55 protein-coding genes and 3 pseudogenes are annotated in these 55,425 nt (G+C 65.1%); 26 read left to right on the top strand and 32 right to left on the bottom strand.

Annotated features, from left to right (window positions below; translation table 11 throughout):
* Window positions 1-18 precede the first annotated feature (18 nt).
* The gene (locus tag OU682_RS24235; protein ID WP_371832242.1) at window positions 19-369 is read left to right on the top strand and encodes a zinc ribbon domain-containing protein; all 351 of its coding nucleotides are present in this window, start codon (window positions 19-21) and stop codon (window positions 367-369) included.
* A gap of 216 nt (window positions 370-585) precedes the next feature.
* On the top strand, window positions 586-747 hold the full coding sequence (locus OU682_RS12440; protein WP_268942449.1) for a L,D-transpeptidase: 162 nt from the start codon (window positions 586-588) through the stop codon (window positions 745-747).
* Between the two features lie 52 nt (window positions 748-799).
* On the opposite strand, the gene OU682_RS12435 is transcribed toward OU682_RS12440, so the two are convergent.
* Genes OU682_RS12435 through OU682_RS12425 form a run of 3 tightly spaced genes read right to left on the bottom strand, consistent with a single transcriptional unit; the run spans window position 800 to window position 3,336 of the window.
* On the bottom strand, window positions 800-1,576 hold the full coding sequence (locus OU682_RS12435) for a MetQ/NlpA family ABC transporter substrate-binding protein (protein WP_268942448.1): 777 nt from the start codon (window positions 1,574-1,576) through the stop codon (window positions 800-802).
* 34 nt (window positions 1,577-1,610) lie between these two features.
* On the bottom strand, window positions 1,611-2,285 hold the full coding sequence (locus OU682_RS12430) for a methionine ABC transporter permease (RefSeq protein ID WP_268942447.1): 675 nt from the start codon (window positions 2,283-2,285) through the stop codon (window positions 1,611-1,613).
* Window positions 2,275-3,336: a methionine ABC transporter ATP-binding protein gene (locus tag OU682_RS12425; protein ID WP_268942446.1), complete on the bottom strand. Its 1,062-nt coding sequence runs from the start codon at window positions 3,334-3,336 to the stop codon at window positions 2,275-2,277. Before OU682_RS12425 ends, OU682_RS12430 begins: the two co-directional genes overlap by 11 nt.
* 798 nt (window positions 3,337-4,134) lie before the next feature.
* Between OU682_RS12425 and OU682_RS12420 the strand changes: the two genes are divergently transcribed.
* The 3 genes from OU682_RS12420 (at window position 4,135) to OU682_RS12410 (ending at window position 6,405) form a co-directional block, all read left to right on the top strand.
* The gene (locus OU682_RS12420; protein WP_268942445.1) at window positions 4,135-4,476 is read left to right on the top strand and encodes a hypothetical protein; all 342 of its coding nucleotides are present in this window, start codon (window positions 4,135-4,137) and stop codon (window positions 4,474-4,476) included.
* 47 nt (window positions 4,477-4,523) lie between these two features.
* On the top strand, window positions 4,524-6,026 hold the full coding sequence (locus OU682_RS12415; RefSeq protein WP_268942444.1) for a phospholipase D-like domain-containing protein: 1,503 nt from the start codon (window positions 4,524-4,526) through the stop codon (window positions 6,024-6,026).
* Window positions 6,027-6,246: 220 nt separating this feature from the next.
* Complete coding sequence (locus OU682_RS12410) at window positions 6,247-6,405, top strand: hypothetical protein (protein ID WP_268942443.1); 159 nt, start codon at window positions 6,247-6,249, stop codon at window positions 6,403-6,405.
* A 386-nt stretch (window positions 6,406-6,791) separates the two neighbouring features.
* Here the strand turns inward: OU682_RS12410 and OU682_RS12405 are convergent, their stop codons facing one another.
* Genes OU682_RS12405 through OU682_RS12365 form a run of 9 tightly spaced genes read right to left on the bottom strand, consistent with a single transcriptional unit; the run spans window position 6,792 to window position 15,776 of the window.
* Window positions 6,792-7,229 carry a DUF6165 family protein gene (locus OU682_RS12405; RefSeq protein WP_268942442.1) on the bottom strand — a complete coding sequence of 146 codons (438 nt, stop codon included), beginning with the start codon at window positions 7,227-7,229 and terminating at the stop codon, window positions 6,792-6,794.
* Between the two features lie 6 nt (window positions 7,230-7,235).
* Window positions 7,236-8,183 carry a glycosyltransferase family protein gene (locus OU682_RS12400; RefSeq protein WP_268942441.1) on the bottom strand — a complete coding sequence of 316 codons (948 nt, stop codon included), beginning with the start codon at window positions 8,181-8,183 and terminating at the stop codon, window positions 7,236-7,238.
* Between the two features lie 9 nt (window positions 8,184-8,192).
* On the bottom strand, window positions 8,193-9,230 hold the full coding sequence (locus OU682_RS12395) for a UDP-glucuronic acid decarboxylase family protein (RefSeq protein ID WP_268942440.1): 1,038 nt from the start codon (window positions 9,228-9,230) through the stop codon (window positions 8,193-8,195).
* Between the two features lie 5 nt (window positions 9,231-9,235).
* Window positions 9,236-10,321 (bottom strand): CgeB family protein, encoded by a 1,086-nt coding sequence (locus OU682_RS12390; protein WP_268942439.1) that lies wholly within the window; start codon window positions 10,319-10,321, stop codon window positions 9,236-9,238.
* The gene (locus OU682_RS12385; RefSeq protein ID WP_268942438.1) at window positions 10,318-11,400 is read right to left on the bottom strand and encodes a CgeB family protein; all 1,083 of its coding nucleotides are present in this window, start codon (window positions 11,398-11,400) and stop codon (window positions 10,318-10,320) included. The genes OU682_RS12390 and OU682_RS12385 overlap by 4 nt, the downstream gene beginning before the upstream one ends.
* Window positions 11,397-12,506: a CgeB family protein gene (locus tag OU682_RS12380; protein ID WP_268942437.1), complete on the bottom strand. Its 1,110-nt coding sequence runs from the start codon at window positions 12,504-12,506 to the stop codon at window positions 11,397-11,399. The genes OU682_RS12385 and OU682_RS12380 overlap by 4 nt, the downstream gene beginning before the upstream one ends.
* The gene (locus OU682_RS12375; protein ID WP_268942436.1) at window positions 12,503-13,576 is read right to left on the bottom strand and encodes a glycosyltransferase family 4 protein; all 1,074 of its coding nucleotides are present in this window, start codon (window positions 13,574-13,576) and stop codon (window positions 12,503-12,505) included. The genes OU682_RS12380 and OU682_RS12375 overlap by 4 nt, the downstream gene beginning before the upstream one ends.
* Window positions 13,573-14,661 carry an SDR family NAD(P)-dependent oxidoreductase gene (locus OU682_RS12370; RefSeq protein WP_268942435.1) on the bottom strand — a complete coding sequence of 363 codons (1,089 nt, stop codon included), beginning with the start codon at window positions 14,659-14,661 and terminating at the stop codon, window positions 13,573-13,575. The genes OU682_RS12375 and OU682_RS12370 overlap by 4 nt, the downstream gene beginning before the upstream one ends.
* Window positions 14,661-15,776: an NAD-dependent epimerase/dehydratase family protein gene (locus tag OU682_RS12365; protein WP_268942434.1), complete on the bottom strand. Its 1,116-nt coding sequence runs from the start codon at window positions 15,774-15,776 to the stop codon at window positions 14,661-14,663. The genes OU682_RS12370 and OU682_RS12365 overlap by 1 nt, the downstream gene beginning before the upstream one ends.
* 147 nt (window positions 15,777-15,923) lie before the next feature.
* Between OU682_RS12365 and OU682_RS12360 the strand changes: the two genes are divergently transcribed.
* From OU682_RS12360 to OU682_RS12345, 4 genes are read left to right on the top strand one after another with little or no spacing between them, the layout of a single operon-like run.
* Window positions 15,924-16,517, top strand: coding sequence for a histidine phosphatase family protein (locus OU682_RS12360; protein ID WP_268942433.1), 594 nt, complete (start codon window positions 15,924-15,926; stop codon window positions 16,515-16,517).
* A gap of 11 nt (window positions 16,518-16,528) precedes the next feature.
* Entirely contained in the window at window positions 16,529-17,299 is a 771-nt protein-coding gene (locus OU682_RS12355; protein ID WP_268942432.1) for a TIGR04290 family methyltransferase, read from the top strand.
* Window positions 17,296-18,228: a glycosyl hydrolase gene (locus tag OU682_RS12350; protein ID WP_268942431.1), complete on the top strand. Its 933-nt coding sequence runs from the start codon at window positions 17,296-17,298 to the stop codon at window positions 18,226-18,228. The genes OU682_RS12355 and OU682_RS12350 overlap by 4 nt, the downstream gene beginning before the upstream one ends.
* Before the next feature lie 10 nt (window positions 18,229-18,238).
* Window positions 18,239-19,363, top strand: coding sequence for an inositol-3-phosphate synthase (locus OU682_RS12345; protein ID WP_268942430.1), 1,125 nt, complete (start codon window positions 18,239-18,241; stop codon window positions 19,361-19,363).
* Here the strand turns inward: OU682_RS12345 and OU682_RS12340 are convergent.
* A complete protein-coding gene (locus OU682_RS12340) occupies window positions 19,303-19,878 on the bottom strand; it encodes a DUF1003 domain-containing protein (protein WP_268942429.1) in 576 nt (191 codons plus the stop codon). The two genes, OU682_RS12345 and OU682_RS12340, sit on opposite strands and share 61 nt — an antisense overlap.
* 74 nt (window positions 19,879-19,952) lie before the next feature.
* Here OU682_RS12340 and OU682_RS12335 point away from each other — a divergent pair, with 74 nt between their 5' ends.
* Genes OU682_RS12335 through OU682_RS12320 form a run of 4 tightly spaced genes read left to right on the top strand, consistent with a single transcriptional unit; the run spans window position 19,953 to window position 24,324 of the window.
* A complete protein-coding gene (locus OU682_RS12335) occupies window positions 19,953-20,924 on the top strand; it encodes an MDR/zinc-dependent alcohol dehydrogenase-like family protein (protein ID WP_268942428.1) in 972 nt (323 codons plus the stop codon).
* Entirely contained in the window at window positions 20,909-21,904 is a 996-nt protein-coding gene (locus OU682_RS12330; RefSeq protein WP_268942467.1) for a Gfo/Idh/MocA family protein, read from the top strand. The genes OU682_RS12335 and OU682_RS12330 overlap by 16 nt, the downstream gene beginning before the upstream one ends.
* The gene (locus tag OU682_RS12325) at window positions 21,905-22,960 is read left to right on the top strand and encodes a polysaccharide pyruvyl transferase family protein (protein WP_268942427.1); all 1,056 of its coding nucleotides are present in this window, start codon (window positions 21,905-21,907) and stop codon (window positions 22,958-22,960) included.
* Complete coding sequence (locus OU682_RS12320; RefSeq protein ID WP_268942426.1) at window positions 22,957-24,324, top strand: Coenzyme F420 hydrogenase/dehydrogenase, beta subunit C-terminal domain; 1,368 nt, start codon at window positions 22,957-22,959, stop codon at window positions 24,322-24,324. The genes OU682_RS12325 and OU682_RS12320 overlap by 4 nt, the downstream gene beginning before the upstream one ends.
* Before the next feature lie 403 nt (window positions 24,325-24,727).
* On the opposite strand, the gene OU682_RS12315 is transcribed toward OU682_RS12320, so the two are convergent.
* The 9 genes from OU682_RS12315 to OU682_RS12275 all read right to left on the bottom strand — a co-directional run bounded on the left by OU682_RS12315 (window position 24,728) and on the right by OU682_RS12275 (window position 36,019).
* A complete protein-coding gene (locus OU682_RS12315) occupies window positions 24,728-25,111 on the bottom strand; it encodes a helix-turn-helix domain-containing protein (protein WP_268942425.1) in 384 nt (127 codons plus the stop codon).
* Window positions 25,112-25,413: 302 nt separating this feature from the next.
* A complete protein-coding gene (locus tag OU682_RS12310) occupies window positions 25,414-26,286 on the bottom strand; it encodes a DNA-methyltransferase (protein WP_268942424.1) in 873 nt (290 codons plus the stop codon).
* Window positions 26,287-27,485: 1,199 nt separating this feature from the next.
* Window positions 27,486-28,169 carry a hypothetical protein gene (locus tag OU682_RS12305; RefSeq protein ID WP_268942423.1) on the bottom strand — a complete coding sequence of 228 codons (684 nt, stop codon included), beginning with the start codon at window positions 28,167-28,169 and terminating at the stop codon, window positions 27,486-27,488.
* 677 nt (window positions 28,170-28,846) lie between these two features.
* Complete coding sequence (locus OU682_RS12300; RefSeq protein ID WP_268942422.1) at window positions 28,847-29,659, bottom strand: metallophosphoesterase; 813 nt, start codon at window positions 29,657-29,659, stop codon at window positions 28,847-28,849.
* A 176-nt stretch (window positions 29,660-29,835) separates the two neighbouring features.
* A complete protein-coding gene (locus tag OU682_RS12295) occupies window positions 29,836-30,315 on the bottom strand; it encodes a DUF6634 family protein (RefSeq protein ID WP_268942421.1) in 480 nt (159 codons plus the stop codon).
* Window positions 30,316-30,410: 95 nt separating this feature from the next.
* Window positions 30,411-32,573 carry an AAA family ATPase gene (locus OU682_RS12290; protein ID WP_268942420.1) on the bottom strand — a complete coding sequence of 721 codons (2,163 nt, stop codon included), beginning with the start codon at window positions 32,571-32,573 and terminating at the stop codon, window positions 30,411-30,413.
* Window positions 32,574-32,792: 219 nt separating this feature from the next.
* Complete coding sequence (locus tag OU682_RS12285) at window positions 32,793-33,848, bottom strand: GIY-YIG nuclease family protein (RefSeq protein ID WP_268942419.1); 1,056 nt, start codon at window positions 33,846-33,848, stop codon at window positions 32,793-32,795.
* Window positions 33,849-34,021: 173 nt separating this feature from the next.
* Window positions 34,022-34,537, bottom strand: a complete 516-nt coding sequence (locus tag OU682_RS12280; RefSeq protein WP_268942418.1) for a hypothetical protein — start codon at window positions 34,535-34,537, stop codon at window positions 34,022-34,024.
* A 471-nt stretch (window positions 34,538-35,008) separates the two neighbouring features.
* On the bottom strand, window positions 35,009-36,019 hold the full coding sequence (locus tag OU682_RS12275) for a hypothetical protein (RefSeq protein ID WP_268942417.1): 1,011 nt from the start codon (window positions 36,017-36,019) through the stop codon (window positions 35,009-35,011).
* 328 nt (window positions 36,020-36,347) lie between these two features.
* Between OU682_RS12275 and OU682_RS12270 the strand changes: the two genes are divergently transcribed.
* The 7 genes from OU682_RS12270 to OU682_RS12240 all read left to right on the top strand — a co-directional run bounded on the left by OU682_RS12270 (window position 36,348) and on the right by OU682_RS12240 (window position 44,303).
* Window positions 36,348-36,728: a plasmid mobilization protein gene (locus OU682_RS12270; protein WP_268942416.1), complete on the top strand. Its 381-nt coding sequence runs from the start codon at window positions 36,348-36,350 to the stop codon at window positions 36,726-36,728.
* Complete coding sequence (locus tag OU682_RS12265; RefSeq protein WP_268942415.1) at window positions 36,728-39,052, top strand: hypothetical protein; 2,325 nt, start codon at window positions 36,728-36,730, stop codon at window positions 39,050-39,052. The genes OU682_RS12270 and OU682_RS12265 overlap by 1 nt, the downstream gene beginning before the upstream one ends.
* A 445-nt stretch (window positions 39,053-39,497) precedes the next feature.
* Window positions 39,498-41,330 carry a DUF927 domain-containing protein gene (locus OU682_RS12260; protein WP_268942414.1) on the top strand — a complete coding sequence of 611 codons (1,833 nt, stop codon included), beginning with the start codon at window positions 39,498-39,500 and terminating at the stop codon, window positions 41,328-41,330.
* A gap of 298 nt (window positions 41,331-41,628) precedes the next feature.
* The gene (locus OU682_RS12255; protein WP_268942413.1) at window positions 41,629-41,895 is read left to right on the top strand and encodes a helix-turn-helix transcriptional regulator; all 267 of its coding nucleotides are present in this window, start codon (window positions 41,629-41,631) and stop codon (window positions 41,893-41,895) included.
* Between the two features lie 6 nt (window positions 41,896-41,901).
* The gene (locus OU682_RS12250) at window positions 41,902-43,161 is read left to right on the top strand and encodes a HipA domain-containing protein (RefSeq protein ID WP_268942411.1); all 1,260 of its coding nucleotides are present in this window, start codon (window positions 41,902-41,904) and stop codon (window positions 43,159-43,161) included.
* A 29-nt stretch (window positions 43,162-43,190) separates the two neighbouring features.
* Window positions 43,191-43,517 (top strand): hypothetical protein, encoded by a 327-nt coding sequence (locus OU682_RS12245; RefSeq protein ID WP_268942410.1) that lies wholly within the window; start codon window positions 43,191-43,193, stop codon window positions 43,515-43,517.
* Window positions 43,518-44,069: 552 nt separating this feature from the next.
* Window positions 44,070-44,303: a zinc finger domain-containing protein gene (locus OU682_RS12240; RefSeq protein WP_268942408.1), complete on the top strand. Its 234-nt coding sequence runs from the start codon at window positions 44,070-44,072 to the stop codon at window positions 44,301-44,303.
* A gap of 130 nt (window positions 44,304-44,433) precedes the next feature.
* Here the strand turns inward: OU682_RS12240 and recD2 are convergent, their stop codons facing one another.
* Together recD2 and OU682_RS24230 are read right to left on the bottom strand one after the other, a co-directional pair.
* Entirely contained in the window at window positions 44,434-46,632 is a 2,199-nt protein-coding gene (gene recD2 / locus OU682_RS12235) for an SF1B family DNA helicase RecD2 (RefSeq protein ID WP_268942407.1), read from the bottom strand.
* A gap of 304 nt (window positions 46,633-46,936) precedes the next feature.
* A pseudogene (locus tag OU682_RS24230) lies at window positions 46,937-47,080 on the bottom strand (IS256 family transposase); the annotation flags it as partial.
* Between the two features lie 277 nt (window positions 47,081-47,357).
* Here OU682_RS24230 and OU682_RS12225 point away from each other — a divergent pair.
* On the top strand, window positions 47,358-47,504 hold the full coding sequence (locus tag OU682_RS12225) for a hypothetical protein (protein WP_268942406.1): 147 nt from the start codon (window positions 47,358-47,360) through the stop codon (window positions 47,502-47,504).
* A 79-nt stretch (window positions 47,505-47,583) separates the two neighbouring features.
* Here OU682_RS12225 and OU682_RS12220 read toward each other — a convergent pair whose 3' ends face one another.
* Both OU682_RS12220 and OU682_RS12215 read right to left on the bottom strand, forming a co-directional pair.
* Complete coding sequence (locus tag OU682_RS12220; RefSeq protein WP_268942405.1) at window positions 47,584-47,940, bottom strand: hypothetical protein; 357 nt, start codon at window positions 47,938-47,940, stop codon at window positions 47,584-47,586.
* Window positions 47,941-48,062: 122 nt separating this feature from the next.
* A complete protein-coding gene (locus OU682_RS12215; RefSeq protein ID WP_268942404.1) occupies window positions 48,063-48,959 on the bottom strand; it encodes a hypothetical protein in 897 nt (298 codons plus the stop codon).
* 245 nt (window positions 48,960-49,204) lie between these two features.
* Here OU682_RS12215 and OU682_RS12210 point away from each other — a divergent pair, with 245 nt between their 5' ends.
* Both OU682_RS12210 and OU682_RS12205 read left to right on the top strand, forming a co-directional pair.
* Entirely contained in the window at window positions 49,205-49,963 is a 759-nt protein-coding gene (locus tag OU682_RS12210) for a hypothetical protein (protein WP_268942403.1), read from the top strand.
* A gap of 472 nt (window positions 49,964-50,435) precedes the next feature.
* Window positions 50,436-50,654, top strand: coding sequence for a DUF3072 domain-containing protein (locus tag OU682_RS12205; protein ID WP_268942402.1), 219 nt, complete (start codon window positions 50,436-50,438; stop codon window positions 50,652-50,654).
* A gap of 224 nt (window positions 50,655-50,878) precedes the next feature.
* On the opposite strand, the gene OU682_RS12200 is transcribed toward OU682_RS12205, so the two are convergent.
* Genes OU682_RS12200 through OU682_RS12190 form a run of 3 tightly spaced genes read right to left on the bottom strand, consistent with a single transcriptional unit; the run spans window position 50,879 to window position 51,653 of the window.
* The gene (locus OU682_RS12200; protein WP_268942401.1) at window positions 50,879-51,022 is read right to left on the bottom strand and encodes a hypothetical protein; all 144 of its coding nucleotides are present in this window, start codon (window positions 51,020-51,022) and stop codon (window positions 50,879-50,881) included.
* An 8-nt stretch (window positions 51,023-51,030) separates the two neighbouring features.
* Window positions 51,031-51,366 (bottom strand): type II toxin-antitoxin system RelE/ParE family toxin, encoded by a 336-nt coding sequence (locus tag OU682_RS24225; protein ID WP_371832241.1) that lies wholly within the window; start codon window positions 51,364-51,366, stop codon window positions 51,031-51,033.
* The gene (locus OU682_RS12190; RefSeq protein WP_268942399.1) at window positions 51,366-51,653 is read right to left on the bottom strand and encodes a hypothetical protein; all 288 of its coding nucleotides are present in this window, start codon (window positions 51,651-51,653) and stop codon (window positions 51,366-51,368) included. The genes OU682_RS24225 and OU682_RS12190 overlap by 1 nt, the downstream gene beginning before the upstream one ends.
* A 300-nt stretch (window positions 51,654-51,953) precedes the next feature.
* Between OU682_RS12190 and OU682_RS12185 the strand changes: the two genes are divergently transcribed.
* On the top strand, window positions 51,954-52,394 hold the full coding sequence (locus OU682_RS12185; RefSeq protein ID WP_268942398.1) for an ImuA family protein: 441 nt from the start codon (window positions 51,954-51,956) through the stop codon (window positions 52,392-52,394).
* Window positions 52,395-52,411: 17 nt separating this feature from the next.
* Here the strand turns inward: OU682_RS12185 and OU682_RS12180 are convergent, their stop codons facing one another.
* Window positions 52,412-52,579, bottom strand: a complete 168-nt coding sequence (locus OU682_RS12180) for a hypothetical protein (RefSeq protein ID WP_268942397.1) — start codon at window positions 52,577-52,579, stop codon at window positions 52,412-52,414.
* Here OU682_RS12180 and OU682_RS12175 point away from each other — a divergent pair.
* Both OU682_RS12175 and radC read left to right on the top strand, forming a co-directional pair.
* A pseudogene (locus OU682_RS12175) lies at window positions 52,573-52,950 on the top strand (Y-family DNA polymerase); the annotation flags it as partial. The gene OU682_RS12180 and the pseudogene OU682_RS12175 overlap by 7 nt on opposite strands.
* A gap of 36 nt (window positions 52,951-52,986) precedes the next feature.
* A pseudogene (gene radC, locus OU682_RS12170) lies at window positions 52,987-53,722 on the top strand (RadC family protein).
* Window positions 53,723-54,116: 394 nt separating this feature from the next.
* Here the strand turns inward: radC and OU682_RS12165 are convergent.
* Both OU682_RS12165 and galE read right to left on the bottom strand, forming a co-directional pair.
* Entirely contained in the window at window positions 54,117-54,773 is a 657-nt protein-coding gene (locus tag OU682_RS12165) for a hypothetical protein (protein ID WP_268942396.1), read from the bottom strand.
* Window positions 54,770-55,425, bottom strand: a 656-nt coding sequence (gene galE / locus OU682_RS12160) for a UDP-glucose 4-epimerase GalE (RefSeq protein WP_268942395.1), incomplete at its 5' end; no start/stop codon positions are given. The genes OU682_RS12165 and galE, both read right to left, overlap by 4 nt.

The following is a 55,425-nucleotide window of genomic DNA, read 5'->3' as shown; positions in this document are numbered from 1 at the left end:
GGGCGGAAGCAGAACCGTATGACCTCCCAGCGGAAGATGGGGGCGAATATCCGCTACCTGTCCGGGAAGGCGACATCGGCCGGCATTCGGAGCTCCGATGGGGACGAGCGTGAAGCGTCCACCCCTTGTCCCGAATGCCGGTGTCGCCGCAAGGTGAGGGGCAGTGACTGGCGCTGCCCCGACTGCTGCTTCACAGGCCACAGGGATGTGATCGGAGCGGTCAACATGCACCGCTTGGCCTTCGGCACCAAAGTCACCGTTCCGCGTCGTTCCGATGGGACTGCGCCCGGGTCCGCCGCGCAAGCCGCGCCCCGCAAGCAGTATTCGCCCAGGCACGGGCCTTTCCGGCGTCATCGCGATCCGGACTGAAGCTTTCTCCAAACCTGCCCTATCGGCATCGCGGGGTCGGAAGACCCCGCGGGGTGCGCAAGCCCCATGCCGCGTCAGCGGGGAGGCACTGGAACAGAAACCCGCTCAGTTTACTGGATTGGGAGTGTCATGACATCACCCACTGAAATTCGGGATCGAACTTCTATCTGTTTTTTGGGATTTCCTATCCCAACGATCAAGACCGGGTCCGCGCCCTTGGCCGCGATCCGGAGGGGACATCTTCTCCATGGCCGCGGCCCCCGGGTCCAGAACCCGCCGCGCGACTGGACCCGCCGCTGCGCCGCCGTTACCGACCGCGAGATGGCCGAGACCTTCGCCCTTGTCCCGCCCGGCACGCCGATCCTCATCAGGCCATGAGGAAGGCCGCAGGTCGTTCCTGCGGCCCCTGGTTCTTCAAGACAATGCCGGCTTACCAGCTGGTCAGCACCGAGCCTTCGTATTTCTCGTCGATGAAGGCCTTCACCTCGGGGCTGTGATAGGCCTCGACCAGCTTCTTGGCCCAGTCCTGGTTTTCGTCGCCCTTGCGGACCACGATGATGTTCACATAAGGGCTGTCGGCCTTTTCCATGGCAATGGTGTCAGAGTTCGGGTTCAGGCCTGCCGCCAGCGCATAGTTGGTGTTGATGATTGAGGCGTCGGTATCGGCCAGCGACCGGGGCAGTTGCGCCGCGTCCAGTTCCAGGAAGGTCAGGTCCTTGGCATTTTCCGTCACGTCCAGCGGGGTCGGGACAAGCCCAGTGCCCTCAGCCAGCTTGATCAAGCCCAGGTCCTGCAGGATCAGAAGCGCGCGGCCGCCATTGGTCGGGTCGTTCGGGATGCCGATCTTGGCGCCTTCGGGCAGATCGGCGATGTCCTTCAGCTTGTCGGAATAGACTCCCATCGGCGTGGTGATTGTGGTGCCGATCTCGACCAGATCAAAGCCGCGGTCCTTGATCTGGTTTTCCAGATAGGGCCGGTGCTGGAAGCTGTTGGCCTGGATGTCGCCATCGGCAAGCGCGGTGTTCGGGATCACATAGTCGGAAAACTCGACCACCTCGATGGTCAGGCCCTTGGGTTCGGCGACCTTTGCGACCTCCTCCATGATCTCGGCATGTTCGCCGGGCGAGACGCCGACCTTGATGTCCTGCGCCATGGCGGCGGCAGCGGACAGGGCGAGGGCGGAAGCAACATTGGCAAGACGCAGCATCGGAGGGGTTCCTTTCTTGTCTGCGAAGAAAACCTTAGCGGCCCCGGTTGCGAGGCGCGCGCTTGTCGAAGCGGGCGGCGATCCATTCGCCCACCGATTGCACCAGCTGGACCAGCACGATCAGGATCACGACCACGGCGGCCATCACCTCGGGCATGAAGCGCTGGTATCCGTAGCGGATGCCCAGATCGCCCAGGCCCTCGCCCCCGACAGCGCCGACCATGGCGGAATAGCCGATCAGGCTGACCACCGCCAGGGTCAGGCCAAGCGCGATGCCGGGCCGCGCCTCGCGGATCAGCACCTTGCGAATGATCTGCAGGGGCGTGGCGCCCATGGCGCGGGCGGCCTCGATCAGCCCCGCATCCACCTCGCGAATGGCGTTCTCGACAAGGCGGGCGATGAAGGGAATGGCGGCCAGCGTCAGCGGCACGATGGCGGCATTGGTGCCGATAGAGGTGCCGACAATTGCGCGGGTCAGCGGGATGATTGCCACCACCAGGATGATGAAGGGCACGGACCGGGTGGCATTCACCAGGAGCCCCAGCACCTTGTTCAGCCACGGCGCTGATAGCAATTCGCCGCGTTGCGAGGTGGCCAGGAACACGCCCAAAGGCAGGCCCACGGCGGTGCCCAGGATGGTGGATGCCGCGACCATATACAGCGTCTGCAGCGTCGCTTCCCAAAGAAGGGGCAGGAGGTTAGCGGACATAGCCCAGCACCTCGGTCAGAAGTCCGTGTTGTTCCAGATAGGCCCGCGCCTCCGGCCCCCGCGCCGCATCGACCGAGATCAGCAGATTGCCAAAGGGGTGGGGCCCTACCTCCTCGATGGCACCGGCCAGGATGTTGGAGGCGATGCCCCGTTCGACAGCCAGCTTCGACAGCATCGGGTCCGTGGCGTGGTTTCCGGCGAATGTCACGCGAACCACTTCCTCCGAGGGGCCCTCGGGGCGGTGATCCAGCAGCCGCCCGGCGATGAAGCCCGGCAGCGTGAGGCCGGTGACGCCGCCGAGGAAGGACCGGGTGGTCGGATGGGTAGGCCGGGTGAAAATGTCATAGATCGGGCCGCTTTCCACGATCCGGCCCCCCTCGATTACCGCCATGTGGCTGGCGATGTCGCGGAGCACGGCCATCTCATGCGTGATCAGCAGGATGGTCAGCCCCAGGTCGCGGTTGATGTCGGCCAAGAGCCGCAGCACCGTCTGCGTGGTCTCGGGATCGAGCGCCGAGGTCGCCTCGTCGGAGAGCAGCACCCGGGGCTGCGTAGCAAGCGCGCGGGCGATGCCCACGCGCTGCTTCTGCCCGCCCGAGAGTTCCGCCGGATAACGCCCGGCCAGGCCATCCAGACCCACGCGAGCGATGAGATCCGCCACGCGGGCGCGGACCTGGTCGGGCGGCGTGCCCGCGATCTCCAGCGGCAGGGCGATATTGCCCGCCACCGTGCGCGAGGACAGCAGGTTAAAGTGCTGGAAGATCATGCCGACCTCCCGCCGGATGGCGCGCAGCTCCGCCCCCTGGGCCCGGCCCACGTCCAGGCCTGCTACGGCCACGGTGCCGCTGGTCGGGCGCTCCAGCCCGTTCACCATCCGCAGAAGCGTCGATTTCCCTGCGCCCGAGCGGCCGATGATGCCGCAGATCGCACCGGGCTCGATCACCAGCGTGACGTCCTGAAGCGCGCTGACGCGGGCGCCGCCCGGCCCATCAAAGGCCTTGCCGACCCCTGAAAAGCTAATCGCCGCGCCTGCAATGGTGTTGCCGGTCATAGGTCTTGTCCTTGCGGCCCATTCTGCGGGTCCCTCCCGCCTTGGCCGAGTTGCCCCAATCCGAGCCCGGACGCAAGGCTGCTTGGCAACGGCGGCATCTGGTCTGTCGGCGGGATTTCAGAAGCCTGTGAAAGTTGAGCTGCAGGCACCGGCAGGAATGGAGCCCGCCCCTATAGGCTGTCTCCCAAGTGTTGATGACGTTGTTCGCGATACAGGTCGGTGCGGCGTAAGCTGGAAGAGGGTCGGGTTCGGACCCAGTCCAGCTCTTGTCCTGCTGCTGTAAACGCGGCTTCTGAAACTCGAGGTCTTCGGACTGATGGGTCCAGCCCAGATGTTCCTCACTGTTTTAACGATGATCAGCATCGTCAAATCTGCAGGCGACTGCCTGGGCACCCGGCGCAGCAGCGGCAAGGCAATACGGAAGACGCCTGGGGAAACCTGGTGCCGATCGGGGTTGGCGTTATTTCGGTCACGGGCAACTTCCTGGCGACGTAGATCACCGGCACTGTCGGCGCCACTGTCCTGAACGGCGGGCTTGGCAAGGAGACTTTGCTTATGAAGGGGGACAAGGGTCGGCTGACGGCTCCGGTAATGACCGGCAGGACCGAGAGCTTGCAGTTGATGCTCTGATCTCCCAGGGCGGCGCTGTCTGGATAACGAGGCTTGCGGAAGGGCATTGCGTCAAATGCGTCGCGCTGGACGACCTGATCATCGTCTGACGCTCTCGTCGGGTTGCTGCAACAAGACAGGAAAGGCGATGCCCACACCTCCTGTCTTGATTTTGCTTCTGGTGGATACATGTCCGCCACTGTCCTGGCAGCCCGCTCCGATGCCGCGCTGATCCGATTTCTGACACGCCAGGGCAATGGCCCGCAGGGCCGGCGCATCCGCCAGGTGCTGCCTGCTCGGTCGCGCCTGACAGGGCCGCCCGAGCTTCCGCGGCAGGCTCCCGCGGAGGTGTCATTGCGGCCCACGATGCCGTGGCTTGGCGGTAACGGGCGAGGTATGGCCGAACTGCCTGCCGCGCTACCCGGCCTCTTCGGACCGCCAAAGCCGAACGCTGCGGTGAACCCCTTCGGAGCCAAGCCGTTCGAAAAATCCTGCCTCATGCAACGATTTGGCAGCTTCGACCATTTCTAACAGGGTCCACCTGCCTCATTCAGTGGCATATTCAGAACCGAGGAACCATGTTCGAATTTCGGCCGAGCCATAATTGCTGGCGCGTTGAAACCGCCGACCGGCTTTCTGTCATCATAGATGGCAAGCATTACTTTCGTGCACTTCGCGAGGCTCTGCTCAAGGCTCAACGGCTGGTCATGATGATCGGCTGGGATTTCGACTTCCAGATCGAGATGCTGCCCGGGGAAAGCGACGAGAACGGCCTAGCCCCGGACGGCTTTCCGAACCGGATCGGTCCCTTTTTGGACGCCATCGTCGATCGGCGCAAGGACCTGGACATCTATCTGCTAAAATGGAGCGGTGGCGCACTGATCGCGCCAGGCGGCATCCTGCCTGCGCTGCAGGTCAAGCTGATGTCGCCCGAGCAGATCCACCTGGCCTTTGACGGGCGTCACCCGATCGGTGCCTGCCATCACCAGAAGATCGTCGTGATTGACGACAGCCTGGCCTTTTGCGGCGGCATTGACGTGACTGATGGTCGCTGGGACGACCGCGACCACCGAGACGACAATCCGCTGCGCTGCCTGAAGAGCGGTGACGGTGCACAGCCTTGGCACGATGCCTCGACGGTGATGGGCGGACGAGCCGCGGCGGCGCTGTCGGAACTGGCCCGCGCACGATGGGCCCGCGCCCATGATGCCGATGTGGATGAGGATTTCGCCCCCGGCGGCGACCTGTGGCCGGACAGCATCACGCCCGCCTTTCGCGACATTCCCGTGGCCATCGCCCGCACCGTCCCCCCCGAGGCGGACCAGCCCGGCATCCACGAGATCGAGGATCTGTATTTGGACGCGATCGCCGCCGCGCGCGATTGTATCTATATCGAGTCACAGTATTTCTGCGCTGACAGCATCACCCGCGCCATCGAGCGTCGGCTGCTCGAACGCGACGGCCCCCAGGTGGTGGTGATCAACCCCTATGCCGCCCAAGGCCATTTGGAAGATCAGGCCATGCATGTCACCCGCAGCCGGATGATTCGTCACCTGCGCACCCGCGACCGTCATGGCCGGTTTCGCATCCTTTACCCCGTCACCGAGAAGGGGCAGCCGGTCTATGTCCATGCCAAGGTCATGATCGTGGACGACAGGCTGTTACGAGTCGGCTCCAGCAATATTGATCGCCGCTCAATGGGATTTGATACGGAATGCGACGTGGCGATCTTGGCGCCCGACGGGGACACCCGTGCCCTGATCCGCGGCTTTCGCGACGAATTGCTGGCCGAGCATCTGGGCCGCGATCCCGCCGCCGTTACCGCCGAGATCGACCGTCAAGGCAGCGTAACGGCAGCTCTGGTTCGGCTGTGCCGCGCCCAGGGGCGTAGCCTGCGAGTCCTCCACCCCCGGCCAGGAACCTGGCTGGGCAGCGCCCTCGCCCGGACCCGCTTCTTCGATCCACGCTATCGGCGCAGCGCGCAGGCTCGGCTGGGAATCACCTCGCGCCACCTGATGATCGGCGCTGCGATCCTGGTGGGCAGCGCCCTGTTATGGAGCCAGAACCGGCGGAAAGGCTGAGTGGACCGAAGGAGCGGTCAGATCCTGTGTAGGTAGTCCGGCCTGAACAACCCTTAGAGCGTTGATTTCGTGTGCTGAAGCTGCGTATCTGTTCGCTTTGAATTGCAAGGTTTCGTATGCTTTGGCCAGAACCCCTGCAATTTCCGGTCGCCGATGAAGCCCCATTCCCGCGCCCTTGAACAGGATGACCTGCTCCGTCCACGACGGGTCGATATGATCGATGCGCGCCACGGCGCACGGCAAGCGTGATCTTGTCGCCGCCACGGACCTCGATCAGTTCGGCAGGCTTGATGACCTCGCCGCGGCGCTGAAACGCCTTGAGCGTGGCACCCGTGCTATCGTGACCTTTGGGGCGAGATTCATCTCGCATCTATTGTGACCCGTGCTGCCTGCCGCGTCATGACAGGGCGAGACCGCATGGCTTTGGAAGCAGAATGGGCAGGGGCGACCCCTGCCGCTCAACCTCGCCCCAAAAGTCACCATGCCGCGAGCGAGGAGGGCAAGCGACCTCGCCCCAAAAGTCACGATACCGCGCCCCGAAAGTCACTCTCAGGCGGAATGATCGCGTACAAACATTCAGGTGCTGCTCCTAACATGGACAAAAGGCCATCCTGCAAAAGGGTACCTTCCCGTCGTGGTGAGGAAGAAAAAGGCACTTCTGTCTCCCTCCCCGCATGTCCAGGACATGGGAGCAGAGAAGAAAGCGATGCCAGTGTCACATCTCCTTGGTCTCTGGCTTTCGCTCGCTCGCCCATGACGCGAGGCTCAGGGATGCCGATCTGAGATGACCGCCCCGGCTGTGGGGGTGGCAGCGTGGTATTTCTCCTCGACCAGCTCGGAGCGCAGCAGGGCGTTGATCTCGCGCTTCAGTGCCGCTCTTTCATCGTTCGTCAGATAAACCGAGCGTGCGAGTTCGACGAAGCCGGAATCGAACGCGGCGGCGGCCTCCTTGGCGCGGATGTCGTCCTCGATCCGCCACAAGGCCCCGTTCACGCGACGCAGGCCCTCGATCAGCGGGGCAAGGCCCGGCTGCGGCAGGACCGGGGCCGCGATATCGCGCAGAAGAGCAAGCTCGCGCCCCACATTGGCGCGGGCAGTGGGGTCGGCGATGCGGTCTGCCTTGATCTCCAGGATGGTGATCTTGTCCAGAAGCTCGCCCCAGGAGACGGGGGCAAGGGGCGCGGTCCGGAAATCCGAAGTCATGCTTGTTCACCCTTCTGCAGGCTGAAATCGGGGTTGGCGGTCCAGTGCGGCGGCCGCCTGGCCTATGACGCTGGCCCAGTCACCCGGCGCGGGCTGCCGCCAGACGCACACCGTCGGATACCAGGGCGTGCCTGTGCTCTCGACCGGCCAGCGCCAGTCCGGATCGTGCTTGGCCAGCAGCCAGACCGGCCGGCCCAGGATCCCGGCCAGATGGGCGATCATCGTGTCCACCGTGACCACGAGCGCCGAGCCGGCGACAAGCTCTGCCGTCCGCACCATGTTCAGCGGGCAGCCTTCCGGGTTCAGAACCGGGAGCGCGGTCGGCCCCGGCATCAGGGACAGCGCCGGACCATGGCAGAAGGACTGCATCATCGCCTCGGGCACCGAGCGCCCAGCATCCCAATCGCCCGCGCCCCAACACAAGGCTACCGTGCTGGGCGGCAGCGGGGCGGGCAGGATGTCCAGCGCGGGCATCGGCGCGCCGCCAGGGGAGGCACGCAAGGCAAGGGACAGTTCCATGATCTCGATATCGCAGTCCTGCGGTGGCAGGGGGCGGGCCACATCGAAGGGAACCAGCCGGTCGATGCCGGGAAATCCGCGGAACAGCGGCAGAAGATGGGGCTGCATCTCGACCGTGACCCGCGCCGCATGTCGCGCCAGCAGCGGCAGGAAGCGCGAGAACATCAGCGTGTCGCCAAGCCCGTGATAGCAGCGAACCAGCACCTCCCGGCCCGCAAAGGGGCGGCCGTCCCAGACCCAGCGGAGATGATAGGGCAGTTGGGGATTGTCGCGCGTCGCCGGATCGCGCCGTCCCATGGCCTCGGCCGCGATGGCCCAGGCCGTGGGAAAATCGCCCCGCCGCATGGCATCGGTCCAGGGATCGCGGGCCGACGGGGCCCGCCCCTCGACGACATGACCCATCCCAGGGCTGGCACCATGCGGCAAGGCGGTCATCCTTCGGCCCTAGCCGGCGATCCCGGCGGCGGCAGGTTCCGCGGCCAGTTCCGCCGCGAACCAGGCGCAGGTCGCTTCCAGCCCTTCCGCCAGCGGAATCCGGGGCGCCCAGTTCAGCAGCGCCCGGGCGCGGCTGATGTCGGGCCGGCGGCGGCGCGGATCGTCCACCGGCAGCGGGCGATGGACAACCGGGGCGCGGGTGCCGGTCAGGGTCACCACATGGCCCAGCAGCTCGGTCACCGTCATCTCGTCGGGATTGCCCAGGTTCACGGGTTCCATTCCGTCGATGTCAGCCTCCATCAGCGCCATCAGCCCCGCCACCATGTCCGAGACATAGCAGAAGCTGCGCGTCTGGCTGCCGTCGCCATAGACCGTCAGCTCGTCGCCGCGCAGCGCCTGGCAGATCAGGTTCGACACCACGCGCCCGTCACCCGGGTCCATGTTCGGGCCATAGGTGTTGAAGATGCGCGCAACGCGCACCTGCGCGCGGCCGGCGCGGCCATAATCGAAGGCCAGCGCCTCGGCGGCGCGCTTGCCCTCGTCATAGCAGGCACGGGGGCCGGTGCAGCTGACATTGCCGCGGTAATCCTCGGCCTGGGGATGGATCTCCGGATCGCCGTAAACCTCGCTGGTCGAGGTCAGGAGGAACCGCGCCTTGGCCGCCTCGGCCAGCCGCAACAGGTGGTTGGTGCCCACCACATTGGTCATCATCGTGTGTTCCGGGTCGCGCTGATAGAGGGGGGGCGAGGCCGCGCAGGCCAGGTTCCAGATGCGGGTGATGCGCGGCGCCATCCGTGTCAGGTCGGCCGGCAGCGGCTGGCTGATGTCGTGGCGCAGGAAGCGGAAGCCGGGCTGGCCTTCCAGGGCCCGCAGGTTCGAGGGCCGTGAGGTCTGCAGGTTGTCGAGGCAAAGAACCGATTCTCCCCGGTCCAGCAGAGCGCGGCACAGATGCGATCCGATGAAGCCTGCGCCCCCGGCGACGACGTTCAGCGCCAGGGGCTGCACGGTTCCGCGAGGGCCATGATCCAGGTTGGTCTGCTTCCTCATGCTGCTTATCCCTCTGCTGTTTCGACTGGACGCGCGCCAGCCTTGTGATGTGCCGACTCGGCCAGATGGGCTTCCAGTTCGGCCGCGCGATGATCGGCGCTATGCGCGGTTTCGATGCGGGCGCGAGCCGCACTGCCCATGGCGCCGGCATCGCTGTCCAGCGCGGCCAGCACATCGGCCGCGCCGTCGGCCAGAACGATTTCCTGCCCCGGCCGGAACAATGTCTCGATCCCGTCCCAGCGATCCGAGATGATCGGCGTGGCGCAGGCCCCTGCCTCGAAGAGCCGGACCGAGGGCGAGAAGCCCGCCCGGATCATGTCGGCGCGCGTCACGTTCAGCGTGAAGCGGCTGGCCGAGTAGAAAGCGGCGTGGTCGGCGGGCGGGCAATGCTCGATCCGCTCGACATTTTTTGGCCAGTCGATGCCCGCCGGATACTGCGGCCCGGCGACGACGAAGCGCAGGTCGGGGCGGCTCCGGGCAGGTTCGATCAGCAGCCGCTCCAGTGTGGGCTGGCGGTCGTCGCTATAGGTGCCCAGATAGGACAGGTCCCAGCGGAGCGGCACCTTTCGCGGGCCGTAAAGGTCCAGATCGACCGAGCAGTAAAGCGCCCGTGCCATGGGCGAGGCGTAACGGCTTTCGATATGCCGCAGCGTCGGCCCGCCCGTGAAGGACAGGTAGACGTCGAAGCCGGGAATGATGGCGGGCGACAGATATTCGAAATCGCCCCGTTCCAGCTTGGCCAGCGTCACGGGCGTGTCGATGTCGTAGAAGGCCGTCACGCCCCGGGCCCAGGACTGGACACGACGCGAGACCTCGACCCCCTCGGGGACGTAGCTGCCGACGATCACCGCATCCGCTTCCGCGATCTCGTCCCGCCAGCGATCCAGCCCGGGCAGGTCCGCATAGAACTCCAGCCGGCACCAGTCGGGGTCGGACAGATCGCGCTGGCTGGCATACCAGGGCACATCGCGTTCCAGGAACAGGATCTCGTGCCCGCGCCCGGCAAAGGATTTCAGCAGCGCGCGGAAGGTCGTCGCGTGGCCATTGCCCCAGGACGACGACAGCGACAGGCCCAAGACGACCAGCTTCATGCCGCCATCCCCTTCGCCTGCGCCTTGAACAGCGCGTCCACCTGTGCGCCCCGCAGGGCATAGGTGTGTTCCGCCTTGACCCGTGCCAGCGCCGCCTGACCGATCTCGCGCGCCCGTTCCGGTGTCAGCGCCGCCAGGTGGTCGGCCACGTCCTGCCCGTCGCGGGCGACCAGAACCTCACGGTCCGGGGTCAGGAACTGCTCGATCCCCTCCCAGGCGTCGGTGATGAGGCAGGCGGCGGCGCCGGCGGCCTCGAAGACGCGGGTGGCAGGGGAAAAGCCCACATTCGCCATGCTGTCGCGGGCGACGTTCAGGACGGCCAGCGGCGTGCAGTTGAAGGCGTTGTGTTCATGCGTGTAGACATGGCCCAGATGGCGGACGTTGCCCGGCATGGGCTTGCTGTCCCAGCCGTTGCCACCAATCAGGAAGCTGCGGTCCGCAAGCAGCGCGGCGGGTTTCAGGAAGAACTCCTCGACCCGCGCCTCGCGGTCGGGCAGGCGGTTGCCCAGGAAGGCGAGGTCCGAGGCGAACTTGGGATTGGCAGGCGCGGGGTGATGCGTCGCCGGATCCAGCGCGTTGTAGACCGGCTCGCACAGCTTCGCGCTGAAGCCTTTATAGGCATCGAGCACCGGGGGACCGCCGCCATAGGTCAGCACCATGTCGAGGCCGGGCAACGCCTGCCGCACGGGATGGCTGTCATCGGCGCGCATCTCGTCCAGGGTCGCCGCCGCGTCCACGTCCCAGAAGATCTTCAGCGCGCCGGGCCTGGCCCCCGCGACCACGCCTTCCAGCAACTCGCGGTCGAAGACGCCGACGCCGTTGGCCTTCACCACGATGTCGGCTTGCGCCGCCTCGGCCAGGACGCCACGCATGGCAGCTTCCGTCGCGGGATAGACGACCGAGCGGCACCAGTCGGGCGGGTCGATGTCGCGGTGCTTCTGGCGGTCGAAGGCGTCCGGTTCGTAGAAGGTGATGTCGTAGCCGCGCTTGGCCAGTTCCCCCAGCACACCGCGGTAATAGGTGGCAGCACCATTCCAGTAGGACGACAGAAGGCTGGATCCGTAGAAGGCGATCTTCATGCCGCGGAGGCTCCTTGGTTGAGGCCGAGCTGGGCGGCGATGGACAGCAGTTCCTGCGCGCGATGGGCGCAGGTGTGGCGGGCGCGGATGGTTTCCAGCCCGTGCGCCACCAGCGAGGCGCGCAGGTCGGGGTCATGCGCGAGGTCGCGCAGATGGGCGGTCATTTCCGCGCCGCCGCGGGCGAACAGGAAGTCCCGGCCGGGGCGGAACAGGTTCTCGCTGTCCTCCCAGGGGGCCGAAACCAGCGGGATGCCGCAGGCCAGGGCCTCGAAGACGCGGATGGTCGGGATGCCGGGCAGCATCGTGGTATAGAAGCGGCGCGGCACGTGGACGGTCGCCCGATGGCGGGCGAAGATCCCCGGCGCGGCGGCATTGGGCGCCCAGCCGTGATAGCGTACGCCATAGCGGTCCAGAGTCGCCAGCGCCTCGGCCGGGTAGCGCACGCCGTAGATGTCGAGCGGCAGGCCCGCATCCTGTGCCGGCCGGAACAGGAAAGACTCCAACTCCTCGGTCCGCTCGCCGTCCCCCCAGTTGCCGATCCAGACAAGGCCCTCGCGCGCGCTTTCCTGCGCGGGCGGGTGGAACAGCCTTGTGTCGGCGGCCTCGTGCCACGTCCAGACGCGGTCGCCCCAGCCCCAGCGGCGATAAACCTCGGACAGCGTCTCGCCAAAGGCCAGCACGCCGTCGAAGCCCGACAGGTCGAAGGCGCGGATGGCCTCGGGGTCGCTGACGGCGCGGTGGTGCGTGTCGTGGAACAGCAGCTTGAAACGGGCGCCGGTCTTGCGGGCCCGGCTAAGGGTCGCGGCCAGCGTCGGGTCGTTCCATTCGTGGACGATCACCAGGTCGGCATCGCCCGCCAGATCCGCCGGATCGGCGGCAGGGTCGTAGGTCTCGACCGACAGATCGGGATAGTTCTGGCGGAAAGGGTCAAGCCCCGCCTGCCCGTGGTCGCGCAGCAGGTTTTCCAGACTCCAGGCGCCCTGCGGTTCCAGCGCGCGGACAGCATGGCCGCGGGCCGACAGATCCCGCAGCACGCCGCGCAAGAAATGCGCGTTGCCGTGGTTCCAGCAGCTTTGCAGCGAATGGGTGAAATAGACGATCTTCATGCGGCTTGGATCCGTCTCAAAAGCGCGTCGCGATAGATCTCGGCCATCCGGGCGGCCGTCGCGGCGGGGGTGTAATGGGCTGCGCGGCTCCGGGCGGCCTCGCCCTGCGCGGCGTGGCGCGCGGGGTCTGTCAGGGTCGCGGCAATGGTATCGGCAAAGCCCTGCGCATCGCCGGGCTCGACAAAGCGGGCGGCGCCGTCCCAGAGTTCTCGGAACGTGGGAATGTCCGACAGCACCAGCGGGCAGCCGGCTTGTGCCGCTTCCAGAACGGCAAGGCCGAAGGGCTCAAACCGCGCGGCGCTGGCGAAGACCGGGCGGCGGGCCAGCCAGTGCGCGATGATCTCGGCCGGAAGCGGGCCGGTGGCCTGCAGATGTGCGGGCGTCACCGTCGCACCATGCGGGGCGCGGGTGGACCCGATGGCGACAAAGGGGGCGTCCAGGCGCGCGGCGGCCGCGTCCAGGGTGGCTGTGTCCTTCGCCTCGTCCCAGAGCCGCCCGACGGTCAGCGCGCCGGGAAACGGTCGCGCATCCGGCAAGGGCATCGGCGTGCGACCGTTATGGACCGGCAGGGGCATCACCGGCAGGCCATAGCGGCGGGCGGTGGCCTCGGCATAGGCGCGGGTGGGTGCCACCACGAGATCCGCCGCGCGCAGGCCCTGGCCCACCAGGTCCGGCAGCCAAGCCAGGGTCGGGTTCACCGCCCCGCCGCGCGCCGCGTCCCACCAGGTCCCCAGGCAGCCGTGGTTGACCGCCACGACCGGCCGGTCGAAGCGTGCGACGGCCAACGCCGGCGCATTCAGATGCACCAGATCCGCGCCCAGATCGCGGGCGAGCCGAGCGATGGCCTCACCCGCCGCCAGCACCGGCCCGGGCCCGTCGCTCAGCCAGTCGAGCGGCAGGTCGGTCTCCACCAGCCGCAGGCCGGCAGCCTGCGCCGCCGCGCGCTGGTCGGCGTCGGGCGCGGGGCCAAGCACGGCCAGCACCACCTCGGCCTGCAGCGCGGCGGCAAGCTCCAGCGAATAGTGCCAGACACCTCCAACCGCGTCGGAGGTCATCAGAACCCGCATCATGCGGACTGCGCCAGGGGGGGCAGGCCCACGGGCAGGTTGATTCCGCTCTCGGCCGCCAGCCACTGGGCAAGCCGGGTCACCCCGTCCTGCCAGTCGACCTTCGGCGACAGGTCCAGCGCCTGTTCCGCCGCGCGGGTATCGGCCACGAAATAGCGCTGGTCGCCCGCCCGCCAGTCCGAAAAGGCGATGTCCACGGGCCGGTCGATGATCCGGCCCACGAAGTCCAGAAGCTGGCGCAGGCTGACCGCGTTCCGCGGCCCGCCGCCCAGGTTGAAGACCCGGCCCGAAACCTCGTCGATCCGCTCCCATGCCGCCAGATAGGCTTCCACCGCGTTTGACACGTCCAGGATGTCGCGGACCTGGCAACCATCACCGAACAGGGTGATCTGCTGGCCCTTCAGCGCGCGGATCAGGAAATGGGCGACCCAGCCCTGGTCCTCGGTCCCCATCTGGCGCTGGCCATAGATGCAGGACATCCGCAAGACGCAGGTGGGCACGTCGAAGCTGCGGGCATAGTCCAGCACATACTGGTCCGCCGCGCCCTTCGAACAGCCGTAAGGCGTGTGGAAATCCAGCGGGCGGGCCTCTCCGATGCCATGGGCGCGGACCTGCGGCTCCGTCGGGCGATAGGCCTCGCCCTCCAGCGCGAAGTCGAGGTCGGCCAAGTCGCCATAAACCTTGTTGGTCGAGGCGAAGACCAGCGGCGTGTTGTCGGCCTTGGCGCGCAGCGCCTCCAGCAGGTTCATCGTGCCGATCAGGTTGATCGTCATGTCCTCGACCGGCTCGACCATGCTGGTGGTCACGGCGACCTGGGCAGCCAGGTGGAAGACCACCTTGGCCCGCTGCACGGCAGCCGCCATGCGGGCGGTGTCGCGGATGTCGGCGAGGATGTGCTCGATCCGGTCGCCGTGGCGGGCCTGCAGCCAGGCAAGGTTGCGCTCCACGCCGGGGCGGCTCATCGCGTCATAGACGATGACCCGGTGCCCCTCGGCCGCAAGGCGGTCGGCGAGGTTCGAGCCGATGAAGCCCGCGCCGCCTGTGACCAGCACCGGGCGCGGATCGGCGGATGCGTCGGTCCGTGCCATCACGCCACCAGCCCGCGCTTGTCCAGTTCCGCCCGCATCTTTTCTACGTTATCCACCGCCGTCTGGCTGGCGACCCATTCGGCCAGTTCCCCCAGACCTTCGCGGAAGTCCGTCTGCGCGGTGAAGCCCAGCTTCTCGGCCGCAAGCGTCGTGTCGCAGAAGCAATGGCGGATGTCGCCGATCCGGGCCTTGCCGACGATCTGAGGCTCCAGGGCGTTGCGCCCCATGGCCCGGCCCAGTTCCTGGGCGACCTCGGTCACGGAACGGTCATGTCCCGAGCCGATGTTGAAGGTTCCGCCCGCCGCCTGCGGCAGGGACAGCGCCTCGGCAAAGGCGCGGGCCACGTCGGACACATGGACGAAATCGCGACGCTGTTCGCCGTCCTCGAAGATCATCGGCGCCTGGCCGTTGAGGTAACGCGAGGCGAAGATCGCCAGAACGCCCGTATAGGGGTTCGACAGCGCCTGGCCGGGGCCGAAGACGTTGAACAGCCGCAGGCACACGCCCTCGATCCCGTAGGGAGCGGTCATGATATGGGTGGTGCGCTCCTGCACGAACTTGTTCAGCGCATAGATGGAGGCGAGGTTCGGGCGCTTCCATTCCGGCGTGGCGACCGGGGTCAGCGGGCGGCCCTGGGCGTCGGTCGGATCCCACTGCTTCAGCCCGTCCCGGATGCCTACCCGCTCGGCGTCTTCCACCAGCTGGCCGTCGGCATCCTTGTAAAGACCCTCGCCATAGATCGACATCGAGGAGGCCGTGACCACGCGGCGCACCGGGTTGTCGATCAGCTTCTCGAACAGCACGGCGGTGCCCACGTCATTCGTGGACGTATACCGCTCGACCTCGTACATGGACTGGCCCACGCCGACCTCGGCGGCCAGATGGATCACGCTGTCGGCGCCTTTCAGCGCACGGCTGACCGCCTCGGCGTCGCGCACGTCACCCTGGATGAACTCGGCTTCCGTGTTCAGCGCTTCAGGGCGACCCGCTCCCTCTCCGTGCACCTGCGGAATCAACGCATCCAGGACGCGGACCTCGTGGCCTCGCTTCAGCAACTCGTCCGTGACGAAGCGGCCGATGAACCCTGCGCCGCCGGTGATCAGAACCTTTTCCAACTTGTCCCCCTGGCCTCTATTTAAGAAATTGTATCGGTTTCAGTGTTATGATGTAAAAGCCTCCATGCAAGTTTTGTTCCATCTTCTTCTTCATCTTTGTTGCTTGGCAGGCACATGGTCGGTCGCGGGCCCGGTCCGGGGCGCGGCATGAGCGTGCTGGTCGGGCTGGTCCGCCACGGCGCGCATGACGATCTGGGCACCTGGCTGAGCGGAAGGACGCGCGACATTGCGCTGAACACGGCGGGGCGGGACGGGACCGTGGCGCTGGCGCAACGGCTGGCGGAGCGAGGCGTCACCACCATCACCACCAGCCCCCGCCGACGCACGGCCGAAACGGCTGCGATCCTGGGGCAAGGACTGGATCTGACGCCGGTGCCTTCCGATGCTTTGGACGAGATCGACTTCGGCGCCTGGTCCGGTGCCCGCTTCGCCGATCTGAATGGCGACCCCGCCTGGCAGCACTGGAACGCCGCGCGCGGGACCGCTCCCACGCCGGGGGGCGAGACCATGGGTGCTGCCGTCGCGCGAGCCATGGCCCATCTGGACGGGTTGGCCGAACGGGGTGGCGGGCCGGTCCTCTGCGTCAGCCACTGCGATGTCATCCGGGGGATGATCGCCCATGTCCTGGGCTTGTCCCTGGACAATATCCTGCGCTTCGAGATCGCCCCCGCATCGGTCAGCTGGGTCATGACGCATGGACAAGGAAGGGCCCATGTCCTAACCATCAACGGCACCGAGTGATGGAACGGACGATGAACGCAGCGCAGATCGCAGAGAAAGCAGAACGACTTGGCCCGTGGTTCCAGAACCTCGACCTGCAGGGCATTCGAACTGCGCCTGCGCATTTCCTGGGCGATTATCCCTCTGACAAGTTCTCCCGTTTCTCGCATCTAGTCCCCGAGGCTCTGACCGGAAAGTCAGTCCTGGACATCGGCTGCAACGCGGGCTTCTACAGCTTCGAGATGTGCCGCCGGGGGGCCGCGCGGGTGCTGGGCATCGACACCGACTCCCGTTATCTGGCGCAGGCGCGCTTTGCGGCGCAGGTGCTGGACGTGGCGGGCGTCGAGTTCCGCCAGATGGGCGTCTATGACGTGGCGGCTCTGGGAGAACGCTTCGACCTCGTGATCTTCATGGGCGTGCTTTACCACCTGCGCCACCCGCTTCTGGCGCTGGACCTGATCCGCGAGCATGTGGCAGACGACCTGATGCTGTTCCAGACCCTGACCCGCGGTCCCGACATGGTCGCCACGCCGGCCGAGGATTACGATTTCTCGGAAGACGCCCATTTCCAGCAGCCTGACTGGCCGCGCATGGCCTTCATTGAGCGCCAGTGGGCCAATGACTGGACCAACTGGTGGGTCCCGAACCGCGCCGGTGTCGAGGCGATGCTGCGCGCCTCGGGCTTTGAAACCCTCACCGGTCCCGCCGACGAGGTCTACCTGTGCCGGACCGCCCCGGTGCCCTTCGCCCAATACGGACCCCACGTGGTCTATCCTGCCCGACCCGAGGAGCCTGCCCGATGATCGAAGCCGCGATGATCTGGAACGAGCCAAACAACAAGTCCCACTGGGATCCCGAACTGGACCCGGATTGGTCGCGGTTCGGCCAATGCGTCACGCTGGCCGGCCAGGCGATCCAGGCGGTGAACCCGGACATCACCCGGGTCCTCGGCGGCATGTCGCCCATTGATCCCCTCTGGGTCCAGCGCATGCAGGGCCATGGCGCGCTGGACCATGTGGACGTGGTCGCGGTCCATGGCTTCCCGCTGGACTGGAACCTATGGCAGATCCACGAATGGCCCGCCAAGGTGGCCGAGATCGAGGCCGTGACCCACAAGCCGGTCTGGGTGACCGAGGTCGGCGTGGGCAGTTTCGGCGCGGAAGAAGTGCAGGTCTTCGGTGTCAAGAAGACCGCCGAGCTGCTGGTCGGCCGGGTGCCGCGCGTCTTCTGGTATTCGCTGTTCGACCTGCCGCAGGAATGGGGCGCCACGACCCGCCACCGCGAGGCCGAGGGATCGTCCTATTACCGCCATTTCTACATGGGCCTGATCCGCGCCGACGGCACGCCCAAGCCCGGGCTGGAGGCCTATGCGCCGCACGCCGCCGATATGGGGCTGATGCAATGGTTCCATTACCAGGACCCGCGCCTGGACGACGCGGTGGCCTGGATGAAACGACTGGGCGTCAGGCACCTGCGCACGGGCCTGTCCTGGGCCGACAGCTTCCGTCCCGATGCCTTGGGCTGGTTTGACCGGCAGATGGAGGCCCTGGCCGATTTCGACACGACCGTCACCTTCTGCTTCACGCCGGAACATCTTGGCCCCGGCGCCCACCACACCAGCCCGCCGCATGATCCGCAGCAGTTCGCCGATTTCTGCGCCGCCATGATCGAACGATATGCCCCCCGGCGGGTTGAGGCCACATCGCCGGCGACAATGTCGGCCCTGACCTGAAGGCCCCCACATGAAAGACGTCCACATGCCGATCAATATTGCCATCATCGGGGTCGGCAACTGCGCAAGTTCCCTCGTGCAGGGACTGACGCATTATGCCGGAAAGAACGATGCCACGGGGCTGATGCATCACACGCTGGCGGGCTATCGTCCCGACGACATCCGCGTGGTCGCGGCCTGGGACATCGACGCCCGCAAGGTCGGACGCGACGTGGCGCAGGCGATCTTCGCGCTTCCGAACTGCACCGCCGTCTTTGCCCCCGAGGTGCCGGACACGGGCGCCGTGGTCCGCATGGGCTGCATCCTGGACGGCGTGGCCGAGCACATGGCCGATTACCCGGCCGAGCGGACCTTTGTTCCCGCCGATGCCCCCGAGCCCACGCGCGAGGAGGTCGTGGCGGCGCTCCGGGATGCACAGGTGGACGTGCTGATGAACTACCTGCCCGTCGGCAGCCAGAAGGCGACCGAATTCTATGCCGAATGCGCGCTGGAAGCGGGCGTGGCCTTCGTCAACAACATTCCTGTCTTCATTGCGTCGGATCCCGTCTGGGCCGAGCGGTTCCAGGCCGCGGGCGTGCCGATCATCGGCGACGACATCAAGGCGCAGCTTGGGGCCACCATCGTCCACCGCGTCCTGACCGACCTGTTCCACAAGCGCGGCGTCAAGCTGTGCCGGACATACCAGCTGAACACTGGCGGCAATACCGACTTCCTGAACATGGCGAACCACAAGCGCCTGGAGAAGAAGAAGATCTCCAAGACCGAGGCCGTGCAGTCGGTCGCCGCCGAACGCCTGACCGAGGACAACATCCATGTCGGCCCGTCGGACTACGTCGCCTGGCAGAACGACAACAAGGTCTGCTTCCTGCGGATGGAGGGCGAGCTGTTCGGCGGCGTGCCCATGAACCTGGAGCTGCGCCTGTCGGTCGAGGACAGCCCGAATTCCGCGGGTGTCGCCATCGACATGATCCGCTGCGCCGCCATTGCGCGCGACCGCGGGCTTGCCGGTCCGATCCTCGCGCCCGCCGCCTGGTTCTGCAAGCACCCACCCGAGCAGATGACCGACGACGAGGCCTACGAGGCGGTCGAGGCCTTTATCGCGGAAGGCTTGGCCCTCGCGGCACCCGCCTCGTGATCGCCTGTCTGCGAGCCCAGGGCGTCCAGCACCTGCTCGGGGTCGACGTTCTTTTCGACCTCGGCCAACAGGCCCTGGTCCAGCGGCACGTCCAGCTTCTCTGCGATGCGGTGGATGACCTCGGCCAGCTTGGTCAGTTCGTCCTCGGTCAGAAGCCCGACATGCAGGTCCAGATCGGCGCGTCGGTCGGCCGCCTCGGCCTGCCTGTTCTGGTTGATCAGGACAAAGGTGGACAGAAAGATCGCCTCGACCGAGGCTTCCATCGCCAGCACGACAAAGGTCGGATCCCACGGCGTCACGGCCGGGATCCAGCCCAGGTTGGCAGTGATCCAGAAGCCATAGATCACCAGATGCAGGACCACGAAGCTCATCGAGCCGGTGAAGGCCGTGATCCGGGCCGCGATCCGCGCGCCAAGCGGCGCGTCCTCGGCCTCACGCCGGCGCCGCTGGGCCAGCGCTTCGATATTGGTGGCAAGCCGTTCGCTCATCTGGTTGCCCACAGCGTTTCGGGTCATGCGCTCCCTCCTTCTCAGTGCGGCCGTGGCAGCGAAAGCCGCAGCACCCCCCATCCGGTTCCGAAAAGGCCCAAATGACGACACCTTCCCTCATGCGCGCCGCGATCCTTGAAGGACCGCAGCGGTTTTCCCTGGCCGAAGTGCCCGTTCCCCAACCCGGCCCCGGCGAGGTGCTGATCCGGCTGGAAGGCTGCGGCGTCTGCGCGTCCAACGTCGAGCCTTGGGAAGGCCAGCCCTGGTCCACCTGGCCGGGCACGCCGGGCGGCATGGGGCATGAAGGCTGGGGCAGCATCGCGGCCCTGGGCGCGGGTGTCGGGGGGCTGTCGGTGGGCCAACGCGTGACCGCGCTGACCGAACGGTCCTATGCCGAATACGACCTGGCGCCTGCCGCGATGGTGGTGCCGCTGCCCGCTTCGCTGGTCGGGATGCCGGTCCCGGGCGAGCCGGTAGCCTGCGCCATGAACATTTTTGCGCGGTCGGACGTCCGCCCGGGCCAGACGGTGGTGATCGTCGGCATCGGCTTTCTGGGCGCGATCCTGACGCGGCTGGCGACGGAGGCGGGGGCAAAGGTGATCGCGGTTTCGCGCCGGGCCGAAACGCTGGATCTGGCGCGCGGGATGGGAGCGGCGGAAACCATCCCCATGGACGATCACTCGCGCATCATCGAGGACGTGAAGCGCCTGACCGGGGACCGCATGGCCGAACGGGTGATCGAATGCGTGGGCAAGCAGTGGCCCCTGGATCTGGCCGGGGAACTGGTGGCCGAGGGCGGGCGTCTGGTGATCGCGGGATATCACCAGGACGGGCCGCGGCAGGTGAACATGCAGATGTGGAACTGGAAGGGTATCGACATCGCCAGCGCGCATGAACGCGATGCGGGGGTCCGCGTGGCGGGTCTGCGCGCGGCGGTGGATGCGCTTGCCTCGGGCCGGCTGGACCTGTCGCCGCTTTTGACCGGCACTTACCCGCTGGACCGGCTGGGCGAGGCGCTGGCCGCCACCCGCGACAAGCCCGGCAGCTTTGTTAAGGCCTGGGTGGCGCTGTGACGCCGCGCCTCGGGTTCCTCGGCACTGGTTGGATCGGGCGGCACCGGATGGCGGCCCTAGCCGCGACCGGGCTGGCCGAGATTGTCGCGGTCGCCGAGCCTGACGACACCAGCGCCGCCGAGGCCTTGACGCTCGCGCCCGGCGCCCGGCGGGTAGACGGGCTGGAGGCGCTGCTGGCCACCGAGATCGACGCCGTGGTGATCGCTACCCCGAGCGCCGCCCATGCCCGGCAGTCCATCGCCGCGCTGGAGGCGGGCAAGGCGGTCTTCTGTCAGAAGCCGCTGGGCCGCACCGGGCCGGAGGTGGCGGAGGTCGTCGAGGCGGCCCGCCGTGCAGACCGGCTGCTAGGCGTGGATCTGTCCTATCGCCACACCGCCGGGATGGCCGCGATCCGCCCGCTGCTGGACGGGGGCGCCTTGGGCCATGTCTTTGGCCTGGACGTGACCTTTCACAACGCCTGGGGACCGGACAAGCCCTGGTTCTACGATCCGCGGCTCTCAGGCGGCGGCTGCGTCGTGGACCTGGGCGTTCATCTGATCGACCTCGCGCTGTGGTCGCTGGGCTGGCCCGAGGTGACCGGCGTCGAAAGCCGCCTTTACGCCAAGGGTGCCCCCTTGGCCGATCCTGCGGCCCAGGTCGAGGATTACACCGTCGCCACCCTGGATCTGGCGGGCGGCACGGTGGTGCGGCTCGCCTGTTCCTGGGGCCTGCAGGCGGGGCGCGAGGCGGTGATCGCGGCCGAGTTCTTCGGCACCGAGGGGGGCGCGTCCCTGCGCAACGTGAACGGCTCATTCTACGACCTGCGGGCCGAGCGGCATCACCATATCCGCGCCGAATCCCTGGCCGAGCCGCCCGATGACTGGGGCGGGCGCGCGGCGGTGGACTGGCTGGCGCGGCTGGCATCGGGGGCGCGCCATGATGACGACACGCGGCACCTGGTGACGGTCGCGCGGGTGATCGACCAGATCTATGGGCGATAAATGCGCGTCGGGGTCCTGACTTTCCACCGCTGCATCAACTATGGCAGCTACTGGCAGGCTCGCTGCCTGACCGAAGCAATCGCCGCGCGCGGCCATGACGCCGTCCTGCTGGACCATCACTCGCGCGACGTGACCTCGCGCGAATGGCGCTATGCCTTCCAGCCACTGACGCCCGACCGCTCGTCCCGCGCCGATGTGGCGCAATATGGCCGCAAGCTGCGCAAGTTCGTGCAGGCCTTTGATGCGCTGCCCTTGTCCGCGCCCTTCGACCTGGACAACCCCCGGGCAATGCCGCCGGTCGATCTGGCGGTGATCGGCAGCGACGAGGTGCTGAACCTGTCCCATCCCTGGTATGGCGGCAAGCCGATCTTCTGGGGCGAAGGGCTCGCCGCGCTCCGCACCGTCACCTATGCCGCAAGCTTCGGCAACTATGCGGCACCCTTCGTCGAACCCCAGTGGTCGGCGCGGTTGCGCGATCTCCACGCGATCTCGGTCCGCGACGACAACAGTCGGGGGCTCGTGGCGGGCGCCACGGGGCGGGAACCCGCCATGGTGCTCGATCCGGTCCTGCTGAACCCGCCGCAGGTAATCCCGGCCGGGGGAGATCCTTACGTGCTGGTCTATGGCCACCACATCCCCGCCTGGTTCGCCGAGCGCGTGCAGGCGGCCGCACGCGGCCGTGGCTTGCGCACGATCAGTGTCGGCTATCGCAACGACTGGGCCGACGAGCAACGCCTGGATGCCGGGCCGCAGGACTTCGCGGCGCTGGTCACGGGCGCTGGAGCCGTGGCCACGACCTATTTCCACGGCTGCTGCTTTGCGCTGGTGAATAACAAGCCGCTGGCCTGCGCGCCCTCGGATTACCGTTGGACCAAGGTCCGCGACCTGACCGCGCTGCTCGGGGCCGAACGCCACCTGACCCTTGAGGACCGCGACCCCGGTGACGTGGGCGCGCTGTTGGCGGAACCCGTTTCGGATGCCGTCCGGACACGGATCGCGGAGTTGCGGGCACAATCTGCAGCCTGGCTCGACGCGGCGCTGGCGGGGCCGGCATGAGCCGGGCCCTCAGCCCCGCGCAGATCGTCCGGTCGGGCCTGTGCATCGGCTGCGGGTCTTGCGCGTCCGGGACGGGGGCCAGGATGGAATGGGACCCCTACCGCCAGTTGAAGCCCACCGGCCCTGCCACGCACCGGCGCAGCGAGGAGTTCGCCAGGCTCTGCCCCTTCTCGCCTTCGGCCGAGAACGAGGACGCCATCGCCGCCGCCCGCTTTCTCGACGCGCCGCACCTCGACGCGCGCCTCGGCCGCCACATCAGCTGCCATGTCGGTGCGGTGGCCGAGCCGCCCTTCCGCGAGCGCGGCAGCTCCGGCGGAATGGTCAGCTGGGTCGCGGCCGAACTGATGCGCCGCGGAAACATCGATGGCGTGCTGCATGTCCATCCAGGTGCGCCAGGCCAGCCCTTCTTCGGCTATCGCATCAGCCGGACGGAAGAGGAACTGCTGGCCGGCGCCCGATCCCGCTATCACCCGATCCACCTGGCCGATGTGCTGGAGGAGGTCCGCGCCACGCCGGGCCGCTATGCGGTGGTGGGCATCCCTTGTTTCATCAAGGCCGTGCACCTGGCCCGAGCACAGGATCCGCTGTTGGCGGAACGGATCACGCATATGCTGGGCCTGTTCTGCGGCCATATGAAAAGCGCGCGCTTCGTCGAAAGCTTCGCTTGGCAGCTCGGCGCGGACCACGACCGGGTGCGGGCCGTGGAATACCGGCTGAAGGACGCGAACCGCCCGGCGAACTGGTATACCGCGCATCTGACGCTGGACGATGGCAGCACCGTGCAGAACGAGTGGTTCCACCTGGCCGACGGCGATTGGGGCGCGGGCTATTTACAGAACTCGGCCTGCAACTTCTGCGACGATGTGGTGGCGGAAACGGCCGATGTCAGCTTCGGCGATGCGTGGGTGGAGCCCTATTCCTCGGACGGGCGGGGCACCAATGTGGTGGTGGTCCGCGCCCCCCTGATCCAGCGCCTGATCGACGAGGGCGTGGCCCAGGGCCGGCTGGATCTGAAAGAGGTCGATGCCGATTTCGTGGCCGACACGCAGGCGGCGGGCTTCCGCCAGCGGCGCGAGGGGCTGGCCTATCGCCTGACCTGGGCCAGGCGAGGCCTCCGGCCCGTCAAGCGCGTGGCGCCGCAGGCGGGGGGGATCGGCTGGCGCCGGAAGCTCGTCTATCGAACCCGCGCCGCGATCAGCCGCGGCTCGCACCGGATGGCGCGGCTGGCATCCGTAACCGGCCGCTCGCAGGTCTATGTGGGCTGGGCGCGGCGGGCCTATGCAGTCTATGAGGGGCTGACCTATCATCGGGGCAGGCTTGCCCCGCTGTTCGACCGGATCGAGCGGATGAGAGGCTCGCGGTAGGACGACACTCGCCGGTCCTGACCGCCTCGTCGCTGGCGCGGCCTGCCCGGCCTCAAAGCCCATGCTCCTCCAGGAAGCGGTCGATCTCGGACATGGCGATCGGCCAAGCCGACTCGTAGCCCATCGGGAACATCCCGCCAGCCGAGGCGGAGGCAAACTTCTACGCGGCGCTGGAAACTGAAGACATCGCCGCGTAACTAAAGGTAACCAGCCTCCGGCAAACCCGGGGCGGTTCAAAGGCCTCCTATGCACGCTTGAACGCTCTCGAAAAGCAGCCAATCGGTGAAATCAAAACTCTCCGGTAAATTCGGGGCGGATCACGTCTTGTTCCAGTTCAAAGGCCAGACCGGAACGGCAAGGATCGTCGTGTCACGTGCCGTAACCAGGTTCAGCCACCAGAGCATCAGACCAGGCTGGCGGTGCTGTATTGGGGTGCGTCCTCCTTACCACCGGCCTCCTGTTCGAGCCGGAAGTCCATGCTGAGATGGCCATTGCAGGCGGTCACATAGCGCATGACACTGTCCAGTGTCGGCATGGACCCAAGAGGAGACTCCAGTCTGGAAATCATCGGCTGGGTCATGCCGGAGGCCTCGCTGACCTGCCCCTGTGTCATTCCCTGCGCCTTGCGCATTTTGCGCAAAGACCGTGCAATGTTGGCCCTGGCTCTGTTCCGGTTCAGCAGCTCCGCACCGGCGGGATTTGCCTTCCTGAGCTCCCGGATGAACGAGCCTGGATGCTCGTCGCGGGGAGGATGTTGGTCCTTGCTGATCATGTCGTTGAATTCCATGGTTTACGCTGTAGTTCTTTGCTCTGCCGCCATGCAGTAAGCGGCGTTCAGTGTCCCTCGCCTGCTGGCAGCAGGCCATGGATCAGGCATTCGGTCGCAGGGTTCACGGAGACCTGCCGCCACGATCGGCCATCCGGCAGTTGGCAGGCATAGACGGAATAACTCCCGTCGAGTTCCCCGCAATCAGTGGGAGCGTCGGGATCGGTGCTGTAAAGTTTCTCGACGAGAAACAGGACAGTTGCCCCACAATTCCTGTGACCGATTTGCGGTTCGTCCCGCCCCGCCATTTGCCGAAGCTGTCCTCAGCCCCTGTCCGGAACGTCGGCTGCCGCGATCCGAGCCCGTGCCATGGCCGCATAGTCCGGATCGAGTTCGATCCCGATGCCCCGCCATCCGAGCTCCCGCGCGGCGACGAGCGTGGTCCCTGAGCCCAGGAAAGGATCAAGCACCACGCCCTGCCCACCATGCATGCGGAGGCAGCGGCGCGGCAGTTCGAGCGGAAAGGCGGCCGGATGGCGGATCTCTCCCGCAGACGTCCTGACCGTCTCGTAGGGGATGAACCAGGTGTTGCCGCCGCAGCGCAGGTCCTGTCGCGCCGCCTTCCAGCGCCGCAGGTTCGTCTTGTCGGTATAGGGCACACCGATCGCCAGCCGGTCGATCGGGACGTCGCCGCTTTTTGTGAGGTGGAAGATGCACTCGTGTGACCGGTTGAGAAAGCGGCGGCTGTTGACCGGCCGGACATGCCCCCGCGTCACGCCATCAACGGTCACGGACTTGACCCAAGTAATGGTGTTCTGGAGCGCCAGATGCTGGCGGAACTGACCTGCGACGTCCATGGCCTGCCAGGGATCGGCGCCGGCGCCCAGATTGATGAAGGCGGCGCCGTTGGGGGCAAGCACCCTTGCGATTTGCGCCGCGGTCTCCCCCATCCAGTCGAGATAGGCCTGGTGCGGCAGGCGATCGTCATAGCTGCGATAGGACAGGCCGATGTTGTAGGGCGGCGAGGTCACTACAACGTCAATGCTGCCGGCCGGCAGGGCCGCCATGCCCGCAAGGGCATCGCCGCAGATCACCGCATGATCAATGGCGGTTGTCGGCGCGGCGGGGCAGGGGAATGCGGAAAGGGTGGAGGAGACGATGCTCCCCTGGATTTCCATGGCATCGAAAGGCGTCATGTCGGCGGTATCCTGTTAAATCAAGCCGACCCTTACATTAACGACATTTCTGCGGCGCGATACAACCGGTTTTCCGTAATCCACAGGTTTGGAACGGTGATCGTTCTTGTGCTCTGCTGCTGCCATACCCGCCCGCCATGACCCTGCAGGGCGCCGTGGCGCAGCAGAACTTGCTACACCCCGGTGTCAGCCGCGGCAGGACGTTGATCGTGTCGGTGGCTGAGAGAACGACCGTTATCCTTGCGGTCAGAACATCTCACGGCGTTGTTGCTCGTCAAAGTTCGACGAGGGGTGGGCCACGGGGAGGGCTCAGTGCACGTCAGGCTTAGGTCTGATGCCCTCGGCAAGGCACCGGTTGACACAAGGATCCCGAGAGGCGCGGGACTGGATGCGCAGCCATCCGCTCCCGGCCTTGAGCCTGGCGGCAGGGGATCAGCCTGCTGACTGATCTTGTGGTCGCACGTCACCGAGATCCGTCGGCAGCTGGGAGGAGGATCCAGGCATCGGAATGTCTTGGCTGATCAGATGAAGCGCCCTCCCCTAGCAGCCGTGTCGGTTTCCACCATCAAGGCGCTGGACTATGCTGCGTGTCGCCGCGGCCATGGTCTCGATCCAGCGGGCGCCGTGAGCAGGGTGCCGGCCGAAAACAAGCGGGATGAGCGCATCAGACGCAGTCGGATACGCACCATCGTTGGCGTTTCGAGAACCCGCACCACTGTCGACGTCGCCGTCCATCCTGTGGCGCTAGAGCGGCTCTCGTAATGCCTCATCGCAAGGGCTCCGCTCGACAGCAGTCTTCGGCCTCCGGGAGGCTGGTGTCGCGCAGGCCGCGACCATCGGTCTGCCATAGAATGCCAAAAGCGGTTTACGCCAGCGCGCCGAGGGGCATCCCAGGGCGGAACGCTCATGTTGGCAATCGGTCCTGTGGGCTCGGCCATGGTCATTACGACAATACCAACCCGGTGCACCTTGCTCATTGCGGTGGGGAGCAGCTCCCGTGACCGATGGACGGGTTCGTCCTGTTCTGCCTTGTGACGGATCCCTTCCGCGGCGGCGTGAAGCGCCCCTAGCTTACGGCGGGTGAGTGATGGCTGGACTGCTCCGCCAGCGGCCGCCGCCAAGGGCAGCCTGTCCAGCCGTGCACGCATTCCCTCCGGGCTGCAGCTCTTGGCCTGGATGGAATAGGTCGAGTTGGCGGATTAGTCTTGCGGCATACGCCCGCATGCGATGGCCGCCGCATCGAGGCAGGGGAGGATCACGCCAGCACGGCTGCTCACCCGGTGGATGACCAGGTTGGCCTGCGCCAGATCGGTTACGAATGCGAAGTCAGGTTGGACGTCGGGCGTGCCGCGTGCCTCGGGGCAGCGTTCCCGGATCTGAAAGACGCAGTGGACCCGGTGCACCTCGTCCCCGATCTCGAAGGGTTCACGGGGCAGATCGACCTGGAGCTGCAGATGGAAGGGGGGATTGATGCCGCGCTGCATGGAGGTCTTGGCAAACGAAGCCGGCAGGATGAGGGCGATGACATCGGCAAACGCGGCGGCATGCTGGATAACGCGTATTGCGAGAGAGCCGCCACGCCCGAACGCGGGATTGCCCAGCATGATGATGCTGCCGCCGTGGCAGAGTGCGGGAAAGATGAGGAAATCCCGTTCCTCGACCCCGACCGCATCAAGGGCGATGTCATCCGCGGTCAGCCGATCACGGGGCCGAAAGCGCGCGATCGCTCCGGCGCCGGCGACGGCCTCGATGAAGGGGTCGTCGGCCTGGAACCGGCATTCGTGGCACACCATGCCGACGCAGGCCTTGGCCTCCATCGTATAGAACTTGGCCAAGGCCATCTGGTGGGGTGCGGTGAAGTTCATCGTTCTGAAATCGCGCATCTTCGGTGTTTTCTGATCGCGCGGTGTTCGCGCCGTTAGGGATGAAGATAAGATGGGACCGTGAAAATCGCCACACGTGCAACTTCGAGCAGAGCGCCGAAGCTGGATAACGGATTTCGAGACGGTGCGCCGCAGCGATGATGCTGTGGTTGAGGACATTTCTTCGCATGGTTCAACCGGGGTGCGGTGGCGTTGGTGGGGGCAGGGCTGCCCATCTCACAAGACCGCGCTTGTTACGCTGTTACAGCCCTCATTACGGCTGCGTAACAGATAAGCCATTGAATTGAAACGATGTTACAGCGTTACGCCAAAAAAACGGCCCGAGTGTATTGGTGTGTGCGCGTGTGTGTGTGTGTGCGCGTGGGTGCGCGTGTGTATAGTATATATATCTTCCAGAATACGTAACAATGAAACACTTGCCCTATTCTTCAATGAAATCAATGACTTGACCTGTTACGCTTTCTGTTACGGGCTGTAACGGGTGTAACATACTGATTTGAAATGGTATTTCTGTTACAGCGACTTAAGAGGGCTTCATCGCGACCCCCAGATGGCTCATTTTTGGCCCTTGAATGGTGTTATCAAGGAAAGTTTTGGCAGATTTGGCCGGTTGTCCGTAAGGGACAGGACGCCGAGAAGGATCAGTGAGTGGCCCTGACCTGCGCTAACGAGGCGGGTCAGTTTTCCAGTCGCATGCCGTCGCGGCCGATCAGGCCGCGGAGCAGACGCTCGGCCTCCTGACCCGGCTCGACTTCGTCGGGATAGCCGAGCGACGTGTTGATCACCGGCACACCGTGAACGGTTGCGTCCAGGAGCCGGTGTGTGTGGCCGAACAACCAGCCATTGGGCCGGTGCTGCTTGAGCCAAGCGTCGAGATTGGAGGCAAAGGCGGGTGAAAGCCCGTTGATCGGCCCGGCGACCGCGGGGCTTGGGGCGTGGTGCGTGACGATGATGCGCTGTCCCGCCGACGGCTCTGCCATCGCGCGTGTGAGCCAGTCCAGATGATCGCGATGGAGGGCTGCGGTGTCCTCGGGGCGGATCGGACCCTGCGCGAGGTTGGCGCTTTTGCGGATGCGGACATAGTCCGGCATGACCATTCGGGCCCGGCGCATGGCCTCTGGCGCGTCGTCGGTCAGCTGAAAATCTGTCCACAAGGTGGCGCAGAGCAGCCGGACAGTCCCGATGTCGATGATCCGCTGCTGCGCCAGATGGGCACCCGCCCTTTCGGCGATTTCCGCCAAGCGGTCGTCGCCGTCGATCTGCCATGACCAGTAATCATGGTTACCCGGCACGATCCAGACGCGGAACGGGTCGATCAGCCGGCCGATGCGCGCGAGGCAGCGTGGCCATTGAAAGGCCGGGTTATCGCTGAGATCGCCCGCGATGATCAGTGCATCCAGGTGCGACAGGACCGGGGCAATGCTAGCTAGCGGATCGCGCCCGTCGCGCAGCCAGGCGTCCAGGTGCAGGTCAGCAATGACTAGGATCAAAGAAGGCTTCCTTTACGGATTTGGTGCGTGTGGAGCAGGCAGCTTTGGGGCCGCTCCTCAGCGGCCGCCCTGCGGCGACATCCGGCCGCAGGTCACGACGCTGTGGATAGCGGTCCTGTCTTCGCGGGAAGCGCGGGTGGGGCAGGCTCTTATCCTCCCTCAGCGCCGTCCTCGGATCAGTGTCTCGCCGTGCGTGCAGCCGCGATCTTGTCACGGTGCGCACGCAGCTGGGCGAGGGAGGACGCCATCAGCCGATCGAGCAAGGCTCGATTGCTAACAGGTAGGCAGCCCAGGCGGGCGGCGTCGAGCGCAAGCCGAGCCATGTCGCCGCGCGTCGGCGCCCTCCTTCCCGTGCTTTCGGGATTGGTGACAGGCTGTCCGATCGGGCGACCGAGCCGATACCAGCGGCTGATTGTCCTTGCCCAGCGGTTGCCGGGATCCAGGGCGATGAGGCGCGACGTGGTGATCCAACTCGCGCCAAGGATGGGGTGGCGGTTGACGTGGCCCCACAGCAGCGGCTCGGCCTCAAGGGTGAGGATCGGGTGCCAAGGGCTCAGCATCGGCGCCGTGGCCAGGTCCTCGGGTGTCGGGCCGGCCTGGGCCTCGTCGATGGCGGCAAGGCTCTGCTCGAGCCAGTGAAGGTCGTCGGCTGTCATGGCATATCTCTGAAAGAAGGCAGAAAAAGGGGGGGATCGGAGACAGCCGCGACGGTGGGGCTGCCTCGTTCGTCAGGGATCTGTCACCCAGACCTTCAGCCGGGCGCGATATCGTCGGCAGCCTTGGGACCTTCGGAATGTCCGGGATCGTTTTCACCCTCCGTCGGCCAGCGGCGCACCTGATTGAGCCAGAGGCGCGCGGCCTCTGCGTTCATCTCGCGGACGGCAAGGAGCGTTCGTGCCATGTCCTCCAGGATATCCCTGTTGGTGGTAAGGATGGTGCGGGCCCGCACCTCGGCGGCCTCAAGGTCTTGGCGGATCAGGCTGCCGGTGTCCGGATTGGAAAGCAGCGCCGTGTCTGTATTGCCGAGCCAGAGGGGTCCGAGGACGCCCAAGCCAAAGCGCGCATGGATCCCGACGGCGAGTGCGGTGGCCCGGGCCAGGTCGGATGTTCTGTCGCCGCCCGCGCCGGTCGAGACCGCACCCAGCACTACGGCCTCCGCAGCCCGTCCGGCGAGAAGCTGCACAAGGTCGTCCTGCAGGCGGGACAGGGGGACCGATCCCGGGATGTGATCGACATGGGTCATGCCGCCGCCCTTTCGTCCGAGCGCAATGCGATGCACCGGGCCGAGACGCAGCGCCGCGCAGACAACAGCATGGCCACATTCATGCAGAGCCACCCGGTAAGCGTCGCGGTCATCAAGCGTCGGGGCCAAGACGACACGCAGATCGTCGGGCATGAGAGCCCGCGCTTGAATACGGGCTTCTGTGCGGGCACGACGGATGGCGGCATCCACCTCGGCCGCGCTGAGCCCCACGGCGCAACGGGCGAGATCGGAAAGGTCTGTCCCGCTCCAACCGGGCAAATGATGGCGCAGGATCCCCTGCAACGCAGTGGCGTCGGGCAGCGGCATCTCTACCTTTTGGTCGATCCGGCCCGGCCGCAGAACCGCCGGATCGATCCCGCTGCGGTCGTTGCAGGTGCCGATGACGATCACCCCCTCGTGCTGCGCGATGCCATCCAGCTCGGTCAGAAAGGCGTTGACGACTTGGCGGCGGTATGAAGGGTTCTGAGAGGTTCGGTCTTCCCTCGAGCCGACTGAGTCCATCTCGTCGATGACAAGAACAGCAGGGCTCTTGGCGCGCGCCTCGGCAAAGCTTCTGCGCATCTCGCGCAGCATGTCGCCGAGATGCCCCGCGGCCTGCCACTGGCCGAAGGTCGCGGAGATGACCGTTACGCCGGCACTGGTGCCGATCGCCCGCGCCAGCCAGGTCTTGCCGCTGCCGGGAGGCCCGTAAAGCAAAAGGGATCGCGAGAGCTCACTCCAGCCGATCTGGCCCGCCCGCCAGGTCTGCAGGTCCGCCACCATCTGGCGGGCCGTGCGCAGGGCAGGGGCGTCGCTCGCAAAGCTCTCAAGTCCTGGCGTCGAAACGGCATGGGCGGCCGCAGGATCCGCGAGGGCTGCAAGGCGCGTTGCCACCGCTTGAGCTGTCGGTGCGCGCAGTGCGAGCGCCAGAGGCAGAGGGTCCAGCCCTTCCAGGGCCGCGTCAGGCGGCAGGGCCGCCCTGAGCGCTGCCTCGTCGAGGCCGCCCGCTTCCGAGTGGCTGAGGCGCAGGACGGCGAGGAGTATATCCTGGTCCAAGGGTGCGTAGGGGATGCGGGTCATTCCGACTGCCGGCAGGCCCTCCGGCAGGGCGGCCACTTGAGGGTGCAGGATCAGGACCGGCGCGGGAAGGTGCAGCGCCGCCACGACGTCGCGGCGATACTCGCGCAGGGCATAGTCGCTGATCCTGCCGTCAACCAAACTGGGCCGGATCACCATGAGATCCGGCACATGGACCGCGATCCTTGGCTTCGAGGACACCGTGCAGGATGCGGGCAGGATGAATTCCAGCAGGTCGCGGATGCTGTCCAAATCTTCGTTGGGAACACCTTCGAGGAGAGTTAGGGCACCGGGCGACAGTAGCCGGTCAACGGCGTCCAGGCTGCCCAGGCTCGCGGCGAGGCGGATGAGAAGCAGGAGGCGGTGACGGGGAGCGGACACTGGCCCCGGCGACAGCGGGACGGCTCTGCCGATCTCGGATGCGTCGGGCGTGCTGCCGTTGCCCTCCTCCGGCAGATTGGCCCGGGGCGGGTCCATCTCTTCTGGCTCGTGGTCCTCGGCCCAGGCTTGCGGCCACGTGCCGTCGGCTGCGTCAGCCACGACACGCCGGTCGGAGTCTTCGTCGAGAAGGCGGGTCACAGCGATCTCGGCCAATTTCCACCAGGCGGGGCGGGAAGGGGTCGGGGAGGGGGGCGAGGCAGGGGGCATCGGGTGTCTCCGGCGAGATTGATTGGGGCATCCCGGATGCGGTCCGGGATGCGGCAGGGGCGCGGGCGCGAGCGGCTCGGGCGGCAGAAGGATGGGTGACATGGGGTGGGATCGGGTGGGCTGTGCCGGTCTCATCCAGGAGCTGCCGACCAGGCCGGCGGGTTCTTATTCCTGGTCAGGGGGCGATAGCTTGTCCGTCGCCGCAGGGCAGGCAGGCGCCTGGCTCTGCTCGAGGCGTCGCCGCAGGCGTTTGAGGCGGCGCTTTTCGCGGCGCCTTGCCCGTCTCTTGAGCCGGATCTCGATCCGGTCCAGAAGCGCCGTGATCTCGGCTTCGATCTTCGCGTCATAGAGTTCGGAGACGACATTTACTTCAGCCGCAAACTCCATGCGATCGAGCTCTGCGTCGGGGTGCTGCCGGCGAAGTGTCGTATGCAGGGCTTTCTCAAGTTCGATTGCCTCGCGACCGGTGGGCACCTCGATGCTGCGGATCAGCAGCGCATCCTGATCGCGCTCGGTAACCAGCTGATGACGCAGCCGGGACGCCGGATCGCGCGAAAAACCAACCTTGATGGCGTCTCGTCCGGACTTCAGGACAAACCGCATCATGTAGATATAGCTACGGTCATTGAGCCAACCTTCGCTGCAGTTCCGGCAGGTAAACCGGCCGGTCGTCATGTTCGCCACGGCGACCCGCTGGATATAGCGGCAGGCGTGCCGATAAAGGCGGTAGCTCAGATGGCCGTCAGGATCGTCACCGATCAGTTCCCAGCCGCGCGCCCGCGCCTCGGCCTGCATCCGTGCCTCGAGGCAAGCCTCGCAGCGGATGGCGGTCGTGCGGCGCCGGACACGCTCGAGCAGTTCCTGCTGCCGGCTCGTCTCGTGACCGCAGGGGAGTTGGACCCGCAGATAATTGGCGCGATCGCCACGCCCCAGAAAGCGCACCCCAGCCTCCTCACAGAGTGCCTGCCAGCGTGCCTTTTGGCAGTGCGGGCAGATCGGCTGGGCGGTGCGCAAGGTATAGATCTTGCAGATCATGGTGCCATCGCACTGGTTGCAGCGCAGTTCCAAATGGTTCCTGTCTCGGACCCGGCGCAGGAGTTCGAAGCCCTTCGCCTCGGCAAATTCGTGCCAATGGTCGGGGATGGGGGCGTCGAAAGAGACAAGGTCCAGATCACCGAACGGGAACGTTGCGTCGAGGAAGTCAAGGATATGGTCGGTCATAGGATGTCTCCTGAAAAAGAAGTGGATAGATGGCCGCGTGCGGCCCGCACGGACGCGGGGCGATGATCCTTGGCACAGAGGGATCGGACAGGGCGCAGAAGGGCTGGCCGATCAGAGCCAGGTCAGCCCATCGGGGCTGTTAGGGATCAAGGAAGGATCAGGCAGGAGCGGCGTCAGGCTGCCTGGGGGGCAGGGACATCCGCAGCCGCATCAGTTCCTTTGCGGTTGCTTTGATAAAGCGGCAGTTGCGCCATGAGCAGGATTCGCTTGCGGGCTGCGGCCAGCATTCTGCGAGCCCGAGCCTCTGCGGCATCGTCTCCAGGAACCTTCAGGTCCAGCGCCATGCTTTCCTCGGCCTGGCGAAGGAAGGCCGGAGCCGTGCGATTGCGCACCAAGTCCTCAATGACGAGCGACATCTTGTAGAGCGGCACATCCGTGCCGGAAACGCCCTTCACGGCGGCGATCTGGACAAACACCTTGCCGAGCGTGACCCGCGCCGCCTCGGCGCTGTCGCGAAGGCGCTCATGGTCGAGGTCTGAATGGTCGCTCGAGAACAGGAACTGCTCGCTGTAGATGTGATGCGCGAGTGCGTTGAGAAGCCCGACGAACCTGTGCTCGAAAGTAAGCGGCTCCGAAGAGATCGGTGCTTCAATATACGACGGCCGGGGTGTATGGAACGGGGTAGCCATGAGGTTCCTTTACCGAGAAGGTCGTGGTTAGGATCGGGGGAGTGTCGGAAGCACTCCCTTGATCTGCATATACAGCATATGCGGTATATGTTGATTGTCAACATGCTTTATGGCGACTAATTTACTTTCATGGCCAGAGAACCAGCATATCCTGTCAAGAAGCTTGTAAACCTTACAGAGGAACAGGCTAAGCGGATCTCCGATTTCAGATTCGATCAAAGGCTGCAGTCGGAAAATGAGGCCATTCGACGTCTGATCGAGATTGCACTTGAAGCGTCCAGGTCGGAGGGTGACGCGGGATTGTAAGCTCTCTTCCGGGGGGTGATAATCTTCAGCATCAATTCTTGGAAATGGCCTCCGGTCACCATGCCGGCACTGTTCAGCCTTGCAGCAATGGCCATTCGGCGCGGCTGCGAACGAGTCGTGGATGGCCGCCGCAACGCCTATCGGATGGCTTTGCTGAACGACCTGCTACATTCCCTCATCGATCCCCATGCTACGAGGCTCACGTCTTCGTTCCTGGTCGACGGCCTTGCTCACAGCCTCCTTCCTCAGCCAGCCGCGCCGGTCGAGCGCTTGAATATCGTCGAAGAGAGGGGAGCTTTGTCTTTCGGTGACGGTCCGAGGCAGGGCCTCATCTGCCCACACTGTTCTCGCGCCATGCCAGTCATCCGACAGCCCCGCGAACGAGGACCGGCTTGCTACACCCGTTGCCGTGGAACGATCTTCGACCCGCTTGCCTGGCTCCTGGCCCTCACGTGTGTCGTGTTCGTGCTGTTTGCCGATCTGCTGGCGCTGGTGATCGGCCGATGATCTGGTGCCGGACCCGTCGGCGCGAGTGTCGGCCCGGGTTCGCTCTAGCCAAGGCTCCGCCGGCACGATGCCCGCCGGCACGATGCCCGCCGCCGCGCTGCTCTCGACCCTCGGCACCAGCCCGTCCTGCAACCCCTCGATGATCTTGCCAATGAGAATGGTGAGTGTCGCCTTGTGGGCTTTGGACACGACAAATGAGACCCGCTTCAGGCCCAGGTTTTTCTTGCGCGCTGCCGCGCGGCGGGACTGGGCGCGGCGCCGCGCCTTGAGACCTGCTCCCTGCCAGGCAGCGGGATCGTCGGGACCTGCGCTCTCGCCGGACCCGTCAGAGGGCATGCCCGTCACATCCGGCGCGACACGGGCACCGGCATGAGCCTGGGTTGTGTCACTGGCCTTGGCCTTGGCATTGGAATTCTCCGGCCAGGACAGGATCTGCCGCGGCGGGCATCCTGCATCCAGTGCCGCGCCCAGGGCCGGCACGAGACTGCGGATCAGCTCAGCATGGACCGCCGGCACCCATGACCAGATCTGCACCTCACCCCGCGCTTCCCGGTCGGCGCAGGCGCGCAGATGGTCTCGGGCTTTCCGCTCCGCCAGCCGTCTGCCCCGCGCCGCGAAATCGGCCTCGCGCAGCAGGGGACGAGCTCTGGACTTCGGGGGGCGGGTCATATCGGGCTGGACAGTCCATGAGGATGACGTTGACCTCAAATATGGTCCGCGGCCCTGAAAAAATCACCGGCGGCACGATACGACGGCTGTGGAGAGCCTGATGTTCTTGGAGGCCTCAATGTCCCGGATATCCTCTTTCACCGGCCTGGACTCCTGACCCGGCATCGGGTCCCGTGCCGGGCCCTGCATCGCCCCATGATCAGGCCCGTCAGCAAGTCTCCCCCGATGGCCCCCGAAAAACGCATCGCGACCGTTTGGTTTTTTCACGGCTTGCCCGGATGATCCTCTCGACAGCCCCGCTGCTGTCGCAACCGGTGAGGACATGGACATGGCACGCCCGAGAAAGTGCGCGGAGGAGAAACGCAAGAAATGGGACGTGTTGAACGTCACCTCGGCGGAACGGGCTGAAATCACGGCTGAGGCCCGGGAGGCGGGGCTCGGCATCAGTGCTTATCTTCTGACCTGCCGCCGCCAGACGCGCCTGGTCCGGCGCGGGGATCGCGAGGGCGCCGTGCGCCTGCTCGCCCGGATCGACAGCCATCTTGCAGAGATCGCCGGGCGTGTGATGGCCGCTCCTTTTTCAGGGCTGCAAGCCGCCGAACTCCTTCTGATACTGCGCCGCATTGAGGATGTCCTGTCCGCCGACGCCCTGGGAGCCGACAAAGATGGCCCTGAGGGCGGCGGTAAGGCCATGGAGAGCACCGTCTGATGCTCATCTCGTTTGCCAGGCACTATGACAACAACGGCGGGCAACGGGGAGCAGATCGCTATCTGCCGCTGACCAGCTATCTGGACGCGCCGGTGGTGATGAAGGCGATCGGGCCGCAGCGCGAGCCGGTTCTGCGTGACCCTCGGCCGGAGATCCTTGTCGGCCGCGGCGACCGGCTGCGCCAGCAGTTGTCCATCCTGCCGTTCCAGCGCAAATACACCAGCCTGGTGTTGTCCTTCGCCCCGCGCGACGTTGATGTCGCGCGCTTCAATGCTGGCGATCCGCTGTTGCGGGGGCAGGTGGACCTGACCCTTCAACTGGTCTTCCAACTGGCTTGGGCAGGCATTCCCCAGATTGCCCGGCCGCCCGTCTATGTCACCACTCATACTCATACCAGCCGCCTCGAGGTCAATCTGGTAATACCGCGAGCGGTCTTTCGCTCCGACGGCCGGATCATGAGCCATAACCCGCACCCGCCGGGAGATGCGGGGCGCTCGCGTCAGGACTGGTCGGCGCTCCAGGATATCGTGAACCATCGCTTCGGCTGGGCAGATCCATGCGATCCGGCACGTCGCCGGCTCGTCGCGCCGCCGACCCTCTTCAGCAAAAGGGCGGCGGAACTGGAGCGCGCCGGGCTTGATCCCGCCGCCGACCCGCAGTTGCGCCTGACGGACACACTCATCACTGCGCTTGTCGCCGGCACTGTCCGAACCAACCGGGAGGCGCTCGACCTGCTCGCGCCGCTGCTGGCGAATGAGGGAATGGCGATCCTGAGCAAAGCTCGAGGAATTCTGACCATGGGCGTGCCAGGCGCGCTAAGCAGCGAACACCTTCGGCTCAGGGGTCGCCTTTTCTCCGATGGCTTTGTCCTGCGGGACCCGAGCCCGGCCGAGCATGCGGAGCGGGCGGCCGAGCTGGCTGCCGCCCCCGCGCGGTTCATGGCCGGGTGGAACCGAAGGCTTGCTTACAATCAGGACCGCTATGGACAAGGAACCTGGCCACGGCCTGACTGGGACCTCGCTCTCTGGTTTGCCGACGACCCGCTGACAGCACGGCGGCTGATCCCGGCCCGCCACCACCTTGTTCCTTCTACTCCCCGCCTTCTGGAGAATGCATATGCCGACAGCCAGCCCAGGTTTGATAGACCGCCATATCCTCGACGTGCTGGCGCGGATCGAGCGGCAGCAGGCGACGGAGATCGCGTCGCTCGAGTCACGCCTCCGCGATCTGGAACAGAAGAACAGCGGATTGGAAAAGCAGACCGCCAATCTGGAAGCAAGGGTCGAGGTCCAGCAGCAGGGGCTGGACGCTTTGTCCGGGTTGCTCGAACGCTTTCTGGCCCCGCCGGCCTTGCCGCCCGTCTGAACCAATTGGCTGCCTGGCTGGCGCCCGTCGCGTCGCGCCTTGCACCCCTGCGGGCCACAGCGCAGCTGGCAGCAGCCTTGACCGCCCCCGTCCTGGACCGCCTTGACCGCCTTGACCGCCTTGCAACCGACCTGGAGAGCCTCAATGTCGACCGCACCCAGGACCTCGGAGGAGCTGTCCCACGACCTGATGCTGGCCATGCGCCATCTGCAGCCGATGCTGACCACTACTCTGACGATGCTGCAGAACACCGACCGGGAAGCCGACAGGCGGATCGACCGAATGACGGGGGTGATGGAGCGGATCGCGACCGCGCTGGAGGGCACGACCACACAGTTCGAAACGCTCGCATCCCGGATGGCGGCGCAGGAGAAAACCTTGGCGGTTTTGTCGGGTCAGGTGCAGGATCTGAAGCGGCATCTCGCCCAGGAGAACCACGGGCGCGCCCGGCTGGACGGCCGGATCCAGGAACTCCTCGATCTGCTGCAGGCGTAGAAAGGCTGCCGCGCCGCATCGATCTGCTGCGGGCGGGGCAAGCGCTGCTGGAGCAGCTGGGATCGACCGAGGCACGGTTGCGCGTCATCCCGAGCGGGTTCAGCTATGTCTCGGCCGGGCTTCGTCTGGACCTGTCGCGCTACGGGATCATTCTGCGCCAGGCTGCACCGATGCCGACAAGAGCACAGCGCCGCTTGGTGCGAACCCTGGAGGCAATAGGCCGTGACCTCGGATTTGAACCTGACAGTGACAGCATCGACCTGCTCCCACCGCTGGGCGGCGCCATAGCGGTTCATCCTGTCGTCAAGACCTGGGATGCAGCGCTTATGGACATGGCGACGACGCCCGTATCCGAAGAGCCCGGAGTTCAAGAGGCTGTCGATCCAGCGTATGGAGATGCAGCGACTGGCATGCCCGATACCACGGATGACGATGCGGTCACCGATACTTTGTGCCCCCGCTGAAAAGGGGCAGAAAGCCGATCTGGTCGATGATCAGCAGGAGGCATGGACATGAAAGCGGATCCGTTCAGCAAGGCACCCTTCACGCTCGGCCTTGCTCCAGGCTTCGATCAGTTCGGCCATCCTGCCCCATAGCGCGCCGCAATCCACAGGTTTCGACGGCCAACCCACTCCTCTTGCGTGCCGGGATGGTTATGATGCCCATCATTCGAAACGATTTTTCGTCTGGACGGACCAATCGACACATCTGCAGCGATCTCCGCCCACGACCCAGAAAGTTCTGCCCATGCCTCTCAAGACCAACGCCGACGCATCCCACCTGTTCGAAGATCATGACGCGGTCAGCCACGGCACAGTCGACGGTGACCCTGCGATGTGCCCTGCCGATTGCCCGTCCGTGCCCGGAGAGGCGGTCCGACGGTCCAACGGTCCAGCAGACATCACAGCAATGAACGACATCGATCCCCTCGCGGCTATGTCGGACCAGGTGGATGCCGACGGTGTCACGCGTGACAGCCAGGTTGACGGTCCGCACGAAAGAGGAGCGGGGAGAGATCCGGTTTCCCCCGAAATCGAGGCTTTTCTGGAAGAACTGCATCACGGCCTGCCGCGGGGTTACGGGATCGACATGGATGACAAGGTCATCCTGGATGCCGAAGGGTATAGCGTCTGCGGTCTGATGCGCGTGATCAGCTTTCCCCGTCGTCCGGACGGCAGCGGCTATGCCGTCGAGGTCGAGTTCCTGGCCCGGGACGGACGGCTGCATCGGGCCACGGTTTCGCAGGGTGACCTGACCCGAGGCTCGTTCCTCGCGGATCTGGTGGATCATGGTCTGGCCAGCTACATGGCCGCTCCGCACGTGGCGCGCTATCTGATGGCGTGGGACGGACGCAGGTATGGCTGGCGGGCGGATCAGGCTGGATGGTTCCGGAGCCCGGAAGACGGCATGAGCTTTGTGCGCGCCGACGGCGCTGTGCATTACGCGGACAGGACCACTGCGGAGCGCGTCGTGCTGGTGGGACCGCGTGCCAAGGGCGGGCAGGCAGCCGGCTCCCTGCAGGGATGGCAGGAAGAAGTGGCCGCTCAGGCCGTTGGCAATCCCGCACTGATCTTTGCCATTTCCACAGCCCTTGCAGGGCCGCTGCTGCGCATCGCGGGCATCGAGACCGTGGGCGTCAACCTGTTCGGGCCTTCGGCGACGGGCAAATCATTGCTGTTGCGCCTGGCGATCAGCGCCGCCGGTGATCCGGCGTCCTTGATCCCCTGGAGTGCCGCGGAAACCGGTCTCCACCGGCAGAGCACGGAGGCCCAGGATGGGCTTCTGGCTCTCGACGCCCTTCCCCGCGATCCCGGTGCGAAGCTGCTCAAGGCCCTGCTGGCCCTGGGCGACGATGGCGGGGCAGGGCGCGTCGATGCGTCCCGCGATCCCGATGGCAGCCGCCGCTTTCGACGGATCGTGCTATCGACGTCCGAGCTCCCCGTTTCCGCCCTGCTGCAGCGCAAGAAGAAAAGTTCGCCAGCGGCCCTGGCCCTGCGGATGATCGACATTCCCGCGACACAGGGACGGCATGGCTTGCTGGACGATCTTCACGAGCATTCCGACAGCCTGACCTTCGCGCGCGCCCTGGAGGCTGCGATGCGGCGCCGTCACGGCCACCTGCTGCCAGCATTCCTGGATCACCTTGTTGCCGATCTCGGTCAGGTCACCACGGACCTCCGCGAGGCCCTGCGGACCTTGGCACCCAGGATCGCAACTGAGTTGCCGCCCTCCTTCGAGGACCCGGCAAGTGCTGGGCCCACCCTTCACTTGATCGCCGAACGCTTCGCCCTCATCGGCTATGCCGGTGAAATGGCCACCGCTTTTGGCCTGCTGCCCTGGCCTGCCGGCACCGCGCGCAGCGCTGCACGACACATGGCGCGCCTTGCCCGTCATCCCGCGCAGACCCGTGACACGGGCGTGACGCCCCTTCTGCGCTCGCTTCGCAGCTATCTCGACCGCAATGCCGACCGGATTATCGATCTGGAGGCTGATAGAACGGCGGGGATGAGGGACGATACCTTGGGGTGGCGTGATGAAGACCATGTCTACCTGCGCAGCGATCAAGCTCGTGACCTGGACGACGACCCCCACGCGTTCCTGGAAACCTTGTCGGATTGCGGTGCCTTGAAGCCCGGCGGCGAAGCGCGCTCGAGGCAATACAAGCTGCCCGCCACCAAGGTGGCGAGCCGGCCACGGGTGTATCGGTTCGATCGCAGGATGATCGAGGCAGAGGGGAAATGATCCTGGAAAAGAGGAAGCATGCCGAGGCGTTCTGAACTGGAAGCCAGGTTCTGCCATTGCGCCAATGTTACAACTGCGTAGCATCGCGCCGAAGCAATGCCATGTGTTACGAACTCGTAGCGTACCTTTCAGGGCTTTGGCATGCTTGCCGACGCGTCGCAGATCACGCCGGTCCAGATTGTGCTACGATAACGTAGCATTGTTAAGCAGCGACTGTTATGTTACGACAACGTAGCAAAGCAATCCAGACTACCGTTATGTTACCTAGTCGTAACATGTCTGGTCCGGGAGACACGACATGAGGGAGATGACAACGTCGGACAAGCGTCTGGCAGTTCAGTTCGGCGAGCGCATTCGAAAGCGCAGGATGGAGCTCGGCTACACGCAAGACAAACTCGCGATGCTGGTCGGCGCCAATCGCAGGGCGATCGGCGAGTTGGAGAATGGCAAAGGCAAAAGCTACCTGGGCCTGGCCCTTTCCGTGGCGGATGCCCTCGGGTTTCCTCCGCTCGGGGAAGAGCCTGTCGTGCAAAAATCGGCACGGCGCCTCCCGGGCGGGATGTGAGAGCCGATGAAGCTATACTTTGAAGATCTCGAGGTGGGGGAGATTGAAACCCCTGATGGGGAGGCGCCATACTTCGAGTATGCAGATGCCTGGCTGGCGGATGTGGATGCATTCCCGCTGTCGTCGACGATGCCGAAGTCTGAGAAACGACACGGGTGGCGGACGCTTGCTCCGTGGTTGATCAACCTGCTGCCAGAAAACAGCGACGATCTCAAAGCAATCGCTCGCAACCTGGATGTTCCTTCAGAAGACGTGCTCGCACTCCTTGAAAGGGTGGGGCGAGATACATCCGGCGCGATTTCGTTTGCTCAGCGGGGCGAGCGTGGCGCGGACGTGATTCCCGTCAATGGGGAAGGCGATCTCGTTCGGATCATTGAGGAACTGCCGGCGAAGCCCTTCCTGGCGGGCGACGAGGGGGTGTCAATGTCCCTTGCCGGCGTGCAGACCAAACTCGCGGTGCGCGTTTCCGAGGATGGCTGCCTTGGCATCCCGATCAATGGGGCAGCCTCAAGCCATATCCTGAAGCCGGACTCACCACGGCTGGCGGGGGGCGTGCAGAATGAGGCGCTGTGTCTGACCCTTGCGCGCCTGTGCGGCATCGAGGCGCCGGAGGTGACGACGGGGCGCGCGGGTGAAAGGACATATCTGCTGGTCACGCGCTACGATCGCGTCATGAGCGGCAAAGACTTGCGACGAACTCACCAGGAGGATTTCTGCCAGGCCCTGGGTTATCCGCCAAGCGCCAAATACCAGCATGGAGCGGGCTACAAGGGCAAGAAGGTCAAGTTCAGGGACATGATGGATCGTCTCAGGGCCCTGAACCCGAGCGAGGCTGAGACGCTGTGGGATCGCATGGTCTTCAACGTGTTGTGCTGCAACACGGATGCTCATGCCAAGAACTATTCCATCCACATCTTTGGCGACGCATACGAGATGACGCCGATCTATGACGTGATGTGTGCAGAGGCCTGGCCGGGGATCACCCCATACCTGGCGTTTGATGTGGATAGTCAGCGCAAGTGGCGCGATATCGAAGGTCGCCACTGGGCGCGGGAGGCGAGAGCCTGCGGGTTTGCGGCGCGCTTTGGCCCGGAAAGCGCCGGGAACATGGCAAGAAGGATCCTGAGCAACCTTGATGAGGCCGTTGCACTCGTTCGGGATATGCCGGCCGGTGAGCACGCAATGCTGGGCGAATTCCAGGGGGCGATCAGAGGGTGCTGTGACCATACACTGAAGGTGCTGAACCGCTACGACGGAAAGGTCTGAGATGACGGTGTCGCGGGCATGTTCGCCCCTTGAAGCTGGTGCGGGCTTTTCTCGAGGGGATGTTGCCGGAAACCTGCCGTGCGCGCATACTGCCCATGCTGACTGCTCGCGACGTGGCAGCGGTTGAGGCAGCATGGTTGATATCGGGAAGCTCAGCAATGAAAAAGAAAGTCCGTTTTGGCAGTCTGGCCGGCCTAGTCAGCCGCGTGCCCGATTTTCTTGAACCGATGTCGGAGGAAGAACTGCGGCTTTGGGAAGGTGATCCGCTCGACCGGCTGACAGCTAAGGAAGACAAGGCTGCCGAATTTCCACATCCAGCCCAACGGGATGGTTCCACCAACACTGGCTCTCGCTAAGCCGGGCGCCACGGCCACCTTGCACCGATCCAAGCTGATCGTCACCGGGTCGGTTGAAGGTGTAAGGCTCCATGTGATCTTGCTGTCGTCTGTCGGCACGCGCTCCGGCAGTCGGCAGGTTGTGGAAGCGCTCTCTTGATGTGCCTTCGCGAGGTCGGCGCTGCACTCTTGGGCGGATCAGGCGGCTGCGTCGTGGGTGCCGCGCGCAGCATCCTCGGTATCGGCGGGTTTCAGACGGGCTGCCGCTGCCCAGAAGGTGGCTCCCAAGGGAACAAGCCGCGATACGCGTCACAAGCCATCAGCGATGCGAATCCATTCACCCGGATTGATTCCCATTTGTCATTGGACCTGTGCGTGGCCGAGGCGCAGTATCCTTGTCATGATAGCCGAGCTAGACCGCATCCATCCGTCCCGCGGCCGTGCGTGCCAGGGCATCGACCGATGCCTCGGAGGCGTCCTTGCGCCGGAGCCTTGCACTTCGGCGGCCTGTCCCTCGGCCTTGGCCCATGCCGCACCCGCATCCCGCTTGCGTTCCACGGGGAGGAAACCTTCATGCCGGACTTCATCGTCCACCGTCACCCGGCCCTGGCCGTATCCTGCCCCATCTGTGGCACGGACCCGGGCCTTTGGTGCCGTCAACTGAACGGCCAGTTCACCGGCTCTCTGCATAAGGCCCGCCAGGCCGAGGCCGACCGGCAGTTCATCGAACAATATGGCCACGAGGCGGCCATCATCCATGCCGCCTCCGGCTGGCTGATCGATCCCCACGGCTGTGCACGCGATTGAATGCGGCGGGAACCAGCGCTACAGCGTCCCTCGGCCTCAGTGCGACAGAGTCAGTTGCCTGACGGCCTGCTCGTGAAGAAGGCCTGCTCCGGTCTAGGGGCGGCGTTTTCAGCGCCAAGACCTTGCCCGTTCAACGGGACCGTCCTCCTGCGAGCCACTCGTCGAGCTTTGACCAGCGGCGGCGTCCCGAGACGTTTTTGACAGCGATTGCCACGGCCTTTTTCTGGCCCACCAGCACCACCAGCTTCCGGCCCCGGGTCACGCCGGTGTAGAGGAGGTTGCGCATCAGCATGGTGTAGTGCTGGCTCATCACCGGGATGACCACGGCCGGATATTCAGAGCCCTGGCTCTTGTGGATGGTCGCGGCATAGGCCGGCACCAGCGTGTCGAGTTCGCCAAAGGCGAAGACAACCGTGCGGCTGTCGAAGTCGACGGCGACCTCGCCCTCGTCCACATCGACGTCCTCGATGGTGCCGATGTCGCCGTTATAGACGTCCTTGTCGTAGTCGTTCTCGATCTGCATGACCTTGTCGCCCGGCGCGAAGGTCCAGCCGAACCGCTCGACCCGTCTCTCGCCGGCCGGGTTCAGCGCCTTCTGCAACTCGATGTTGAGGGACCGGGCCCCGACACCGCCGCGGTTCATCGGGCAGAGGACCTGGATGTCCCGGATCGGATCGAGGCCGAAGCGGCGGGGAATGCGCCGGCTCACCAGCTCGACGATGCGTGGCACGGCCTCCTCGGGATCGCGGGCCGGCACGAAGTAGAAGTCCGTCGTGCCGTCCGGGGGCGCCAGGTCCGGCATCCGCCCGGTATTGATGGCATGCGCGCTGGTGATGATCTTGCTCTGCGCGGCCTGGCGGAACACCTCGGTCAGGCGCACCACCGGCACCGCCCCCGAGCCGATGATGTCGGCCAGCACCTGGCCCGGCCCGACCGAAGGCAGCTGGTCGATGTCGCCCACCATCAGAAGCGCGGCCGCAGTCGGCAGCGCCTTCATCAGCGACTGCATCAGGGGCACGTCGACCATGGAGCTTTCATCCACCACCAGCAGGTCGCAGTCGAGCGGGCTTTCCTCGTTGCGCTTGAAGCCGAAGGCTTTGGGGTCGAACTCCAGCAGACGGTGGATGGTCCGCGCTTCCATGCCGGTCGTTTCCGTCATGCGCTTGGCAGCGCGGCCGGTGGGGGCCGCGAGCAGGAGCTTGACCCCCTTTGCTGCCAGGATGCGCAGGATGGCGTTCACGATCGTGGTCTTGCCCACGCCAGGACCGCCGGTGATCACCGTGACCTTGGACCTGAGCGCCAGCCGGATGGCCTCGGCCTGGCTGGGGGCAAGGCTGAGGCCGATCTTGCCCTCGATCCAGGGCAGGGCGCGATGGGTATCGATCTCCGGCCAGGGCAGGGGTCCTACCCGGAGCCGCTGGAGGTGCCCGGCAATGGCGCGCTCGGCCTGATAAAGCCCGGTGAGAAAGATGCATTCTGCCTCGCCGACCCGGTCCGCCGTGACGGTGCCCTCGGCAAGCTCGTCGCCGATGGCGCTCTCGATCAGAGCGGATGACACCTCAAGGAGCTTCTCGGCAAGTCCCGTCAGTTCTGCGCGTGGTAGCCCGCAATGACCATCGCCCATGGCCTCGCTCAGCGCAAAGGACACGCCCGCACGGACGCGGATGGAAGCCGTCTTCTCGATGCCGAGCTTGCCGGCAATCAGATCCGCGGTGCGAAAGCCGATGCCGCGGATGTCCCGGGCCAGGCGATACGGGTTCTCGCTCATCACCTGCACGGCGTCCGTGCCGTAGGTCTTGAAGATCCGCACCGCGCGCGCCGTGCCCACGCCATGCCCATGCAGGAAGACCATGATCTCGCGGATGACCTTCTGGTCCGCCCAGCCGGCGGTGATCTTGGCTGCACGAACCGGACCGATGCCGCCCACCTCGCGCAGGCGTTCCGGCGTCTCCTCGATGATGTCGAAGACGTCCTTGCCGAAGGCCTTCACCAGCCGGCGGGCATAGACCGGCCCGATCCCGCGGATCATGCCGGAGCCGAGATACTTCTCGATGCCCTCGATGGATGATGGAGCGGAGGTCTTCAGGAACTGCGCCTTGAACTGCAGGCCATGGGTGCGGTCGTTGAGCCACAAACCCGAGGCCGTGATCCATTCCCCCGCCGAGATCATCGCGGCATGGCCGACGACCGTGACAAGGTCCCGGTGCCCGCGCGCCTTGACCCGCAGCACACAGAAGCCGCTCTCGGGGCTGTGGAACGTGACCCGCTCGACCAGGCCGGCGAGAACCTCAGTGGGATTTTGGGCCTCTGGAGACAGCACCGGCGCCATCCACATTCCTCGTCAACAACAGCGTGACATTCCCGGACCACAGGTTACGTCCCTCGCATTGCGCCTTGTCGTCCTCGCAGACGTTGCCTGGGCTGGCTCATCTGGGATCCTGCCGCGTCCTTGACGCCCTGTCAGCAGATATATGGGATCCTTCTCGGCAACCAACTTCCGAGATATGGGCTGTCGCACTGCCTAGAGCGCAAAGCGTCACGGTTCGGGTACTTCTTGTGCCTGAATACGACCGGTGACAAAGCGGTCACCTCCGTCAAGCTGGTGTGACTTCCCAGATGGCCTGAGGTCATGATCAGACGGCTTTTATGGTAATGCTGAAAATGGGGTCGATCTCCTCCTTGTCGACCTGAGCAGAGGCCTCGGCCATCATGTAGCGGCTCGAGGTCTGCCATTCGTCATTCTGCTCGAACAGCACCGCGCCGATAAGGCGCATGATGACGAAGTCCGGCCGCAGCCCGGCTTTCGTCATCGCCGGCAGCATCCCGACCTGGACCACGCCGAGGCTGCCGCCACCGGCGAGCACGAATGCCGTGGTGCCGGCGCCTGCCATCAGGTCGGACAAGCGGGACGCGGCTCCCTTCGACGACCTCGCGATCGCGGCTTTCGGGAGGTTCTGGCAGGCATCGACACCCGCCACGATACCCCGCCTTCTCAGACCCATCATCCGGTTTCAGCCATAGCTTCACGAAGGTGTGGGCAGGGCGATATATTCGATGAGCTTCGAGCTCGCTTCAGTAGGTGCCCGCGTCGACCAGATCCCGGGCCGTGCCCGCAACATTCTCGACCGGCTCTACCAATACTGGGTCGACCCGGTGTTGGTAGAGCCGGTCGATGCGGTCGATCCTGAGGCTGTTGCTTAACAGCTGAAGACGGCCCACAGATCATCGCGACCCGCAGGGAGTGAAAGTGACGCCGGAGAAGGGGCTCCTCCGTTGGCCCTCACGACCCCCAGTATTCGCTGTCGCGCTGCTGGAAATCCGAAGATCCAACCCGGAAGTCACCGACCGCAACCTCGACCTGAAGGTCATCCCATTCGGTGTCCCAGCAGGACCAGATTTCTTCGGCGATCTCGTCATCCGACCTATCCCGCATGTCGCTGTCCGAAATATGCGTCATGAAGTCGGCGAGTCCGAAACTGACATGCCACGCGAAATCTCTGGCCCCAGAGACCTGTCGGGTCGCGGAAAGGCCCTTCCACTCATACTCGTCTGAGTATTCGTTGACGACCGTGCGCGCTTTATAGACGGCGAGACGCAGGGCGGCGAGGTTGGAAGCGCTGTTGGTCAGGTATGACATGGTGCTTTCCTTTCGAATGTCAGGCCTAGGTTCCCCCGGGCGGAGCGGAGTGAAGCTGGAGAAAAGTCTCCGAGGGTGGGGAGCTCACAAGCCAAACCACACCCCCGAATGGTTTTGGGTGGCTACTTGATCCAGTCTTCGTCCCCGCGATTGAAGACAATGTGGGTCGCAGTGGAAGGGTCACGGAGAAGCTCTTCAGCCTGCGCTCCAGTCGCGAAGCGGGTCAGTTCAAGGCCCGAACCACGGGTGAACGCCGCCTGCCAACCTTCGTCGTGGCTCTTCTGCGCATAGAAGACGATGTCCCCTTCAGCGTCCTCGTCAGACGCAAGGAAATCCTGTGCGGCATTACTGATGGCGCCCTTAAGTTCCTGATACTCCTCGGCCCAGTCCTCTTCGTCGTCGGCCCTGAGGTTTTCACGGATCTCGAAGAGGAGTTCACGCATAGCGCTCGCCCCCTCACCACGCGACCCATAGTGAAGGTGGATATTCTCTCTTTCAGCTTCCGCGACATAGGCTTCCGCGAACTGCGTCAACTCCGCATCCGTCGTCACGGAGGTGACGTCATGCCCAGGATAGACGAATTCAGCCGCATCCCAGACTACCGTGTCAGTGGTCCAGCGCTCGGTCTCGAGATCTTCGAACAGAGCCTTGATCTCCATCCAGGCTTCCAAAGCAGCATCATCAAGACGGCCGATCCAGTTCGAGCCATTCCAGTCGCGGCTCCGGCCAAGCAGGACACGCGCAACGAGAGGCTCGAACTGCCTGGCCAAATCAGAGATCTTGTCAAGATCGGCGATGACGGCTTGGTCCTGGCGAAGCCGGGTTCTCGCCACCAGGGTGAGATGATGTGCTTCGCTGATCGTGAGGAGTTGATCAACACGCTGGTCTTCCGCACCCAAGGTCGAAGCTCCGTCTTCCTCGATGCGAAGCTCGAGCGTCGCACGCACTTCACCAATCCCCAGAGCACCGGCTTCGCACTGAGGGATGATGACAGCCATGCTGTCGACGATAATGTTCAAAGGCCTTCTCCTTTTGTAAGCCTGGGTGGATGCATCACGAAGGTCCTGAAGGGCGTCCCTCAGCTCATCAAGCCACATCTGGATGAATTATCTAACATTGAAATTTGGTTGGATCAAGTATCCAATTTATCTTCTTGGTTTTTTCTACGGTTCGAACCGCTGACGACAAACTCCCACAAGGTTTGCGGTTGTCGAGATATCACCAGAGCCGTAGATGGATAACTCATCCAAAATAGAGCTGTGCCATGCTGCCAGAACTGCCGGAGAACTCCCTTCGTGACTTGACCCAGGAGCAGGCCAAAAACTGGGTCACAGTCGGTCGGCTCTTGTTTGAACTGGAAGCTCACTCCCGGGGCGATGCATCGGGGCGTCCTTGGCAAGATGTGCTCAGGGAAAAGCTGACGGAGCTTGGCGCACCCATCTCAGCGGGGCACCTTTACAAAGTCAGACGGGCATATGCGTTCCTACATGCACATGCTCAAGGATATGTCGAACAGAGTAGCGCAGAAGCGCCGAAAATCTCGTCCGTCGAGGTTGCTGAACGACTGCATCGACTTGACCCGCAAGAGGGTCTGAAGGCTCTAGCGGACGCTGTGGGACCAGACCCAGTCCCCTATGTGGATCTGAAGAAACGGTACGACGAAGCCCTCGAAAGCCGGCCCGAGATGAAGAGCCCTCGGCAAGTGGCATGGGAGACGCGCAAGAAAACCTCCGGATCGCCCAAAGCACCGGATGAGGTCGCTGCCGACGCCACAAAACAGCCTAGAGATGACTCGTTGGGGCAGGATGAAACATCAGGACCATCTCAAGCTCTCCAGAAGAAGGCCTCAACTTTGCTCCAGCAAGCATGGAAGGCCGGCTGGGATGCAGCCACAGCACAGCATAAGCCCGAGCTTGACGAGCTACGCAACAAAGTCCTGGAATATCAGGAGGAAATCAAAATCCTTGCGAGGAAGGTTCGCGATCTCAGGGGATATGCACACGACTTCGACGAAGATTTTTAAACTGTGGCTTCCGCCTCTTTATGGGCCGCTCCTCGATGTTCTGCCGCGCCACCACCTTGGTTCATCTCAGCCCTCCCGCAGATAAGTCACCTCGAACGCCCGCACCTGCCGGAACCGCTGATGCCGGCTGGCCGGGCTGAACCCGCACCCCATACGCGGCCCCTCCCTCCTCCCTGGGCCAGCACTATGCGGGCGGCGCCCTCCTCCTCCCTGGCGCCGCCGCTTTTCATGTCGAACACCGAACGTGGCGCGGCGCCGTGGACTGGCCAACACGCTCGTCGTCCGTCAAAGAGAGATCGTCTCGTCCTCATCACGTGATCGATTCCTGCCCGTCTTCGAAGACAGTTTCGTCCGAGCCACCGCAGTCCGCCACGCTTTGCCGTCCTGTCTCAAGGTGTTTCCGGGCGACGTGAACGGAACCGGAACATGGAACGCGTGTTACACTGCGGTAATCTCAAGAAGGCAGTTCCTCATGGCCGATGAAAACCCGAAATCCCACCCAACCGACAATGCCGAGAAGAATCCCGATGCCTGGGTCAGCGGCGAAGACCCCATGACCGGTGCGCAGGCATCCTATCTCAAGACGCTGAGCGAACAGGCCGACGATACCGACGCCTTTGACGACACCATCAGCAAGGCGGAGGCCTCCAAGCGCATCGATGCACTGAAAGCCAAGCTAGGGCTGGACTGAGGAAGACGTCGCGGACCGAGGGGCGGGGCCAGGTCTACACGGCTAGGCCAGCAGCGTGTCTAAGCGACCATTGAAGTTGCAGGTTGCAATCCTGAGGGAGCCTGTCTTGGGTGTCAGAGTAGCCGCCCTTGCGCTTCTTCCGGTATAAATGCCAGCAGGACCATCAATGCCTGATCAGTCAGGGGCCGTTGCAGCGCCTGCGCCTAGGTCCAGCCTGCCCTCATTCATGTCTCGATTTCGTCGGCGGCCATAAGGATCACCGGCATGGCCGTGGAATGGATGGGCATGACGACCGCATTCGGCTCGTAGGTCAGGAAGGCGAAGAACTGATACTCGCCCGGCCGCGGCGTCTTCGACGCGAACGGCATGGCATGCGTCAGCGATCAGGAAAATGCGTTGTTCGACCCGGTGAGCGGTTGGCCCAATCCTCCCCGCCGAAGGACACCAGGGCGAGATGGATTTCGTCTGCCTCCGCGTCATGACGGAAGACGAGCGTTATCCGGCGGCCCCTGCCTCCATGCCTGACGCGCCATCCGGGAAGAGCCTCCCCAACCGACGTGCCCAGGGACGGATTCTCAATCACCTGCTCGATCAGATCATGAACTTCCCGGAGCCTCCGTCGGGCGGCATCGGCACTCCCGCTCACGGCATGGACATGCTCCGCCAGACCTTCGATGTCGCGCCGGAGAAGCGGATGGGCAAGAACCTGCATCAGGCACCGTGACGGGCACGGAGCTCCAGATCATCTATCCGTGCGAAGGCACCCGAGGTCAGGGCCTCGACACTGCCGACCGGCTCCCACTGATCCAGAGGGAGGGCAAGCCTCCTTTGCAATTCGGCCTGCAGCAAGGCCTGCTCTTGCTCCCGAAGCTGCCGGGCGCGGGCGAGTTCTCCCGAGACGGCAGCGCTCATGTTCGGATAATCCCCGCGGTCCACGAGTTCCTTGGCATAAGCAAAGGCGGCATCCGTGAAGCTGACCGACTGTTTGTGAACGCCCATGGTCATTCCCCTCTGGTGCTCTATCGTATTACCAAGTTCCAACGCTGCAGTCCAGTTCCGCGACCAGCCTCAACCGCGACGTGAGACTTGGGCCATGCAGGCACCTCCACAGCCAGCGTGACGCGGTAGGATCGTGACATTTTCCCCAGATATTCGTCTGCCCCTCGGTTGACAAGCCGACATTCATCGGAACAAAACAGGAACATATTGGTTCATCTTCAACCCTTCTGAGCCCTTCCTGTCATGCCTGCTTGGTCCTTGAATCCAGCCTTGGCCGCCCTGCGCGCGCAGGTAGCGGCGATGGAAGGCGATAGGGGGCCGAACCGTGGCGTGCTGCCCTTCGGGCTGCCGGAGCTGGACCGGTGCCTGCCGGGCGGGGGCCTGGCGCTTGGCTGCCTGCACGAGGTGGCGGGCGGCGGCAATGGCGCGGTGGATGGCGCCGCAGCCTCCTGTTTCGCGGCCGGCATCGCCGCGCGGCTGCCGGGACAGGTGCTGTGGTGCGTGACCGAGGCCGATCTGTTCGCCCCAAGCCTGGAACAGGCGGACCTGGGCCCCGATCGGGTGATCCATGTCGAGGCGGGAGACGATGTCTCGGTGCTGGCCTGCATGGAGGAAGGGCTTCGCCATGGCGGCCTGGCAGCCGTGGTGGCCGAGGTGGCGCGGCTGTCGATGACTGCCACGCGCCGGTTGCACCTGGCCGCCAAGGGATCGGGGACCACCGGCATCGCGCTGCGCCGCTGACGACGGCAACAGGATGCCTACGACTTCGGACAGCCCACGGCGGCGATGACCCGCTGGCGGGTCTCGGTGCTGCCGTCCGCGCCCTTGCCGGTCCCCGGCGTCGGCCGGTCCTGCTGGCTTGTGGAGCTGATCCGGGCGCGGGCGGGCGAAAGCTTCGATCTGGAACTGGAGGCATGCGATGGCACGGGTCATCTCGGTCTACCTGCCACTCTGGCGGATCGACCGGCTGAGGCGGCAAGCAGGCGAGGCAGCGCCTTCGCCTGAGGCGCCGCTGGTCCTGGCGGGACGGGTCGGCAACCGGCGGCTCGTGACCGCCGCCTGCGAGTTGGCGCAGGAGCTGGGCATGTCCGTCGGCATGCCAGTGAGCAAGGCGCAGGCGCTGGTGCCGGGGTTGCAGGTGCTGCCCCATGATCCCGCAACTGACGCGGCGTCCTTGGAGCGGCTGGCCCTCTGGGTCTTGCAGCGGGTCTCGCCCGTTGTCGCCGTGGATCCGCCGGACGGGTTGGTGATCGACTCGACCGGCGCCGATCATCTGCATGGGGGCGAGGCGGCACTGCTGGAGGCGCTGGTCGTCCGGTTGGTGATGTCGGGCATGGATCGTCTCAAGCCGGAGGCTGCGGCCGGGGGTAGATTGCTTCGCGACGAGCGCGGAACGGCACGCCCGCACTACTGGGGCCATCGCGACCGGCTCCGCACGCGGTTCCTGGAGGGCGGTCCTGCGGCCATGCCCGATTACGAACTGCTGGAACTGCTCCTGTTCAATGCCATCGCGAAGATTGATGTGAAGCCGCTGGCCAACCGCCTGTTGGCGACGTTCGGCGACCTGAACGGCGTCATCGCGGCCTCCGAGCACCGCATCCTGCAGGTCGAAGGGGCCGACCGCTGGGTTTATCTGCAACTGCGGATCGTCGACGCCTTTGCGCAACGCATGGCGCAGGCCCGAATGCTGCAGCGCGACGTCATCGCCTCCTGGGACGCGCTGATCAGCTATTGCCGGACCTGCATGGCGCACCGCGAGATCGAGCAGTTCCGGGTGATCTTTCTGGACCGCAAGAACACCGTGATCGCCGACGAGGCGCTGAGCCACGGCACGGTCAGCCATGTTCCGGTCTTTCCGCGCGAGGTAGCAAAGCGCGCACTCGAACTACGCCAGTGCCGTCATCCTGGTCCACAACCATCCTTCCGGCGATCCGACGCCAAGCCCTGAGGACATCGCCATGACCGCCCGCGTGGTAGCCGCCTGCGAGGCTATCGGCGTGACGGTCCACGACCACATCGTCGTGGGCAAGGAGCGGGAAGCCTCGTTCCGAGCCATGAGGCTGCTGTAGGCAGGGCCAGGTGATCGCCGCTCCGATCGGCCACCTCGCTTTGGGCTTTTCCGAAGCGCGGGGTAATATGGCGAGGCCCGATCGCTCGTCAGAAACCATCGTGGGAGAAACCATGGGCGTTGTTCAGACATTTTCGCTTGGTCTGTATCTTCTCTTGATGCTGCTGGGCACTGTTGGCGGCGTGTTTCACATGCTACCCGCACCACGGCCGCATTTGGCACCGGCGTAGGCATCCTCGGGATTGTCGTGATGAGATGGGTGCAGTCCGAGCATTTCGCTCCGGCCCTGGAATGGCTGCTCAACTGAAGCCCCGACAAGCGCGCAAATTAACCACAACTACCTGACTGTTCCATAATAGGAACTATTGCATTTTGGCTATGTAAGCGGGTGGGTTCTATTTCGAGATGCGACAAGCCATGATTTGTTGGCTTCTTGCAGTTCGAGGAACCTCCCTTTGGCATCGCACGTGACCCTTCCTGAGCGTCGCATTGTCAAGGCCATGCTGCAGCGCAAGATCAGCGTGGCGCAGATCGCCGTCCAACTCGGCTGACATTGCTCCACTATCCATCGCGAGATCCGGCGCAACTTCTGGCACGACAACGAAGTGCCGATGGCGACTGGTTACTGGCACATGAATGCCCAGCACCTCGCCAGTTGCTGCAGAAGGCGGGCCAAGCTGCTCCAGGATGATAAGTTGCGCGACGGCGTGATCGCCGGGCTCAAGGCGGCTGGTCACCCCAACAGATTGCCGGACGCTTGCGTCTTGAATGTGGTCGGCTCCGTGTGTGCCACGAGACCATCTACCGCCATGTCTACTCATCCGGACGCCCAGCTGGCGATAATGGTCCAGGAACTGCGGCAGGCGCAGCATTTCGTTCCGGACGGTGGCAAAGGCCAGGATGTCGCCCGGCCGGATCGCCGCGGTGCGATCCGCCATCGGCATCAGGGCGCGGCCCGCCCGCAGGCAGCGCCACAGCAGCTTCCGCCGCTTCCAGCGCTGGCGCCAGGCCGACCATGCCCGCCGCAGGGCCGCTGCCCGGTCGCCCTTCACGCCTGATAGGCGCCGTTCTGATGCCAGCGCCAGGCATCCGCGATCATCTGCTTCATCGTGGATCGGTGGGGCTGCCAGCCAAGCTCCGCCTTGGCGCGCGTGCTGCCGCAAACCAGCTTGACCGCATCGCCGCCCCGGCGCGGGCCGTCGACCATCGGCACCGGACGATTGGTCACATGGCGGGTGGCCTCCACGACCTCGCGCACGGAAAAACCCGTCCCCGTGCCCAGGCAGAAGACCCGGCTGCCGCGCCCTGCGCGCAGCCATTCCAGGCCCTTCACATGCGCGTCCACCAGATCCATCACATGGACATAGTCGCGAATGCAGGTGCCGTCGGCGGTCGGATAGTCGGTCCCGTTCACCGTCAGCGCCGCCCGCTTGCCGTCCACCGCATCCAGGATCAGCGGGATCAGATGCGTCTCGGGGCGGTGATGCTCGCCCACCTCTCCGTCAGGATCGGCGCCCGCCACGTTGAAATAGCGGAAGATCACCGAGCGCAGCCCGTGCGAGGCGCCGAAATCGGCCAGCATGTCCTCGATCGCGCGCTTGCTGGCGCCATAGGCGTTCAGGGGCGCCTGCGGCGTGCTCTCGTCCAGAACCTCGCCGTCGCGGTCGCCATAGGTCGCGCAGGTGGAACTGAAGACGAAATCCA

It is taken from the genome of Paracoccus benzoatiresistens, assembly GCF_026913015.1.
GTDB lineage: Bacteria > Pseudomonadota > Alphaproteobacteria > Rhodobacterales > Rhodobacteraceae > Paracoccus > Paracoccus benzoatiresistens.
Note: the sequence above shows the minus strand (reverse complement) of the source record. Positions and strands in the feature narration are given on the sequence as shown.

Bases quoted from the DNA above. Each gene is read 5' to 3' on its own strand.
- OU682_RS24235 (WP_371832242.1), top strand. From the start codon at position 19: ATGACCTCCCAGCGGAAGATGGGGGCGAATATCCGCTACCTGTCCGGG.
- OU682_RS12435 (WP_268942448.1), bottom strand. From the start codon at position 1,576: ATGCTGCGTCTTGCCAATGTTGCTTCCGCCCTCGCCCTGTCCGCTGCC.
- OU682_RS12430 (WP_268942447.1), bottom strand. From the start codon at position 2,285: ATGTCCGCTAACCTCCTGCCCCTTCTTTGGGAAGCGACGCTGCAGACG.
- OU682_RS12425 (WP_268942446.1), bottom strand. From the start codon at position 3,336: ATGACCGGCAACACCATTGCAGGCGCGGCGATTAGCTTTTCAGGGGTC.
- OU682_RS12420 (WP_268942445.1), top strand. From the start codon at position 4,135: ATGTCCGCCACTGTCCTGGCAGCCCGCTCCGATGCCGCGCTGATCCGA.
- OU682_RS12415 (WP_268942444.1), top strand. From the start codon at position 4,524: ATGTTCGAATTTCGGCCGAGCCATAATTGCTGGCGCGTTGAAACCGCC.
- OU682_RS12410 (WP_268942443.1), top strand. From the start codon at position 6,247: ATGCGCGCCACGGCGCACGGCAAGCGTGATCTTGTCGCCGCCACGGAC.
- OU682_RS12405 (WP_268942442.1), bottom strand. From the start codon at position 7,229: ATGACTTCGGATTTCCGGACCGCGCCCCTTGCCCCCGTCTCCTGGGGC.
- OU682_RS12400 (WP_268942441.1), bottom strand. From the start codon at position 8,183: ATGACCGCCTTGCCGCATGGTGCCAGCCCTGGGATGGGTCATGTCGTC.
- OU682_RS12395 (WP_268942440.1), bottom strand. From the start codon at position 9,230: ATGAGGAAGCAGACCAACCTGGATCATGGCCCTCGCGGAACCGTGCAG.
- OU682_RS12390 (WP_268942439.1), bottom strand. From the start codon at position 10,321: ATGAAGCTGGTCGTCTTGGGCCTGTCGCTGTCGTCGTCCTGGGGCAAT.
- OU682_RS12385 (WP_268942438.1), bottom strand. From the start codon at position 11,400: ATGAAGATCGCCTTCTACGGATCCAGCCTTCTGTCGTCCTACTGGAAT.
- OU682_RS12380 (WP_268942437.1), bottom strand. From the start codon at position 12,506: ATGAAGATCGTCTATTTCACCCATTCGCTGCAAAGCTGCTGGAACCAC.
- OU682_RS12375 (WP_268942436.1), bottom strand. From the start codon at position 13,576: ATGATGCGGGTTCTGATGACCTCCGACGCGGTTGGAGGTGTCTGGCAC.
- OU682_RS12370 (WP_268942435.1), bottom strand. From the start codon at position 14,661: ATGGCACGGACCGACGCATCCGCCGATCCGCGCCCGGTGCTGGTCACA.
- OU682_RS12360 (WP_268942433.1), top strand. From the start codon at position 15,924: ATGAGCGTGCTGGTCGGGCTGGTCCGCCACGGCGCGCATGACGATCTG.
- OU682_RS12355 (WP_268942432.1), top strand. From the start codon at position 16,529: ATGAACGCAGCGCAGATCGCAGAGAAAGCAGAACGACTTGGCCCGTGG.
- OU682_RS12350 (WP_268942431.1), top strand. From the start codon at position 17,296: ATGATCGAAGCCGCGATGATCTGGAACGAGCCAAACAACAAGTCCCAC.
- OU682_RS12345 (WP_268942430.1), top strand. From the start codon at position 18,239: ATGAAAGACGTCCACATGCCGATCAATATTGCCATCATCGGGGTCGGC.
- OU682_RS12340 (WP_268942429.1), bottom strand. From the start codon at position 19,878: ATGACCCGAAACGCTGTGGGCAACCAGATGAGCGAACGGCTTGCCACC.
- OU682_RS12335 (WP_268942428.1), top strand. From the start codon at position 19,953: ATGACGACACCTTCCCTCATGCGCGCCGCGATCCTTGAAGGACCGCAG.
- OU682_RS12325 (WP_268942427.1), top strand. From the start codon at position 21,905: ATGCGCGTCGGGGTCCTGACTTTCCACCGCTGCATCAACTATGGCAGC.
- OU682_RS12320 (WP_268942426.1), top strand. From the start codon at position 22,957: ATGAGCCGGGCCCTCAGCCCCGCGCAGATCGTCCGGTCGGGCCTGTGC.
- OU682_RS12315 (WP_268942425.1), bottom strand. From the start codon at position 25,111: ATGGAATTCAACGACATGATCAGCAAGGACCAACATCCTCCCCGCGAC.
- OU682_RS12310 (WP_268942424.1), bottom strand. From the start codon at position 26,286: ATGACGCCTTTCGATGCCATGGAAATCCAGGGGAGCATCGTCTCCTCC.
- OU682_RS12305 (WP_268942423.1), bottom strand. From the start codon at position 28,169: ATGCGCGATTTCAGAACGATGAACTTCACCGCACCCCACCAGATGGCC.
- OU682_RS12295 (WP_268942421.1), bottom strand. From the start codon at position 30,315: ATGACAGCCGACGACCTTCACTGGCTCGAGCAGAGCCTTGCCGCCATC.
- OU682_RS12285 (WP_268942419.1), bottom strand. From the start codon at position 33,848: ATGACCGACCATATCCTTGACTTCCTCGACGCAACGTTCCCGTTCGGT.
- OU682_RS12280 (WP_268942418.1), bottom strand. From the start codon at position 34,537: ATGGCTACCCCGTTCCATACACCCCGGCCGTCGTATATTGAAGCACCG.
- OU682_RS12275 (WP_268942417.1), bottom strand. From the start codon at position 36,019: ATGACCCGCCCCCCGAAGTCCAGAGCTCGTCCCCTGCTGCGCGAGGCC.
- OU682_RS12270 (WP_268942416.1), top strand. From the start codon at position 36,348: ATGGCACGCCCGAGAAAGTGCGCGGAGGAGAAACGCAAGAAATGGGAC.
- OU682_RS12265 (WP_268942415.1), top strand. From the start codon at position 36,728: ATGCTCATCTCGTTTGCCAGGCACTATGACAACAACGGCGGGCAACGG.
- OU682_RS12260 (WP_268942414.1), top strand. From the start codon at position 39,498: ATGAACGACATCGATCCCCTCGCGGCTATGTCGGACCAGGTGGATGCC.
- OU682_RS12255 (WP_268942413.1), top strand. From the start codon at position 41,629: ATGAGGGAGATGACAACGTCGGACAAGCGTCTGGCAGTTCAGTTCGGC.
- OU682_RS12250 (WP_268942411.1), top strand. From the start codon at position 41,902: ATGAAGCTATACTTTGAAGATCTCGAGGTGGGGGAGATTGAAACCCCT.
- OU682_RS12240 (WP_268942408.1), top strand. From the start codon at position 44,070: ATGCCGGACTTCATCGTCCACCGTCACCCGGCCCTGGCCGTATCCTGC.
- recD2 (WP_268942407.1), bottom strand. From the start codon at position 46,632: ATGGCGCCGGTGCTGTCTCCAGAGGCCCAAAATCCCACTGAGGTTCTC.
- OU682_RS12225 (WP_268942406.1), top strand. From the start codon at position 47,358: ATGAGCTTCGAGCTCGCTTCAGTAGGTGCCCGCGTCGACCAGATCCCG.
- OU682_RS12220 (WP_268942405.1), bottom strand. From the start codon at position 47,940: ATGTCATACCTGACCAACAGCGCTTCCAACCTCGCCGCCCTGCGTCTC.
- OU682_RS12210 (WP_268942403.1), top strand. From the start codon at position 49,205: ATGCTGCCAGAACTGCCGGAGAACTCCCTTCGTGACTTGACCCAGGAG.
- OU682_RS12205 (WP_268942402.1), top strand. From the start codon at position 50,436: ATGGCCGATGAAAACCCGAAATCCCACCCAACCGACAATGCCGAGAAG.
- OU682_RS12200 (WP_268942401.1), bottom strand. From the start codon at position 51,022: ATGCCGTTCGCGTCGAAGACGCCGCGGCCGGGCGAGTATCAGTTCTTC.
- OU682_RS24225 (WP_371832241.1), bottom strand. From the start codon at position 51,366: ATGCAGGTTCTTGCCCATCCGCTTCTCCGGCGCGACATCGAAGGTCTG.
- OU682_RS12190 (WP_268942399.1), bottom strand. From the start codon at position 51,653: ATGGGCGTTCACAAACAGTCGGTCAGCTTCACGGATGCCGCCTTTGCT.
- OU682_RS12185 (WP_268942398.1), top strand. From the start codon at position 51,954: ATGGAAGGCGATAGGGGGCCGAACCGTGGCGTGCTGCCCTTCGGGCTG.